Source organism: Pseudomonas sp. GL-B-26, assembly GCF_019947405.1.
Lineage (GTDB): Bacteria > Pseudomonadota > Gammaproteobacteria > Pseudomonadales > Pseudomonadaceae > Aquipseudomonas.
Genome location: NZ_JAGYGJ010000001.1, coordinates 1 through 55,982 on the forward strand (window position 1 = coordinate 1; position 55,982 = coordinate 55,982).

General features: G+C 59.9%; 53 protein-coding genes (1 of these 53 running past the window's edge). 21 read left to right on the forward strand and 32 right to left on the reverse strand.

All coding sequences use genetic code 11. The features are described 5' to 3' along the window. Positions 1–85: 85 nt before the first annotated feature. Both KGB23_RS00005 and KGB23_RS00010 read right to left on the reverse strand, forming a co-directional pair. Positions 86–940, reverse strand: a complete 855-nt coding sequence (locus tag KGB23_RS00005) for a sulfurtransferase (RefSeq protein WP_223429446.1) — start codon at positions 938–940, stop codon at positions 86–88. A gap of 33 nt (positions 941–973) precedes the next feature. Further along, complete coding sequence (locus tag KGB23_RS00010) at positions 974–1,645, reverse strand: TetR/AcrR family transcriptional regulator (RefSeq protein ID WP_095127066.1); 672 nt, start codon at positions 1,643–1,645, stop codon at positions 974–976. Between the two features lie 146 nt (positions 1,646–1,791). On the opposite strand from KGB23_RS00010, the gene KGB23_RS00015 reads away from it, so the two are divergent. The 5 genes from KGB23_RS00015 (at position 1,792) to KGB23_RS00035 (ending at position 6,476) form a co-directional block, all read left to right on the forward strand. Then, positions 1,792–3,222 (forward strand): coniferyl aldehyde dehydrogenase, encoded by a 1,431-nt coding sequence (locus tag KGB23_RS00015; protein WP_223429447.1) that lies wholly within the window; start codon positions 1,792–1,794, stop codon positions 3,220–3,222. A gap of 28 nt (positions 3,223–3,250) precedes the next feature. Next, on the forward strand, positions 3,251–3,796 hold the full coding sequence (locus KGB23_RS00020; RefSeq protein WP_223429448.1) for a twin-arginine translocation pathway signal protein: 546 nt from the start codon (positions 3,251–3,253) through the stop codon (positions 3,794–3,796). A gap of 135 nt (positions 3,797–3,931) precedes the next feature. Continuing rightward, positions 3,932–5,527 carry a GMC family oxidoreductase gene (locus KGB23_RS00025; protein ID WP_223429449.1) on the forward strand — a complete coding sequence of 532 codons (1,596 nt, stop codon included), beginning with the start codon at positions 3,932–3,934 and terminating at the stop codon, positions 5,525–5,527. A gap of 115 nt (positions 5,528–5,642) precedes the next feature. Then, positions 5,643–6,122 (forward strand): pantetheine-phosphate adenylyltransferase, encoded by a 480-nt coding sequence (gene coaD, locus KGB23_RS00030; RefSeq protein ID WP_074871700.1) that lies wholly within the window; start codon positions 5,643–5,645, stop codon positions 6,120–6,122. 102 nt (positions 6,123–6,224) lie between these two features. Next, positions 6,225–6,476 carry a YfhL family 4Fe-4S dicluster ferredoxin gene (locus tag KGB23_RS00035; RefSeq protein WP_223429450.1) on the forward strand — a complete coding sequence of 84 codons (252 nt, stop codon included), beginning with the start codon at positions 6,225–6,227 and terminating at the stop codon, positions 6,474–6,476. Positions 6,477–6,606: 130 nt separating this feature from the next. On the opposite strand, the gene KGB23_RS00040 is transcribed toward KGB23_RS00035, so the two are convergent. The 3 genes from KGB23_RS00040 to KGB23_RS00050 are packed head-to-tail and all read right to left on the reverse strand — an operon-like array spanning position 6,607 to position 8,640. Beyond that, a complete protein-coding gene (locus tag KGB23_RS00040) occupies positions 6,607–6,930 on the reverse strand; it encodes a multidrug transporter (RefSeq protein WP_129440299.1) in 324 nt (107 codons plus the stop codon). 53 nt (positions 6,931–6,983) lie between these two features. Beyond that, a complete protein-coding gene (mutM, locus tag KGB23_RS00045; protein ID WP_008150567.1) occupies positions 6,984–7,796 on the reverse strand; it encodes a bifunctional DNA-formamidopyrimidine glycosylase/DNA-(apurinic or apyrimidinic site) lyase in 813 nt (270 codons plus the stop codon). A gap of 28 nt (positions 7,797–7,824) precedes the next feature. Next, entirely contained in the window at positions 7,825–8,640 is an 816-nt protein-coding gene (locus KGB23_RS00050) for an HDOD domain-containing protein (RefSeq protein WP_223429609.1), read from the reverse strand. 233 nt (positions 8,641–8,873) lie between these two features. Between KGB23_RS00050 and KGB23_RS00055 the strand changes: the two genes are divergently transcribed. The 4 genes from KGB23_RS00055 (at position 8,874) to KGB23_RS00070 (ending at position 13,746) form a co-directional block, all read left to right on the forward strand. Further along, the gene (locus tag KGB23_RS00055) at positions 8,874–10,070 is read left to right on the forward strand and encodes a class I SAM-dependent rRNA methyltransferase (RefSeq protein WP_033060516.1); all 1,197 of its coding nucleotides are present in this window, start codon (positions 8,874–8,876) and stop codon (positions 10,068–10,070) included. 424 nt (positions 10,071–10,494) lie between these two features. Continuing rightward, positions 10,495–11,574 carry a SagB family peptide dehydrogenase gene (locus tag KGB23_RS00060; protein WP_223429451.1) on the forward strand — a complete coding sequence of 360 codons (1,080 nt, stop codon included), beginning with the start codon at positions 10,495–10,497 and terminating at the stop codon, positions 11,572–11,574. Then, a complete protein-coding gene (locus KGB23_RS00065) occupies positions 11,571–12,548 on the forward strand; it encodes a diiron oxygenase (protein WP_223429452.1) in 978 nt (325 codons plus the stop codon). The genes KGB23_RS00060 and KGB23_RS00065 overlap by 4 nt, the downstream gene beginning before the upstream one ends. Then, positions 12,541–13,746 (forward strand): multidrug effflux MFS transporter, encoded by a 1,206-nt coding sequence (locus KGB23_RS00070; RefSeq protein ID WP_223429453.1) that lies wholly within the window; start codon positions 12,541–12,543, stop codon positions 13,744–13,746. The genes KGB23_RS00065 and KGB23_RS00070 overlap by 8 nt, the downstream gene beginning before the upstream one ends. A gap of 16 nt (positions 13,747–13,762) precedes the next feature. Here the strand turns inward: KGB23_RS00070 and KGB23_RS00075 are convergent, their stop codons facing one another. After that, entirely contained in the window at positions 13,763–15,460 is a 1,698-nt protein-coding gene (locus KGB23_RS00075; protein ID WP_223429454.1) for a DUF4153 domain-containing protein, read from the reverse strand. A 342-nt stretch (positions 15,461–15,802) separates the two neighbouring features. Between KGB23_RS00075 and ilvD the strand changes: the two genes are divergently transcribed. Continuing rightward, positions 15,803–17,644: a dihydroxy-acid dehydratase gene (ilvD, locus tag KGB23_RS00080; protein ID WP_150658348.1), complete on the forward strand. Its 1,842-nt coding sequence runs from the start codon at positions 15,803–15,805 to the stop codon at positions 17,642–17,644. A gap of 170 nt (positions 17,645–17,814) precedes the next feature. On the opposite strand, the gene KGB23_RS00085 is transcribed toward ilvD, so the two are convergent. Beyond that, positions 17,815–18,870 carry a haloacid dehalogenase-like hydrolase gene (locus KGB23_RS00085; RefSeq protein WP_223429455.1) on the reverse strand — a complete coding sequence of 352 codons (1,056 nt, stop codon included), beginning with the start codon at positions 18,868–18,870 and terminating at the stop codon, positions 17,815–17,817. Between the two features lie 255 nt (positions 18,871–19,125). On the opposite strand from KGB23_RS00085, the gene KGB23_RS00090 reads away from it, so the two are divergent. Then, positions 19,126–20,517, forward strand: coding sequence for an L-cystine transporter (locus KGB23_RS00090; protein WP_223429456.1), 1,392 nt, complete (start codon positions 19,126–19,128; stop codon positions 20,515–20,517). A 117-nt stretch (positions 20,518–20,634) separates the two neighbouring features. Here KGB23_RS00090 and KGB23_RS00095 read toward each other — a convergent pair whose 3' ends face one another. Then, positions 20,635–21,147, reverse strand: coding sequence for a dihydrofolate reductase (locus KGB23_RS00095; RefSeq protein ID WP_223429457.1), 513 nt, complete (start codon positions 21,145–21,147; stop codon positions 20,635–20,637). 85 nt (positions 21,148–21,232) lie between these two features. Between KGB23_RS00095 and KGB23_RS00100 the strand changes: the two genes are divergently transcribed. Then, positions 21,233–22,612, forward strand: a complete 1,380-nt coding sequence (locus KGB23_RS00100; protein WP_223429458.1) for a DUF2868 domain-containing protein — start codon at positions 21,233–21,235, stop codon at positions 22,610–22,612. Next, entirely contained in the window at positions 22,605–23,981 is a 1,377-nt protein-coding gene (locus KGB23_RS00105) for a GTPase/DUF3482 domain-containing protein (RefSeq protein ID WP_223429459.1), read from the forward strand. Before KGB23_RS00100 ends, KGB23_RS00105 begins: the two co-directional genes overlap by 8 nt. Before the next feature lie 123 nt (positions 23,982–24,104). Here KGB23_RS00105 and KGB23_RS00110 read toward each other — a convergent pair whose 3' ends face one another. The 9 genes from KGB23_RS00110 to KGB23_RS00150 all read right to left on the reverse strand — a co-directional run bounded on the left by KGB23_RS00110 (position 24,105) and on the right by KGB23_RS00150 (position 34,297). After that, complete coding sequence (locus tag KGB23_RS00110) at positions 24,105–24,512, reverse strand: hypothetical protein (RefSeq protein WP_223429610.1); 408 nt, start codon at positions 24,510–24,512, stop codon at positions 24,105–24,107. 23 nt (positions 24,513–24,535) lie between these two features. Further along, complete coding sequence (locus KGB23_RS00115; protein WP_223429460.1) at positions 24,536–25,069, reverse strand: hypothetical protein; 534 nt, start codon at positions 25,067–25,069, stop codon at positions 24,536–24,538. A gap of 95 nt (positions 25,070–25,164) precedes the next feature. Continuing rightward, positions 25,165–25,764, reverse strand: coding sequence for a phosphonate degradation HD-domain oxygenase (locus tag KGB23_RS00120; RefSeq protein WP_223429461.1), 600 nt, complete (start codon positions 25,762–25,764; stop codon positions 25,165–25,167). Beyond that, positions 25,764–26,897, reverse strand: a complete 1,134-nt coding sequence (locus KGB23_RS00125; protein WP_223429462.1) for a TIGR03364 family FAD-dependent oxidoreductase — start codon at positions 26,895–26,897, stop codon at positions 25,764–25,766. The genes KGB23_RS00120 and KGB23_RS00125 overlap by 1 nt, the downstream gene beginning before the upstream one ends. Before the next feature lie 137 nt (positions 26,898–27,034). Beyond that, a complete protein-coding gene (locus KGB23_RS00130) occupies positions 27,035–28,060 on the reverse strand; it encodes a putative 2-aminoethylphosphonate ABC transporter substrate-binding protein (protein WP_150659029.1) in 1,026 nt (341 codons plus the stop codon). A gap of 51 nt (positions 28,061–28,111) precedes the next feature. After that, a complete protein-coding gene (locus KGB23_RS00135; protein WP_223429463.1) occupies positions 28,112–29,836 on the reverse strand; it encodes a putative 2-aminoethylphosphonate ABC transporter permease subunit in 1,725 nt (574 codons plus the stop codon). Next, a complete protein-coding gene (locus KGB23_RS00140; protein ID WP_095127046.1) occupies positions 29,836–30,912 on the reverse strand; it encodes a putative 2-aminoethylphosphonate ABC transporter ATP-binding protein in 1,077 nt (358 codons plus the stop codon). Before KGB23_RS00140 ends, KGB23_RS00135 begins: the two co-directional genes overlap by 1 nt. 240 nt (positions 30,913–31,152) lie before the next feature. Continuing rightward, positions 31,153–32,016, reverse strand: coding sequence for a LysR family transcriptional regulator (locus KGB23_RS00145; protein ID WP_223429464.1), 864 nt, complete (start codon positions 32,014–32,016; stop codon positions 31,153–31,155). A 16-nt stretch (positions 32,017–32,032) separates the two neighbouring features. Beyond that, the gene (locus KGB23_RS00150) at positions 32,033–34,297 is read right to left on the reverse strand and encodes a heavy metal translocating P-type ATPase (RefSeq protein WP_223429465.1); all 2,265 of its coding nucleotides are present in this window, start codon (positions 34,295–34,297) and stop codon (positions 32,033–32,035) included. Positions 34,298–34,382: 85 nt separating this feature from the next. Here KGB23_RS00150 and cadR point away from each other — a divergent pair, with 85 nt between their 5' ends. Then, the gene (gene cadR / locus KGB23_RS00155) at positions 34,383–34,832 is read left to right on the forward strand and encodes a Cd(II)/Pb(II)-responsive transcriptional regulator (protein ID WP_056738877.1); all 450 of its coding nucleotides are present in this window, start codon (positions 34,383–34,385) and stop codon (positions 34,830–34,832) included. A gap of 124 nt (positions 34,833–34,956) precedes the next feature. Here the strand turns inward: cadR and KGB23_RS00160 are convergent, their stop codons facing one another. The 3 genes from KGB23_RS00160 to KGB23_RS00170 all read right to left on the reverse strand — a co-directional run bounded on the left by KGB23_RS00160 (position 34,957) and on the right by KGB23_RS00170 (position 37,649). Continuing rightward, on the reverse strand, positions 34,957–35,928 hold the full coding sequence (locus KGB23_RS00160; protein WP_223429466.1) for a thymidylate synthase: 972 nt from the start codon (positions 35,926–35,928) through the stop codon (positions 34,957–34,959). A gap of 48 nt (positions 35,929–35,976) precedes the next feature. After that, entirely contained in the window at positions 35,977–36,783 is an 807-nt protein-coding gene (gene lgt, locus KGB23_RS00165) for a prolipoprotein diacylglyceryl transferase (RefSeq protein WP_150659035.1), read from the reverse strand. An 83-nt stretch (positions 36,784–36,866) separates the two neighbouring features. After that, positions 36,867–37,649 (reverse strand): sulfite exporter TauE/SafE family protein, encoded by a 783-nt coding sequence (locus KGB23_RS00170; protein ID WP_033060544.1) that lies wholly within the window; start codon positions 37,647–37,649, stop codon positions 36,867–36,869. Between the two features lie 120 nt (positions 37,650–37,769). Between KGB23_RS00170 and KGB23_RS00175 the strand changes: the two genes are divergently transcribed. Further along, on the forward strand, positions 37,770–38,516 hold the full coding sequence (locus tag KGB23_RS00175; protein WP_223429467.1) for an NRDE family protein: 747 nt from the start codon (positions 37,770–37,772) through the stop codon (positions 38,514–38,516). Between the two features lie 210 nt (positions 38,517–38,726). Here KGB23_RS00175 and ptsP read toward each other — a convergent pair whose 3' ends face one another. Then, positions 38,727–41,006, reverse strand: coding sequence for a phosphoenolpyruvate--protein phosphotransferase (gene ptsP / locus KGB23_RS00180; RefSeq protein WP_150659037.1), 2,280 nt, complete (start codon positions 41,004–41,006; stop codon positions 38,727–38,729). A gap of 22 nt (positions 41,007–41,028) precedes the next feature. Further along, a complete protein-coding gene (locus KGB23_RS00185) occupies positions 41,029–41,508 on the reverse strand; it encodes an RNA pyrophosphohydrolase (RefSeq protein ID WP_008150514.1) in 480 nt (159 codons plus the stop codon). 143 nt (positions 41,509–41,651) lie between these two features. Between KGB23_RS00185 and KGB23_RS00190 the strand changes: the two genes are divergently transcribed. Then, positions 41,652–42,308: an HAD family hydrolase gene (locus tag KGB23_RS00190; RefSeq protein ID WP_223429468.1), complete on the forward strand. Its 657-nt coding sequence runs from the start codon at positions 41,652–41,654 to the stop codon at positions 42,306–42,308. A gap of 118 nt (positions 42,309–42,426) precedes the next feature. Here KGB23_RS00190 and KGB23_RS00195 read toward each other — a convergent pair whose 3' ends face one another. Further along, on the reverse strand, positions 42,427–42,852 hold the full coding sequence (locus KGB23_RS00195) for a DUF2269 domain-containing protein (protein WP_223429469.1): 426 nt from the start codon (positions 42,850–42,852) through the stop codon (positions 42,427–42,429). Between the two features lie 39 nt (positions 42,853–42,891). Then, positions 42,892–44,406 (reverse strand): threonine ammonia-lyase, biosynthetic, encoded by a 1,515-nt coding sequence (gene ilvA / locus KGB23_RS00200; RefSeq protein WP_150659040.1) that lies wholly within the window; start codon positions 44,404–44,406, stop codon positions 42,892–42,894. A gap of 147 nt (positions 44,407–44,553) precedes the next feature. Here ilvA and rpiA point away from each other — a divergent pair, with 147 nt between their 5' ends. Further along, positions 44,554–45,228, forward strand: coding sequence for a ribose-5-phosphate isomerase RpiA (gene rpiA, locus KGB23_RS00205; protein ID WP_111448403.1), 675 nt, complete (start codon positions 44,554–44,556; stop codon positions 45,226–45,228). A gap of 127 nt (positions 45,229–45,355) precedes the next feature. On the opposite strand, the gene KGB23_RS00210 is transcribed toward rpiA, so the two are convergent. From KGB23_RS00210 to KGB23_RS00225, 4 genes are all read right to left on the reverse strand, one after another. After that, positions 45,356–46,273: an SdiA-regulated domain-containing protein gene (locus tag KGB23_RS00210; RefSeq protein ID WP_223429470.1), complete on the reverse strand. Its 918-nt coding sequence runs from the start codon at positions 46,271–46,273 to the stop codon at positions 45,356–45,358. A 7-nt stretch (positions 46,274–46,280) separates the two neighbouring features. Further along, on the reverse strand, positions 46,281–47,210 hold the full coding sequence (locus KGB23_RS00215) for an SdiA-regulated domain-containing protein (protein WP_223429471.1): 930 nt from the start codon (positions 47,208–47,210) through the stop codon (positions 46,281–46,283). A gap of 230 nt (positions 47,211–47,440) precedes the next feature. Beyond that, positions 47,441–48,106, reverse strand: a complete 666-nt coding sequence (locus KGB23_RS00220) for a fumarylacetoacetate hydrolase family protein (RefSeq protein ID WP_046053735.1) — start codon at positions 48,104–48,106, stop codon at positions 47,441–47,443. A 36-nt stretch (positions 48,107–48,142) separates the two neighbouring features. Continuing rightward, entirely contained in the window at positions 48,143–49,537 is a 1,395-nt protein-coding gene (locus tag KGB23_RS00225) for an FAD-binding oxidoreductase (protein ID WP_223429472.1), read from the reverse strand. Between the two features lie 204 nt (positions 49,538–49,741). Between KGB23_RS00225 and serA the strand changes: the two genes are divergently transcribed. Further along, the gene (serA, locus tag KGB23_RS00230; RefSeq protein ID WP_223429473.1) at positions 49,742–50,971 is read left to right on the forward strand and encodes a phosphoglycerate dehydrogenase; all 1,230 of its coding nucleotides are present in this window, start codon (positions 49,742–49,744) and stop codon (positions 50,969–50,971) included. 64 nt (positions 50,972–51,035) lie between these two features. Here the strand turns inward: serA and KGB23_RS00235 are convergent, their stop codons facing one another. Beyond that, entirely contained in the window at positions 51,036–51,461 is a 426-nt protein-coding gene (locus tag KGB23_RS00235) for a DUF4399 domain-containing protein (RefSeq protein ID WP_223429474.1), read from the reverse strand. Positions 51,462–51,596: 135 nt separating this feature from the next. Here KGB23_RS00235 and KGB23_RS00240 point away from each other — a divergent pair, with 135 nt between their 5' ends. Beyond that, on the forward strand, positions 51,597–52,181 hold the full coding sequence (locus KGB23_RS00240) for a transporter substrate-binding domain-containing protein (RefSeq protein ID WP_223429475.1): 585 nt from the start codon (positions 51,597–51,599) through the stop codon (positions 52,179–52,181). 218 nt (positions 52,182–52,399) lie between these two features. Here the strand turns inward: KGB23_RS00240 and KGB23_RS00245 are convergent, their stop codons facing one another. Next, positions 52,400–52,885: a DUF523 domain-containing protein gene (locus KGB23_RS00245; RefSeq protein ID WP_223429476.1), complete on the reverse strand. Its 486-nt coding sequence runs from the start codon at positions 52,883–52,885 to the stop codon at positions 52,400–52,402. A 2-nt stretch (positions 52,886–52,887) separates the two neighbouring features. Then, positions 52,888–53,520, reverse strand: a complete 633-nt coding sequence (locus tag KGB23_RS00250; protein ID WP_223429477.1) for a 2OG-Fe(II) oxygenase — start codon at positions 53,518–53,520, stop codon at positions 52,888–52,890. Positions 53,521–53,628: 108 nt separating this feature from the next. Here KGB23_RS00250 and KGB23_RS00255 point away from each other — a divergent pair, with 108 nt between their 5' ends. Continuing rightward, the gene (locus KGB23_RS00255; protein WP_223429478.1) at positions 53,629–54,381 is read left to right on the forward strand and encodes a DUF2059 domain-containing protein; all 753 of its coding nucleotides are present in this window, start codon (positions 53,629–53,631) and stop codon (positions 54,379–54,381) included. 119 nt (positions 54,382–54,500) lie between these two features. Here KGB23_RS00255 and KGB23_RS00260 read toward each other — a convergent pair whose 3' ends face one another. Further along, positions 54,501–55,448, reverse strand: coding sequence for an alpha/beta hydrolase (locus KGB23_RS00260; protein ID WP_223429479.1), 948 nt, complete (start codon positions 55,446–55,448; stop codon positions 54,501–54,503). Between the two features lie 97 nt (positions 55,449–55,545). Here KGB23_RS00260 and KGB23_RS00265 point away from each other — a divergent pair, with 97 nt between their 5' ends. Continuing rightward, on the forward strand, positions 55,546–55,982 hold the 5' portion of the coding sequence (locus tag KGB23_RS00265) for a DUF6436 domain-containing protein (protein ID WP_223429480.1). 145 nt of this gene lie beyond the right edge of the window; only the first 437 of its 582 coding nucleotides appear in the window; it begins with the start codon at positions 55,546–55,548; its stop codon lies beyond the right edge, outside the window.

Consider the following 55,982-nt stretch of genomic DNA (forward strand, 5'->3'; position numbering starts at 1 on the left):
CGCGAAAGCGGTGTTTCAGTCGAAACTTAATGTTGGCTGACCCACCGCTTTCGCGAGCAAGCCCGCTCCCACATTGGGTTTGTGTTTATTCGCCGATGGCGATGCCGTGCGCAGGATCGTTGATCCACTCGCTCCATGAACCGGCATACAACGCGCCCAACGGATAACCCGCCAGGCACAGCGCGAACAGGTTGTGACAGGCCGTCACGCCAGAACCGCAGTACGCCACCAGATCGGTCGGCGAACGATCACCGAGCTTCTCGGCAAAACGCTGTTTGAGTTGATCTGCCGGCAGAAAACGCCCGTCGCTGCCCAGGTTGTCGGTGAACGCCGCACATTGCGCGCCAGGGATGTGCCCGGCAATCGGGTCGATCGGTTCTACTTCGCCCTTGAAACGCGGCAAGCCGCGGGCATCGAGCAGGGTCAGCGCAGGCTGGCCGAGACGTTTCTGGAGCTGTTCGGCGCTCAAGACCAGCGCGTTGTCCGGCGTCCCCGTGACGGTGCCACGCTCAATCTGCGGCGCATCAAGACTCAGAGGCAAACCGGCCGCGTGCCAGGCCTTGAGCCCGCCATCCAGAATGAACACGCCGTCACGTTTGCCCAGCCAGGCCAGCAACCACCAGGCCCGCGCCGCGTACGCACCCGGACCGTCGTCGTACAAAATCACGTCGCTGTCGGCGTTGACGCCCCAGGCTTGCAGACGTTCGATCAGTTTTTCAGGTTCAGGCAGCGGATGACGCCCGGTCACACCCTTGACCACTGTCCCGCTCAAATCACGCTCAAGATCGGCAAAGCTCGACCCTGCGATATGCCCTTCGGCATAACTGCGTTGACCGTAATCCGGGTCTTCGAGGGCAAAACGACAATCCAGAATCACCAGCCCCGGCTGCTCCTTTTTCAGGTCCAACGCTTGCGGGCTGATCAGTTGCGCAATGGGCATAACGGGCTCCTGTGATTAAGTCTGTTTTGAATCCTACTGCACTTCTTCCAGCGCTTGGGCCAGCGGCACGTAAAACTCCTCGAACAACGCGTTTACCGCGGCGCGAGATTGATCCGTGACGAAACCGGCCTCAAGCACCAGCACTTGATACACGCCTCGCTTGATGGCTTGCTCGCTCAGGTGATTGGAGTTTTCACGTGTGGTGCACAGAAAACGCACCCAGGATGTCAGGATGATCCAGGCATTGAGCGTCAGGGATTCGATCTGAACCTTGTCCATTTGCAGGATGCCGGCCTCGACGAAGCCCGCGTAAATGTGCGTGCCATGGATCAGGCAGCGTTGGGAAAAGCGCCGATAACGGGCGGCCAGCTCCGGATCACTGTCGAGTAAATGCTCCAGATCGCGGTGCAAAAACCGGTAGCGCCACATGGCGGCCAGCAATTCCTGGAGGTAGAAGCGCTTGTCTTCGACCGTGGCGGCACGCCCCTGGGGCGGGCGCAGGAAGCTGTCCACCAGGCTTTCGTACTCACTGAACAGCACGGCGATGATCGCCTGCTTATTGGGGAAGTGGTAGTACAGGTTGCCCGGGGAAATTTCCATATGGGCAGCAATGTGGTTGGTGCTGATGCTGCGCTCACCCTGCTGATTGAACAGCTCCAGGCTGTTCTGCACGATGCGCTCGCTGGTTTTGATCCGAGGGGCCATGGCTTGGGCTTTAATTCAAAGTGCGTTGACCGGCATCTTACGACCTATCTGCGAGTGGATAAAACAAAGCTGCACCAGGATGTCATTTGACTTTCTAGAGCATAGACTCTAAAAAGTCCCTCATTACAATAAATCCGGAGCCGACCATGACTGCTGACATCGCCTACCTGCAGAACCTTCAGCAGCCATTGGAAGAGCTCCAGACCCTGTTCGACGCCCAACGCGCGGCGTATGCCGCCAACCCGATGCCGCCCGCCGCCCAGCGCCAGCAATGGCTGAAAGCCCTGCGCGATCTGTTGAGCAATGAGCGTCAGGCATTGATCGATGCCATCAGCCAGGATTTCAGCCATCGCAGCGCCGATGAAACCCTGCTCGCCGAACTGATGCCCAGCCTGCACGGTATTCACTACGCCAGTCAGCACCTCAGAGGCTGGATGAAAGCGTCGAAGCGCAAGGTCGGGATTGCCTTTCAACCCGCGGCAGCCAAAGTCGTTTATCAACCTTTGGGTGTGGTCGGGGTGATCGTACCGTGGAACTACCCGCTGTATCTGGCCATCGGGCCATTGGTCGGCGCGTTGTCGGCAGGCAATCGGGTGATGCTCAAGCTCAGCGAATCGACCCCCGCCACCGGTTTGTTGCTCAAGGAACTGCTGGGCCGAATCTTCCCGCAAGACCTGGTCTGCGTGGTACTGGGCGAAGCCGATATCGGTGTGGCGTTCTCCAGATTGCGTTTCGATCACCTGCTGTTCACTGGCGCCACCAGCATCGGCAAACATGTGATGCGTGCGGCGGCCGAAAACCTGACCCCGGTGACCCTCGAACTTGGCGGCAAATCCCCGGCCATCGTGTCCCGCGACGTGCCGCTCAAGGACGCTGCCGAACGCATCGCCTTCGGCAAGACGCTCAACGCCGGGCAGACCTGCGTGGCCCCGGACTATGTGCTGGTGCCGGAAGATCGCGTAGGCGCTTTCGTCGAAGCCTATCGTCAGGCGGTTCGCGGGTTTTATCCGACCTTGACCGACAACCCGGACTACACAGCGATCATCAATGACCGGCAACTCGCGCGCCTCAACGGCTACATCAGCGACGCCACCAGCAAGGGCGCGCTGCTGATTCCATTGTTCGACAAGGGCCAGGGGCGCCGCATGAGTCACAGCCTGCTGCTCAACGTCAGCAACGACATGATGGTGATGCAGGACGAAATCTTCGGTCCACTGTTGCCGATCGTTCCGTACAAGGATCTGGATCAGGCCTTTGCCTACATCAATCAACGACCTCGTCCGCTGGCCCTGTATTACTTCGGCTACGACAAGCGTGAGCAACACCGCGTACTTCACGAAACCCATTCCGGCGGCGTGTGCCTGAACGACACCCTGCTGCACGTCGCTCAGGACGATATGCCATTTGGCGGGATCGGCGCCTCGGGCATGGGCCATTACCACGGCCACGAAGGTTTCCTGACCTTCAGCAAAGCCAAAGGTGTGCTGATCAAACAGCGGTTCAATGCGGCGAAATTGATCTACCCGCCGTACGGAAAATCCATTCAGAAGCTGATTCAGAAGCTGTTTATCCGCTAACGATCGTCCCCTTCGGGTAATAACAATAATGAGCCCAAGTCTGTCCGATACACCCGCGCTGTCACGGCGCGGCTTGCTTAAGTTCAGCCTGGGTGCCAGCGCGTTTCTCGCCACCGCCGGTTTGGGCGCGAGCCTCAGCGGTTGCTCATCGAGCCTGCCGGCCAGCGGTTTCGCGATTCTGCGCAGCGGTGACTTGCTGTTTCTGCGGGCACTGATTCCAGTGATGCTCGATGGCGCTGTGGCCGTCGAAACAATGCCGACGGCCGTCGGTGAAACCCTGCACTGCCTGGATAACGGCCTGAATCATTTGTCACCGGAAATGCTCAAGTTGACCCGGCAGTTGTTCGATGTGCTGGGAATGATCATCACCCGCGGACCACTGACCGGGATCTGGGGCAGCTGGGAACACGCCAGTGCCGACGAGATCCGGCACTTTCTCGATCGCTGGGAAAACAGCTCGTTGAGCTTGCTGCGCATGGGCCACAGCTCGTTGCTGCAACTGGTGATGATGGCGTGGTATAGCCGGGCGGAATCGTGGGTGCATTGCGGGTATCCCGGACCGCCAACGGTCTGAAACCGCAGCGCGCCCTTCGCGAGCAAGCCCGCTCCCACAGGGGACTGCGTATACCCATGTGGGAGCGGGCTTGCTCGCGAAGGCGTCAGCCGCCTCACCACTGCATCCAAAACATAACAACAAGAGCCCCTGAAGATGCCCGTACCCGATCCGTTCCGCGAAGGCCTGGCCCGTGGCTGGAAAACCTATAACGGTTCACAACTGACCCAGGACCTGACCCTCGAAGCGGACGTGGCGATTATCGGCAGCGGTGCGGGCGGTGGCACCACCGCCGAAATACTCAGCGCCGCGGGCTACAAGGTATTGCTGATCGAGGAAGGCCCACTGAGGACCAGCAGCGACTTCAAGATGCTCGAAGACCAGGCCTATACCAGCCTCTATCAGGAAGGTATCGGCCGCATGAGCAAAGACGGCGCAATCACCATCCTTCAGGGCCGGGCGGTGGGCGGCACAACGCTGATCAACTGGACCTCAAGCTTTCGCACGCCGGATCCGACCCTCGACCACTGGGCCAAGGAACACGACGTCAAAGGCCATACTCCGGCCGAGATGGCGCCGTGGTTCGAGAAAATGGAGCAACGCCTGGGCGTCGCCCCGTGGATGATCCCGCCCAACGCCAACAACGACGTGATCCGCAAAGGCTGCGAAAAACTCGGCTACGCCTGGCATGTGATCCCGCGCAACGTGCGTGGCTGCTGGAACCTTGGCTACTGCGGCATGGGTTGCCCGACCAACGCCAAGCAATCGATGCTGGTCACGACCATTCCGGCGGCCCTGGAAAAGGGTGGCGAGTTGCTCTATCTGGCTCGTGCCGAAAAGCTCTTGATCAGCGGCGACAAGGTCACGGGCTTGCACTGCGTAGCGATGGACGACCGCTGCGTCGCGCCTACCGGACACACGATCACGGTCAAGGCGCGGCATTACGTGCTGGCCGGTGGCGGGATCAACAGCCCGGCGCTGCTGATGCGCTCCGAGGCACCGGATCCGCACAAACGGCTGGGCAAACGGACTTTTCTACACCTGGTGAACATGTCGGCCGGGCTGTTCGACGAGGTGATCAACCCGTTTTATGGCGCGCCACAGTCGATCTATTCCGACCATTTCCAATGGCAGAACGGCACCACCGGAAAAATGTCTTACAAACTCGAAGTGCCGCCGCTGCACCCGGCACTGGCCACGACCCTGCTCGGCGGTTTCGGCAAGGAAAACGCCCAGCACATGGAAAACCTGCCCCACACCCACGCCATGTTGGCGTTGCTGCGGGACGGCTTTCACCCGGACAGCCCCGGCGGCAGCGTCGAGTTGCGCGGTGACGGCACGCCGGTGCTCGACTATCAGGTTTCACCCTATGCCTGGGACGGATTGCGCCGGGCGTTCCACAGCATGGCCGAGATCCAGTTCGCGGGCGGTGCCCATGCGGTAATGCCGATGCACGCCGACGCTCGCTACGTAAAAACCCTGGCCGAAGCGCGCACGCTGATCGACGGCCTGAACCTTGAGCTGTATCGCACACGCCTGGGCAGCGCCCATGTGATGGGCGGTTGTGCCATGGGTGAGGACCCGAAAAACGCCGTGACCGACAGCCTCGGCCGGCACCATCAGCTAAGCAATCTGTCGATTCATGATGGCTCGCTGTTCCCCACCAGCATTGGCGCAAACCCGCAATTGTCGGTCTACGGGCTGACGGCGCAGCTGGCAACTTCTTTGGCCGAACGTTTGAAAAACCCATGAAAATGGAGAATATTCCAATCGGCTGTAGTGCTTTCTTACCCAAAAGGCGACTTGGCCGACCGGGAAGGCTGCGATACCATCCGACTCCCCAACGGACTCCCGCCAGGACGACGCGATGAACCGAGTGTTGTACCCAGGTACCTTCGACCCTATTACCAAGGGCCATGGCGATCTGGTCGAACGCGCCGCGCGCCTGTTCGATCATGTGATCATCGCCGTCGCCGCCAGCCCGAAGAAAAACCCGTTGTTTCCCCTGGAACAGCGTGTGGCGCTGGCCCGCGAGGTCACTAAACATCTGCCCAACGTTGAAGTCGTCGGCTTCTCGACGTTGCTGGCGCATTTCGCCAAAGAGAAGAACGCCAACGTGTTCCTGCGTGGTTTGCGAGCGGTGTCGGACTTCGAATACGAATTCCAACTGGCCAACATGAACCGTCAGCTGGCGCCGGATGTGGAAAGTCTGTTTCTTACCCCGTCCGAACGTTATTCGTACATTTCTTCGACGCTGGTCCGTGAAATTGCAGCCCTGGGCGGCGATATCACCAAGTTCGTCCACCCTGCGGTGGCGGACGCCCTGACCGAACGCTTCAAGAAGTAACAACCGCTCAAGCGGCGCCCGCGTGCACTGTGGGCGCCAATGCGGCACAATTGTGCGCATTGGTTTATTGCGCCCGGGCCTTCCGCCCTGGCTGGAGTTAGCATGTCCCTGATCATCACCGACGATTGCATCAACTGCGACGTCTGCGAACCCGAGTGTCCGAACGCCGCCATCTCCCAGGGCGAAGAGATCTACGTGATCGACCCGAACCTGTGCACCCAGTGCGTCGGCCACTACGACGAACCTCAGTGCCAGCAAGTGTGCCCGGTGGATTGCATTCCGCTGGACGAAGCGCATCCGGAGACTGAAGAGCAGTTGATGGAGAAGTACAAGAAGATTACTGGCAAAGCTTGAATCTGAGGTTTTTGTAGCGCTTATTCGGGCCTCTTCGCGAGCAAGCCCGCTCCCACAGTTGATCGCGATCTAATGTGGGAGCGGGCTTGCTCGCGAAGACGTCATCAGCCACACCGAAGATCCAACTGAATCACTCCCGCTGCTCAAACCCTTCTCCGATACACCCCAGACACCGCACGAACGCCGCTTTCGCCGGGTCGACCACCAACGCCTGCCCCGCATCGCCGACACCGCCGCCCAACGCGGTAAATGGCAACGACACCACAAACGCCCCCGCACCGATCACTGTTGCCACGACCAACAAAGGTCGGGCAATCAGCAAATCGCCGAGCATGGCGTACGCCGGGGGATTCTGGATGGTGTAACGCGGGTCGCCGCTGCCCGTGTTTGCTGCCAGCGCTGGCGCACCGACGCTCAGCAGCAAAACGACGACAAGGGTTCGAAACAGGTTCATGGCACGGTCCTTGGGCTAGGCAGTCAGAACACTGACTATAGACCGTAGGCGTATCAGCTCTGGCAGCGCGGGCAAAAGACGCTGGCGCGCTGCCCCAGCTTCACTTCCCGCAACTCCGTGCCACAGACCTTGCAGGGCGCACCGCCACGGCCGTACACGAACAGTTCCTGCTGGAAATAACCCGGCTGACCGTCACCGCCGATAAAGTCGCGCAGCGTGGTGCCGCCGCGCTCGATAGCGGCCGCCAGGATGCGTTTGATCTCGATCGCCAGTTTCAGATAACGCCCCCGAGAGATGCTCTTGGCCTCACGACGCGGGTCGATACCTGCCGCGAACAACGCTTCGGTGGCGTAGATATTGCCCACGCCGACCACCACCGCGTTGTCCATGATGAACGGTTTGACCGCCATGGATCGCCCGCGGGACTGCTGGAACAAGCGTTCGCCGTCGAACAGGTCGGTCAACGGCTCCGGCCCCAGGCGAATCAACAATTCGTGGTTGAGCGGATCGAGGCTCCAGAGCATCGCGCCAAACCGGCGCGGGTCGGTGTAACGCAAGGCCAGACCGGATTCCAGTTCGATGTCCACATGCTCATGCTTGGCCACCGGTGTGCCGATTTCCACCAGACGCAGATTTCCCGACATCCCTAAATGGCTGATCAGCGTGCCGACTTCGGCATTAATCAGCAGGTACTTCGCGCGTCGCTCCACCAGCACGATGCGCTGGCCGGACAGCCGCACATCCAGGTCTTCGGGAATCGGCCAGCGCAAGCGCCGCTCACGCACGATCACCCGACTGACGCGCTGGCCTTCCAGGTGCGGCGCAATCCCGCGGCGGGTGGTTTCGACTTCAGGCAGTTCCGGCATGGTGCTCTCGAATCAGGCTGTGCAACGCTCAGCGGTGAGCGCCAAGGTCACGAATTGTTTGTTTGAGGGTCTCGAAGTCGTAGTCCGAGAGCCCGACATAATCGAGAACCAGTGGTGCGATGCTGTTCCATTCGTGGTCATCACGCTGGTTGCCCAGCACCCGGAAGGACGCACAAATGTGCTCGGCCATTTTCAGGATCGCCAGCAGGTTTTTCACCTGACTGTTGCGCGACGACTCATCGCTGAAGATCGCCAATGCATTGTGGTGATTGGCGATGGCGGCGGTCACATGCTCCGGCAGACGCCAGGATTTGGCGGTGTAATAACCCACCACTGCATGATTGGTATTGAACACCCGATTCTCGGTGTCCACCACCCGGCATTCGGCGCTGGCACTGGCATAGGCCTCTTCCAGAACGGTCATGTAGTTGGGGAAACGCTGGAGCATCAGCGGCACGCCGCAGTCATGGAACAGGCCCAACGCGTACGCTTCATCGCCGGCCTGGGTGCCAATGCGCTTGGCCAGGGTCAGGCAGGTCATCGCCACGTCCTGGGCGGTGTCCCAGAAACGATTCAAGGTAACGATGGTGTCGTCGTTCATCTCGCCCTTGATCGACTGCGCGTTGATCAGGTTGATGATCGAGCGGCTGCCCAGCAGATTCACCGCACGCTGAATCGAGGCAATCTTGTTGCTCAAGCCGTAATACGGCGAGTTGACGATTTTCAACAAGGCGCCAGAGAGGCCCGGGTCCTGGGAGATCAGCTTCGCGATCACTTCCAGATCCGGATCGGGCATGTACTGTTCCATCTGCAAATCCACCATGATTTGCGGCTGGGCCGGCACGCTGATGCCTTGCAGGGACTGTTGAATCTGTTCGGAAGTCAGCTCTGGGGACATAAGTACACACTCTGGGACAGGCGGCGATTCTAACCCTTATAAAGTTGGATCCGACACCCTGGCCGGGCCTTCGCCTGAAGTTTCATCAAATGCCTGACCTTCCTCACCGCATGTCCATCCGCCAAACCGTGGCCGTGCGCAACACGCTATACTCCCGCTCTTTTTTCCGGAGCGACGTCATGTCCCTGCCTAGCCTGCGCCTCAAAGCCAACGCCGACCGTCGCCTGCGAAACGGCCACTTGTGGGTCTACAGCAACGAAATCGATGTAGCCGCTACTCCTTTGCACGGCTTCAAGGCCGGCGACCAGGCGATCCTCGAAGCAGCCAGCGGCAAGCCGCTGGGCATCGTTGCCATGAGCCCGAACAACCTGATCTGCGCCCGCCTCTTGTCGCGCGACATCAAGTTGCCGCTGGACAAGTCGCTGCTGGTGCACCGCCTGAACGTTGCCCTGTCCCTGCGTGATCGCCTGTTCGACAAGCCGTTCTATCGCCTGGTCTACGGCGATTCCGACCTGCTGCCAGGTCTGGTGGTCGACCGTTTCGGCGACATCCTGGTGGTACAGATCGCTTCGGCAACCATGGAAGCCCATAAAGAAGACGTGATCGCAGCGCTGACCCAAGTGATCAAGCCTAGCGGCATTCTGTTCAAGAACGACTCCGCTGCCCGTGATGCCGAAGGCCTCAACCGCTACGTCGAAACCGTGTTCGGCCTGGTGCCGGAGTGGGTTGCCCTGGAAGAAAACGGCGTGAAATTCGAAGCACCCGTCATCCAGGGACAGAAAACCGGCTGGTTCTACGACCACCGCATGAACCGCGCACGCCTGGCACCTTATGCCAAAGGCAAGCGCGTGCTGGACCTGTACAGCTACATCGGCGGCTGGGGCGTGCAAGCGGCTGCGTTCGGCGCCAGTGAAGTGTTCTGCGTCGATGCGTCGGCCTTCGCCCTCGACGGCGTCGAGCGCAACGCCGCGCTGAACGGTTTCGCCGACAAGATGACCTGCATTGAAGGTGACGTGTTCGAAGCCCTGAAAGAGCTGAAAGCCAGCGAAGAGCGTTTCGACGTGATCGTTGCCGATCCTCCGGCGTTCATCAAACGCAAGAAAGACATGAAGAACGGTGAAGGCGCCTACCGTCGCCTGAACGAGCAAGCCATGCGCCTGCTCAGCAAGGACGGCATCCTGGTCAGCGCTTCGTGCTCGATGCACCTGCCGGAAGACGATCTGCAGAACATTCTGCTGACCAGCGCCCGTCACTTGGACCGCAACATCCAGATGCTGGAGCGCGGCGGTCAGGGCCCGGATCACCCGGTTCACCCGGCCATTGCCGAAACCCGCTACATCAAGAGCATCACCTGCCGTCTGCTGCCAAACAGCTGATTACGCTGGTTTGACGGGGAGCCAGCCGGCTCCCCGTTCTGTTTTCTGTTATTGAATTCTCCAACTTCCTACTCCAGCAGTCTTAATGACTTGCAGGACGTTTCGCTGTGTCTTTTATTTTAGCGGACAGAACTTACAAGATTCATCCAACCCTCAGATCGATCCGACAAAATTACTGGAACATTCCCACCTGATTCCCCCTTGATAAGAACTCATTACAAACTATGATTAAGTCGTCACAACGGAGTGACACTCACTATCAATTACAAGGAGTTAAAAACATGAAAGCAATTACTCTGGAAGCTAACAAAATCGCTAACCTGGCTTTTCTGGTTGCGCCAAAAGCCCGCTAAGTAAATGAAGCGCTGGGGAGTGCCGGCTACCCAGCGCCTTCTATGGCAAAGACCAGAGTGAATCGCCAATCATGCAGATAAACCCTTATATATTCATACTTCCTCGCACGCCCGACCAAATAGTCTGGGATTACAAGAACCACAAACAGTTCGAATTGAACCTTGAATATTCAACCCGCCTTGCACACCTTATCGACAACCCTGAAAAGTTTGATGACAACAACATAATAGACACGCAACTCCTGAGCGCGGGAATACTCACAACTTCAATACAAGCCCCCCTTGAATGGGGCTGGGATGAACTGTCGAAGATATTTCATATCGGCACCAAGAACATTCCTTGTGATTATGTCCCCCAAGATATTAATGAATGGTCGAGACACTATCTGGACCATTGCGCCGAAGTACTGGCCACTCCTGCCCCGGAGGTCAGACTCACAGAACGCCCGACAAGCGAGCGGATCGCCCTGCCCCAACCTTCATGTCTGCCGCAAAGCGCACTTGCAAAGACCTTGATCGACCGAAAGACCTGTCGCTCCTTCACGGGTGAAGGGGTTTCTCTCGACGATGTGGGCACTCTTTTGTATTTGTCCCTTGGCTATCTACGTGAGCGCGACAACGACATCGACGAAACCATCGCGGAAGGTCTTGGCGCGCGGCGCAGCAGTCCATCCGGTGGCGGGCTGAATGCCTGCGAAGGTTTTCTGCATGTTCAGAACGTCAGCGGCCTGAATCCCGGGCTCTACGCCTATCACCCCGACGAACATGCGTTGAGCTTCGTCAATCCGGTGCCTGACTCGCCCTTGGGCCAGTTGTTGTGTGGGCAGCATTTCATCAACAACCTGCCAGTCGGCCTGTTCATCACCGCTCGCTTCGACAAACTGTGGTGGAAATATGAACACTCGCGGGCCTACCGAATGGCTTACGTCGAGGCAGGTCATATTTCCCAGACCTTTCAACTGGTGGCCACCGCACTCGGGTTCAGCACCTGGCTGACCGGTGCGTTGGCGGACGATCAGGTCGAAACGTTGCTGGGGATCGAGGACAGCGCCGAACAACCGTTGTTTTTTGTGGGTTGCGGCCAGAGTGACGGGCAAGTGATGTGCAAGGAATTAAAAGCACTGCTAAGCAGTCGAGGCTCACAACAATGACCGGGCCCCGCACAGACGACCTGTCACTGCCCGACGCCTGGGCACAGCGCTTCACCCTCGGCGACTGGAACACCCGAGCCTCGGTACGCACCAGCGAGCACACCTATCAATTGCCATCAGATCTGGAACGGCAACTGGAAACACGACACTGGTTCCCACCCGCCTTTCTGTCCTACCTGAATCACCCGGCCATCGAAGCAGCCGGTAGCGCGATCACTCATCGACTATCGGCAAACCATCTGGTGTATTTCCTCGACTACACCACCCGGCTCGAACATCGAATCGTCAACCGCTCCGTGGAAACCATCGTCCACGATGAGCTCGGTGCGTCCATCCCCCGACGGATGAAAACGGCCGCCCTCCAGCTGTACACCGATGAGGGTTATCACGCCCTGTTCTCCAATAGTCTCGCCGAGCAGATAGCCGACCTTTACGGCATGACCCAACGCCCGGTGATGCCACACCGCATTACCCGACTGAACACCCTGATTGACCACACCCCAGACAGGCATAAGGCGCTAGCCTGGTTTCTCGTCGGCTTTGTGTCCGAGACCATCATCGCCAGGGAGCTGCTCGAGGTTTGTCGCAACGAGCTGGTGTCCAGCGTCCAGGAAATGCTCAGGGACCACCTCACCGACGAGGCCCGACACAGTCGTTTTTTTTGCGAAGTGTTCCATTATCTGTGGCTGACCCTGAACAGCAGCCAACGCACGTTCGCCGCGAAGTTGCTGGTGGACATCATCCTGATGTTCTTTGAGGTCGATGAGCGATGGCTGAAGGAAAGCCTGAACAGCGTGGGCCTCGGGGAGAATTGCGTCGCACAAATCCTCAGTGCCCTGACCGGCCCGCAAGCCTGCCTTCAGCGCGCCCGATCAGGTGCAGGCGCGACGCTACAGGCAATGGAAAAGGCTGGTTTTTTCGACCTGCCTTTTAACCAGCAGCTCTTCGCACAGGCAGGACTTGTCGATGGATGAAGGAAAATCTGCGGTCAGTGTCAAACACCGCCGCTCTGCGATCACCCTATTAATGACCATGGTGATGCTCGGGGTCTTCCCTCTGGATGTTCTGCTGCCATCGTTCCCGGCGCTGGCCGAACACTTCCGGACCACGCCAAGCGACATCGCGTTTTCCATCAGCCTGTTTGCCATCGGGATCGCACTTTCCCAACTACTGGTCGGGCCGCTCTCGGATGTCATCGGGCGCAAAAGTCTGCTGTTGGCGGGAATGGCGGTCTCGATTGTCGGTGCGACGGGTTGCGTGCTGTCCACCGACTATGCCTGGTTCCTGATGTTCCGGGTGGTGCAGGCCATCGGCTGCGGTTGCTTCGTACTCTCGCAGGCGCTGGTCCAGGACCTGTTCGACGGCAAGGAGCGGGATCAACTGCGGATTATGATGGTCACCGCCAGCGGAATCTTCATTTCCGTCTCGCCACTGGCTGGCACCCTGTTGCAACAGGCACTGGACTGGCCCGCAAGCTTCATTGTCTTTATTGCCCTCGCCGCCGCCGTGTTCCTTAAGGCCTGCTTCTTTCTTGAAAACCGGCACACCGCCACAACCCCGCGCCGAAGCATTCTTCAGTCCTACCGGCGCGTCTGTCGCAATGCGGGCTTCCTCGGCTATTGGTTGATCGCCGCGATCGCCTTCACCTGCCACTTTTCCTTCATTGTCATCTCGCCCCTGATCTTCATGGAGCAGTTGCAGCTTTCGGCCTACGAGTTTTCCCTGACACTGCTGCTGTATGGCGTGGCCTACATCATCGGCGGCATTGTCGCTCGAGTCCTGGCTGGGCGGATCTCACCCAATACACAGATCATTGTTGGTTTGAGCCTGATCTTCTTTTCGGGGCTGGTAATGCTCATGCTCTCAAGCGCGATGGGGCTGTCGCCCCTGACGGTGCTGATCCCGATGATTGTCTGCACCGCCGGCACCACCATCGCTCGCCCTATCGCCACCTCGAAGGCGATGGAGGTTTTTCCGGACATGGCCGGTACCTCGGCGTCGGCCGGGAACACACTGATATTCATCTCCGGTGGCCTGATCAGCGCCCTGATCAACCTGAGTCCCTTCGAACTGCAACTGACGCTGGCCCTCAGCTTCATCGCCTTGAGCTGCGTCGGACTGGTCATGATCTGCCGCATCCGACTGCGCAATCTGGCCTTGCGCGAAGCCTGAGGCAGTGGGTGCAGTGTTATTGGTCCTCAGGTTCGGGAACCAGCGAAAGCGTACCTATTTGAACGTTCTTGAAGCGCGGCTCGATGAGTTTCACTTCGCCCGCACGTAGATGGTCAAGGTGCTGCGGCGTGACATTCGCGCCCTGGAGCACGGTGACATATTGCCACTCACCGTCGTCGGCGCGTTTATAGAGGAACGTCCTGTGGTCCCACGGCTGTTGATTGAATTGCAGCACTTCGGCCTGGCCATCGCCGTCCAGGTCGGCCGCCCACATCACGCACCCGTCATCCTGGCACTGACGCTTTTTGCTGTTGAGGCTGACAAATTGCTCGCTGCCGTCCACTTTCGGCCCGACCCATTCAATGTTCACGGGTGTCGGCTCCACTGGCGGGTACGTAAAGGTGGTTTCACCAGGCGTTTGTTTCATCTGGGCGCGCAGCACCTCTCGCGCGGGCGCATCGAGAATTTCATTGCGTTCAAGCCGCTCGGACAATGCCTCGAATTGCTGCCGTCCGGACACGCCGAGCCCGTTGCGCAAGTAGTTGGTATCGAACGTCAACACCGACGTGCGGCCATCGAGCAAGCGTTGCACCTGATCCCGTGCGCTGAACGATTGCGCATTGAGCCAAGGCGTATTGATCAGCACCAACACCACGCACACTGCCAGGGCAAGGGCCGGGTTACTGCGCCGCAGACCCTCCAGCCATGGGGTCTTGCGTTGCGCCACGGCCCACGTCGCAGCCAGGCTATACGCCGCGATGACCGCGACCAGCAACAGGCCGACAAACCGTCGGGGCGACAGGCCGTACTGTTCAACCCGCAGCCAGCTTGAGTACCCGGCCACCGCCACCAACGCCGGCCAGCAAAGCAAACCCGCCTCGACACAGCGCATCAGCCACGCCGGATAAGGCTGAGCCTGACGCCCGTCCTGAAACACCCCATTGAGCAAAAAAAGATAAGTCCCCACCAAACACAACAAAATCGGGGTCGAGTAGCCGGTGGCCCAGATCTGTTGCAAGCCGGTAAAGGGAAGCGTCACGGTAAACAAAACGGTAATGAGCGTGATCATCGGCAACAGAAAATGACACGCCGTGAGGAAGACACCCCGCAGCATGCCGATGACTTTTTCGTTGCGCAGCCCCAGGCGCATGGTAAGGGAAAACACCACCGACCCACTCAGGCAAAAAAACATCGGGGAACTGAACAGCTCGGCAAAGAACCCGATGCCCAGCATGAGAAACAGCTTGCTCCAGAGCAGAAGCAGCAAACCAAATACACTGGTTAGCGTCAGTGCAAAAAACACCACGAACACATGGCTCCAGGCGTACTGGAACAGATCGTCGTAGCGCCAGCTGCGGCCTTCACCGGAAGGCCAACTGGCCAGAAACGCACACACCACGTAACACAGCGGCACGCTGGTCAACAGCCAAGTGTTCGTCAGCCAGTGATTGCCATACTCCATCGCGGACACCAGGACCCAGCTGCTGATTGACATCGTCAACACGCAAAACACCAGCGTCAGCGCCAGAACCCTCGGGTTTCTGAGTTTAGGACCGAGCAATTGCAAAAACAGGCCACCCACCAACACCAGCGTCAGGCTTGCCGCCAGCACCCCCGCGCCCAAGGTCTTGAGTGATTCGAACTGCCAGAACACTAACCCTTGGCACAGGCCGGTCAGCAGGTAAAACCACAACGAACGATTCAACAGCGACATTCCAATTCCTTTTGGTGGGGTTGCGCGAGGCCGGGCAGTTTAGCCAAGCGTCCCGTGCGGTGATATCCCCACAAAGCGATTGCTCACCTACCGATGGTCATCCCACACGTTCCGTCAGCGCTGGATCACCCTTTTCCGGCATTCCCTCCTGACGCCAGCCGTGTAGAATCGCGACATTCATCGCCAGTCATCCCCCGGCGGGTTTATGAGCTCAAGCTGAAGCGCGCGGCGATCCCGCAAAGTTATCGGCAACTTCCGGACACACGGCCATTTCTGAGTGTTCCAGACGTCAATAGAAGCTCACTTCCCTTTTGATACCTGATTAGCCGCCCGGAGTGCTTCATGCCTGATTACCGCTCGAAAACATCCACCCATGGCCGCAACATGGCCGGCGCCCGCGCACTGTGGCGCGCAACGGGGATGAAAGATGACGACTTCAAAAAGCCGATCATCGCCATTGCCAACTCCTTCACCCAGTTCGTACCGGGCCACGTCCACCTCAAGGACCTGGGCCAACTGGTCGCCCGCGAAATCGAACGCGCCGGCGGTGTAGCCAAAGAATTCAACACCATCGCCGTGGATGACGGCATCGCCATGGGCCACGACGGCATGCTGTATTCGCTGCCGAGCCGCGAGATCATCGCCGACTCCGTCGAATACATGGTCAACGCTCACTGCGCCGATGCGATCGTCTGCATCTCCAACTGCGACAAGATCACCCCAGGCATGCTGATGGCTGCCCTGCGCCTGAACATCCCGGTGATCTTCGTTTCCGGCGGCCCGATGGAAGCCGGCAAGACCAAACTGGCCAGCCACGGTCTCGACCTCGTCGACGCCATGGTGATCGCCGCCGATTCCAGCGCTTCTGACGAGAAAGTCGCTGAGTACGAGCGCAGCGCCTGCCCGACCTGCGGTTCGTGCTCCGGCATGTTCACCGCCAACTCGATGAACTGCCTGGTTGAAGCCCTGGGCCTGGCATTACCGGGCAACGGTTCGACCCTCGCGACCCACAGCGACCGCGAACAGCTGTTCCTGCAGGCCGGCCGCACCATCGTCGAGCTGTGCAAGCGTTACTACGGCGACAACGATGAGTCGGTATTGCCGCGCAACATCGCTAACTTCAAGGCGTTCGAAAACGCCATGACCCTGGACATCGCCATGGGCGGTTCCACTAACACGATCCTGCACTTGCTGGCTGCGGCCCAGGAAGCCGAGATCGATTTCGACCTGCGCGACATCGACCGTCTCTCCCGTCACGTACCGCAACTGTGCAAAGTCGCGCCGAACATCCAGAAGTACCACATGGAAGACGTGCACCGCGCCGGCGGGATCTTCAGTATCCTCGGCTCGCTGGCCCGTGGCGGTCTGCTGCACACCGACCTGCCGACCGTGCACAGCAAGACCCTGGCCGAAGGCATCGCCAAGTGGGACATCACCCAGACCGACGACGAAGCGGTGCATCACTTCTTCAAGGCCGGTCCGGCGGGCATCCCGACGCAAACCGCGTTCAGCCAGTCGACCCGTTGGGAAACCCTGGACGACGATCGTGAAAACGGCTGCATCCGTAGCGTCGAACACGCTTACTCGAAAGAAGGCGGCCTGGCCGTTCTCTACGGCAACATCGCGCTGGACGGCTGCGTGGTGAAAACCGCCGGCGTCGACGAGTCGATCCACGTCTTCGAAGGTAACGCGAAGATCTTCGAAAGCCAGGACAGCGCCGTACGCGGCATCCTCGCTGACGAAGTGAAGGCCGGCGACATCGTGATCATTCGTTACGAAGGCCCTAAAGGCGGCCCGGGCATGCAGGAAATGCTGTACCCGACGTCGTACCTGAAATCCAAAGGCCTGGGCAAAGACTGTGCCCTGCTCACCGATGGCCGTTTCTCCGGCGGCACCTCGGGCCTGTCCATCGGTCACGCTTCGCCAGAAGCGGCGGCGGGTGGCGCGATTGGTCTGGTGCAGGATGGCGACAAAGTGCTGATCGACATTCCGAACCGCTCGATCAACCTGTTGATCAGCGACGAAGAAATGGCCGGCCGTCGTGCCGAGCAGGATCAGAAGGGCTGGAAGCCTGTGGAAAAACGTCCACGCAAGGTGACCACCGCACTAAAGGCCTACGCCCTGTTGGCGACCAGCGCCGACAAGGGTGCTGTGCGTAACAAGGCGATGCTCGACGGGCTCTAAGCGTCAGTCGCAGAAATAAAAATGCCCCGCCAAGTGCGGGGCATTTTTGTTGTACTCGGTTAAATGTGGGAGCGGGCTTGCTCGCGAAAGCGGTCTGACACTCAACATTGATGTTGAAAGTTCTGGCCCCTTCGCGAGCAAGCCCGCTCCCACATTTGGATCTTTGGTGCTTACTGGATTTCTTCTGGCTTCACGATCACCCAGTTCTTGTCCGCCGTGACCTGCAACCCTTCCTTGGCCTGAGCTGCGGCGTGCTTGGCCATCATGCCGTTAATCTGGGTCATGTATTTGTCTTTGCGGTTGACCCACAAGTGGATGCCGCCCTTGGCCACATCGACGCTGTGGAACAGCATGAAGCCATCGCTGGTTGGCGTATCACCGCCGACCAGCACCGGTTTTTTCCACTCATCGATGTAAGTCAGGATCGCCGCCTGCTTGCCCGCCATCCAGGTTGCCGGGGTCCACAGGTATGGAGTCAGTTCAAGGCCGAGGTTAGCCTTCTCGTCATACTTGCCCGCGGTGATCTGCTTGCGCGCCGTGGTCAGCTCGCCGGTCTTCGGGTCCTTGAGCAACAAGCTCACGCCGATCACGTTCTGCGGTTTCACGTTGTAGCCGTACTTCGGATCGGCAGCGACCATCCGCACCAGTTCTTCGGAGGCGGCGGTCATCACGTAGACCTCGATGCCGTTCTCCATCAGCTTGTTGTAGAGCTCTTTCTGGCCGGTGAAGATTTTCGGCGGGTTGACGTCGAGTTTCTTGACCACGTCGCCTTCGTAATACGTCGCCGGCACCGGTTTACCGGACGCCATCAGCTCATCGACGTAGCCTTTGAGTTCCTGGAGGGTGAAGCCGGAGAACACTTGAGCAACCCATGGATAGCAGACCATGTCGTCGACTTCGCAGAGGCGATAGTAGTAACTGAACAGGCTTTCCTTGTGGTCGGCAGTGTCTTTGAACGGCATCAGTTTCAGAGAGGGATCGAGTTTCTCGCGGGTGATCAGGCCCTTGTTTTCCATGAACGGCAGCAACGACTCTTCGAGGTCGTAGCGGTAACTGGTGTTGTCCATGTCGAACACCGCGTAGTTACCTTTGTTGGCGTTGGCGGCAATCATTGCGTCCAGCGCCTTGGCCTGATCGGCTGGCCAATGCTTCAAATCCGTGGCGAATACCTGGCCGGCAAGGCCTAGGCAGAGTGCAGCGACCAGAAATTTCGGTGCGAGCTTCATCGGCATACTTCCCTTATTAAAAGACCCTGAATCAAAGAGATCGACGCTATCAAATTAATATGACACCTCTCGTCTACCTGCGACCGCTAACGTGCCTATTGCGCCAGCTGCATCTCTGTCAGCGACACTCGCTTATTCCAAAAACGACAGTATTCAGATGTTTTTGATATTAATTCATTAGATATCAAGCTGTTAGGCTTGCCGGTTCGCGGCTGCCCCGGAAGGTAGCTGGCACAAGTCTTTATCGGAGTTCCAATGAATCTGCCGCTGATCCTCAATCTGCTGGTGTTCCTCGCCCTGCTCTTTGGCCTGGCGCAAACCCGTCACACCACCTGGAGCCTGGCGAAAAAAGTCCTGCTCGCGTTGGTGCTGGGCGTGGTGTTCGGTGTGGCTCTGCACACCGTTTACGGTGCCGGCAACCCGGTACTAAAAGCCTCGATCGGCTGGTTCGATCTGGTGGGCAACGGTTACGTGCAGTTGCTGCAAATGATCGTGATCCCGCTGGTGTTTGCCTCGATCCTCAGCGCCGTGGCCCGTCTGCACAACGCCTCGTCGCTGGGCAAGATCAGCTTCCTGACCATCAGCACGCTGTTGTTCACCACCGCCATCGCGGCGCTGATCGGTATCGGTTTGACCAACCTGTTTGGTCTGACCGCCGAAGGCCTGGTGGCCGGCACTCAGGAAATGGCGCGTCTGCAAACCATCCAGACCGACTACGCGGGCAAGGTTGCCGACCTGAATGTGCCGCAGCTGTTGCTGTCGTTCATTCCACAGAACCCGTTCGCCGACCTCGCTCGCGCGAAGCCGACCTCGATCATCAGCGTGGTGATTTTTGCTGCATTCCTTGGCGTCGCAGCGCTGCAACTGCTGAAAGATGACGTCGAAAAAGGTCAGAAAGTGATCAACGCCATCGACACCCTGCAAGCCTGGGTGATGCGTCTGGTGCGCCTGGTGATGAAGCTGACTCCGTACGGCGTATTGGCGCTGATGACCAAAGTGGTCGCCGGCTCCAACCTGCAAGACATCATCAAACTCGGCAGTTTCGTGGTGGTTTCGTACATCGGGCTGGGCCTGATGTTTGTGGTCCATGGCCTGCTGGTGTCAGCCGCAGGGATCAACCCGCTGCGCTTCTACCGCAAGATCTGGCCGGTGCTGACGTTTGCTTTCACCAGCCGCTCCAGCGCCGCGACCATTCCGCTGAGCATCGAAGCCCAGACCAGCCGTTTGGGTATTCCACAGTCCATCGCCAGTTTCGCCGCGTCGTTTGGCGCGACCATTGGCCAGAACGGTTGTGCTGGTCTGTACCCGGCGATGTTGGCGGTGATGGTTGCGCCGACTGTGGGCATCAACCCGCTGGACCCGCTGTGGATCGCGACGTTGGTGGCGATTGTGACGCTGAGTTCGGCCGGTGTGGCCGGCGTGGGCGGTGGCGCGACGTTTGCCGCGTTGATCGTGTTGCCGGCGATGGGTTTGCCGGTGTCACTGGTGGCGTTGCTGATTTCGGTTGAGCCGCTGATTGATATGGGCCGTACGGCGTTGAACGTGAGTGGTTCGATGACGGCCGGTGCGATCACCAGCCAGATCATGCAGCAGACCGATAAAGAACTGCTGGATGCGGATGAGCATTCGGAGTTGGCTCAGGCTTAAGTAGCGCCTGATAGTCCGCCTTCGCGAGCAAGCCCGCTCCCACATTGGTCCTGCGGTGTACATAGAATTTATGAACACCCGAGATCAACTGTGGGAGCGGGCTTGCTCGCGAAGCTTTTAGGCCTTTTCCCACACTTCGAAGTTGTACGCAGGCTTGTCGCCTTCAGCAGGATTCGGGGTGTTGGACACCAGTTTCCACTGGCCCGGATCAAACTCCGGAAACCACGCATCCCCTTCCGGGCTCAGCGCCACGCGCGTCAAATACAGCCGATCAGCCTGCGCCAACCCTTGCGCATACAACTGCGCGCCGCCAATCAGCATCAGCTCATCGACGCCCTGTTCCCGCGCCCATTCTTCAGCGCGAACCACTGCAGCCTCCAGCGACGGATAAACCTCCGCACCTTCCAACAGCAGATCCACCTGACGGCTGACCACGATGTTCAACCGGCCCGGCAACGGGCGACCGAGGGAATCCCAGGTCTTGCGACCCATGATGATCGGCTTGCCCAGGGTGGTGGCCTTGAAGTATTTGAAGTCCCCCGGCAAGTGCCAAGGCATGCTGTTGTCGACGCCGATCACACGGTTTTCACCGAGGGCTGCAATCAGGCTGAGGGGGAGTGATTTAGTCATGCCGGCGAGGATACCAGAGCCTCCCGTACCCCGATAAGCGCCACAGCGGTTATGCTCACCGTTCAATTGAGCGACGGGATGCCGCGTGACTGAACTGACTCCACTGCAAAACCTCTGGCTGACCGAGACGGTGCGCCTGCGTGAAGAACACGCCGGCCCCCTGGATGATCTGGAAGCCAACCGACTGGCCCGCAGCGCGGGCGGCGATCTGCCGACACGCATTCAACGCCGCGCCCTGTGGCTGGCGGACCGCGATGGACTGACCAGCGCCCTCAAACATTGGCTGCAAGGTGCGCGGCTGGCACTGTTGGTGCTGGCTGTTCTCGCCGTCGCCAGCGGCGCCGGTCTGGCGTTTGCCGCGTTGGGCGACGGACAAACTCCGGTGAATGTGTTCTGGGCCTTGGGCAGCCTGCTCGGCCTCAACCTGATTCTGTTGCTGAGCTGGGCATTGGGCCTGGTCTTCGCTGGCGAACACGGCACCACCCTCGGCCGCTTATGGTTATGGCTCAGCGAAAAACTCGCTCGCGATGCCAAAGCCGCACAACTGGCGCCGGCCCTGCTGCTCTTGCTGCAACGACAGAAACTCAATCGCTGGGCGGTCGGTGTACTGGTCAACGGTTTGTGGTTGTTGGCGATGCTCAGTGCGCTGGTGATGCTGTTGATGCTGATGGCGACCCGGCGTTACGGCTTCGTCTGGGAAACCACGCTCCTGGGCGGCGACACCTTCGTCGCCATGACCCAGGCCCTCGGTGCCCTGCCGGCCATGCTTGGTTTCAACGTACCGACGGTGGAGATGATCCGCGCCAGCGGCGATGCCGCGCTGAACATCGAAAGCGCCCGTCAGGCCTGGGCAACATGGCTGGTCGGCGTGCTGGTGGCCTACGGCGTTTTGCCGCGACTGTCGCTGGCGCTGTTTTGCCTGTGGCGCTGGAAAATCGGGCAAGCGGCATTACGTCTGGATTTGAACCTGCCCGGTTATGCCCAACTGCGCGAACGGTTGATGCCGACCAGTGAACGCCTGGGCATCAGCGACGCTGCGCCAGAGCAATTGCATCGTATTGAAAGCGGAGTCAGCGACCTGCAAAGCGATGGCGCGTTGTTGGTCGCCATCGAGCTGGACGATCAACGCCCCTGGCCGCCGCAATTACCGAAAACCGTGGGCAACGCCGGGATTCTCGACAGTCGCGAATCGCGGCACAAACTCCTCGAACAGCTGAGCCGCTTCCCCCCGGCCCGTCTGGCCATCGCTTGCGATCCGCGACGTTCGCCGGACCGCGGCAGTCTGGCACTGATCGCCGAACTGGCTCGCAGCGCCAGCGCCACCCGCGTCTGGCTGCTGCAAGCACCGCCGGGCGAAGCGCTGGATGCCGAACGGCTGGGCGACTGGCACGTGGCGTTGCAGCAGCTGGACTTGCCGTTCGCCGATTGCGCGCCATTGAACTGGCTGGAGAGCGGTCATGACTAATCCATGGAAAGCGCCCTTGAAGCTCGCGGTAGTCGGCCACACCAACGTCGGTAAAACCTCATTACTGCGCACCCTGACCCGCGATGTCGGTTTCGGTGAGGTGTCTCATCGCCCGAGCACCACACGACACGTCGAAGGCGCGCGGTTGTCGGTAGATGGCGAGCCTTTGCTCGACCTCTACGACACCCCCGGCCTGGAAGACGCGATCGCCCTGCTCGACTACCTCGAACGTCTGGAACGACCGGGTGAACGCCTGGACGGTCCGGCGCGTCTGGCGCGCTTTCTTGAGGGCAGCGAAGCCCGGCAGCGTTTCGAACAGGAAGCCAAGGTGCTGCGGCAACTGCTGACCTGCGACGCCGGTCTCTACGTGATCGACGCCCGGGAACCGGTGCTGGCCAAGTACCACGACGAACTGGAAGTGTTGGCCAGCTGCGGCAAACCGCTGCTGCCAGTATTGAATTTTGTCAGCAGCGCCAACCACCGCGAGCCGGATTGGCGCGAAGCGTTGGCACGCCTCGGCTTGCATGCACTGGTGCGTTTCGACAGCGTTGCGCCGCCGGAAGATGGCGAACGGCGACTCTATGAGAGCCTCGCGCTGTTGCTGGAAAACGCCCGCCCGCAACTGGAACGCCTGATCGCCGATCAACAAGCCCAACGCCAGGCCCGGCAACAGAGTGCGGCGCGGCTGATTGCAGAATTACTGATCGACTGCGCCGCGTGCCGGCGCAGCGTGGTCAGCGAAGCCGAGCAAGAACAGCAGGCCATCAATGAACTGCGCAAAGCGGTTCGACAACGGGAACAACGCTGCGTCGAAGCGCTGCTCAAGCTCTACGCCTTCCGTCCACAGGACGCGGCGGCCAGTGATCTGCCACTGCTCGATGGCCGCTGGGGTGACGACCTGTTCAACCCGGAAACCCTGAAACAGCTCGGCGTGCGAGTCGGTGGCGGTATCGCGGCCGGCGCGGCAGCCGGGGCCGGGGTCGATTTGTTGGTGGGCGGGCTGACCCTTGGCGCAGCGGCACTCGCCGGCGCAATTGCCGGCGGCGCCCTGCAAACCGCGCGCAGTTATGGCAGCCGCTTGCTGGGCAAGATCAAAGGCCAGCGAGAGCTGACCGTCGATGACAGCGTGCTGCGGCTATTGGCATTGCGTCAGCGGCAACTGCTGCAAGCCCTGAACCAGCGCGGGCATGCGGCGATGGACAGCATTCAGGTGGCCAAGCCCCAGGACAAGACCTGGCGCGAAGGTAAACTGCCCGAACCGTTGAACAAGGCCCGAGCGCATCCACAGTGGTCGTCGCTCAATGCGCATCCGAAGTTGAATCAGGCGGAGCGACAGGAGCAGGTGGAGGTGCTGGCGCAGCAGCTGTAAACCTTGGTGACTGAGGTGTTTGGGCTGGCCCCATCGCGAGCAAGCTCGCTCCCACATTGAAATGCGTTCGTCTGTGGGAGCGAGCCTGCTCGCGAAGGCAGCGCCTCGGTCTCGCTGCGTCAGCTACCAGCCGAGCTTCAAAAATTCTCGCACCAGCGACGCGACTCGTCGCCGATCCGTGCGATCAGCACGCCCGTCGTTGTCCACATCCGAACTCAATATCAGCTCAAAATCCCCATCATTATCAAGATCACGGGCAGCTGCTTTATAGGCAATCGTCTGCCCTGCATGAAAATGCAGTCGCACTGTTTCCGGCGTGCCATCACCGCCTGGATTTTCCGAGAAGATCCGTAAGTGGCGCTCCTCGCCTTGCCCCTCGTTGTACCAGGCACACTTCAAATACGTCTTGCCGAAGGTCTTGAGCCACCGAAGTTCAGCGTCCGTTGCCTCACGCTGTAAATGATCACTTTCAGAAAACCGGTAACGCACGATTCCATCCTGCCCTTGACCGATCGGCGCTTGGGCGATCACTTTCAAGTAACGCGTCCTCGCGCTCACTTCCATTTGAACTTCAGGTAAGTGGCGCTCAGCAACGACACCAAACCACGGTCCAGTGCATCAATATCGCCATCGTTATCCACATCAAAGTGGATCGACCAGTCCAGTGTGCCGTTGTTATCCGTGTCGTAGGCAGCCGCAGTGCGGGTCAACGTCTTGTCGGTCGGTTTCCCGTTGCCTTCGTGAAAATGCAAACGCACGGTATCCGGGCTGCCATCTTCGGCAAAATCCTCGGCGAAGATCTTCAGATAGCGTTTTGTGGAAGCACCGGGATTGAACCAGTTGAGTTTGAGACAGGCATTGGCGAAGGTTTTCAGCAGACGCTGGTCCACACTGTTTTCCCTGCCGTCATTAGTGACATCGCCCATTTTGTAATCGACGTTGCCATCGGCGTCGAAATCCAGAGCAAAGGCTTTGTTGACCAGAACATCTTCGCCTGGCGTACAAGCAGATTCATAGAACTGCAGTAACACAGAGTCTGCCAGGCCGTTGCCGATTCGATCCTGAACGGTGACTTTCAAATAGCGCATGAGCATTCCTTGCCAATTAAAGAAGCTCAAACACTAACGACTCCACCGCGTTGCGCGCCATGGCGCCAATTCGCCGCGAGGGGTAGGGAATTTCGCTAAACATTGCCCGTAGAGTGATCAGTGAACGAAGGGCATTCCCCCTGGACCAGTAGCGCCGCTGCTTTCACCTTCAGCACTTCAAGATCAATCAGCGGCACATTCATCTCCTTGGCTTGTTCATCCCACTGACGCATGCGCAAACTGACCCCACATAACGGATCGCGCTCGAACGCCTCAGCCTCGCCAACCGTCATCACACCGCCCTGATACTCCAGCGTGCGGCGACTGGCTTCACTCAAGCGCTCGTAGTACCCAGGCTCTTTCAGCGTCAGGTAACGCTTGGCCTGAACGTGATGTTCCACCAGCCGCGCCATGCGTTCGCTGAAACCTGCGCGGCGCAAATAATCCGCGCCTAACCGCTCGTGACTGACCACGCCGAAGCCGCCCATGTTCTCGGCGCTCTCTGCGCAGATATGCCCGATGTCATGGAAGAACGCGGCCAGCACCACTTCATCATCGAAACCCTCGGCCATGGCCAGTTCGGCGGCCTGGGACATGTGCTCGATCTGCGACACCGGCTCGCCGATGTAATCGCTGTCGCCAAAGCGCTCGTACAGCGCGAATACCTCGGCGATCACTTGCTCATTGCGGTCCATCAACGCTCTCCCAACAACGCCGCTACATTACGTTCAGCCATCGCCGGCCCGACGCTCATGCCGACACCGGTATGCATCAGTGCCACGCTCACACCCGGCATCGGCCGAAGGAACGAGAACGGCCCCGGTCCACGAGAACCATAGACACCCTGCCAGCGTTCCACCACTTGCACCTTGCAGCCCAGGGTGTGTTCCGCGAGCTCAATCATCCAGTTGTCCACCTGCTCGGCGTTGAACGGCGACGGGTCGCTGCCGTAATGGTGTGAGTCGCCGATGATCAATTCGCCATAAGGTGTTGGGCTGATCAGCAGGTGAATGCCGTTTTCATGCAGGTGCGGTTCGTCTCGCAGAATCTGCGCCTGCACCGCCGCCGCTTCCGGCAGATCGGCGAAGGCGCCGTAGTGCACGCAGCTCAAACCGGTGAGCAACGCGTGTTGCAGGTTGAGGTTGATTTGCGGTCGAGCGCGGAGCATTTGCAGGCGGCAGATTTGCGGGTTGAGTTCGGCGATCGGCTCGGCCAGCAGCGTCTGATAATCGTGGCCGGAACAGACGATGATCTGTTCGGCGCTGAAGGATCCGGCGGTGCTGTGCAAGCGGCCGGGCTCGATGTCGCGCGCCAAGGTGGAGAAGTGAAACGCGACGCCGAGTTCGCGGCGCAGGTAGTCGATCAGCGCTGGAATCGCTTCGCGGGAATACAGTTGCTGATCGTCCATGCCGTGCAACGCGGCGCGGTGATGGCTGAATTGGCCGCGGTACAAATCGCGCAATGCAGCGCCGCGCAGCAGGTCGACGCGGTAACCGTGTTCCACGGCGCGACCGGCGCAGAAGGCTTCCAGCAGGTGTTCTTCGGCTTCGGTGCGGGCAAACAGGTACGAGCCGTTGCGCTTGAGCTGCAAGCCGGCGAGTTGCGCCCATTGGCCCCATATTTCGCGACTGGCTTTGGCCAGCTCCAGCATCGGGCCCGGTGGCTGGCCTGTTACCAGTGCCTGACCGAAGTTGCGTACCGATGCGCCTAAAGGCGTTTCGCTGCGTTCGAAAACGGTGACTTTCAGACCGCGCCTGGCAGCGGCGTAAGCGTGGGACAGGCCGAGAATGCCGGCGCCGACGATCAGCATGTCGTTGTTGTGTGTCATGAAGATAATCCCGCTTTTTGTGGCGAGGGAGCTTGCTCCCGCTGGGGCGCGTAGCGGCCCCCCTCTCTATCTGAAAAGAAGGGGCCTGCTGCGCAGTCCAGCGGGAGCAAGCTCCCTCGCCACAAGGTGTGAGTCAGTTACTTGGCAGCCACTTTCTCGGACTTGCCGTCATAGCGTTTGCGCCACTCGGTCAGGATTTCGTCGCGATTCTTCGACGCCCAGGCGAAGTCGTTCTTGATCAATCGCTGCTCATAATCCGCCGGCAATTCAGTCTGCGGCTTGGCAATACCCGGTTGCGCGAGCACGGCGAAGTTCTCTTTATAAAGCTCCATCGCCGCTGGACTGGCAGAGAAGTCAGCCAGTTTCTTCGCGGCCTCTTCGTGCGGCGTGCCCTTGATCACAGCAGTCGCTTCGATCTCCCAGCCCAGACCTTCTTTCGGCAGGATGATGTCCAGCGGCGCGCCTTGGCGTTTCAGCTGAACGGCCGGGTATTCAAAGGAAATGCCGATCGGGAATTCACCGGCCGCCGCTAATTTGCACGGCTTGGAACCGGAGTGAACGTACTGGCCGATGTTCTGGTGCAGGTCGTCCATGTACTGCCAGCCCTGCTTCTCGCCGAAGGTTTGCAGCCAGGCACTGACGTCAAGGAAACCGGTACCGGACGAGGCCGGGTTCGGCATCACGATCTTGCCTTTGTACTCAGGCTTGGTCAGGTCCTGCCAGCTAACGGGTTTGCTCAGGCCCTGCTTTTCGGCTTCGACGGTGTTGAAGCAAATGGTCGCGGCCCAGACGTCCATGCCGACCCAGGCTGGCGGGTTGGCGGCGTCGCGGTAGTTGCCGCCGATCTTGCCCAGGTCCTTCGGCGCGTAGCTTTGCAGCATGCCTTGCTGATCGAGGATCGCCAGGCTTGAAGCCGCCAGGCCCCAGACTGCGTCAGCCTGCGGACGGGCTTTTTCAGCCAGCAGTTTGGCGGTGATGATGCCGGTGGAATCGCGCACCCACTTGATCTCGACGTCCGGGTTGGCCTTTTCGAAAGCCTCTTTATAGGTCTTCAGTTGTTCGGCTTCGAGGGCGGTGTACACCGTCAACTCGGTTTTCGCCGCGAAGGCGTTCAGGCTGAAAGCGGTGAGGACAGCAGCGGCCAGGGCCAGGGGCTTGAACATGATCTTTTCCTGTTTTTGAGTTGAGGGGCTTTCTGTTTTAGGAGCAGCGAATCAATTGCCTGGCGCGGTCTGCCGCCAGGCCTGGGAGCGGCGCAACAAACCGCGCGACGCCCAGGCCAGCAGCAGGGACACGCCCGCCGAGGTGAACAGAATCAAAGTCGACATCGCCGCCGCGCCGCCGACGTTGCCGGCATCGTCCATGTTCAGCACCGCCACCGCCGCGAGGATGGTGTCGGGGCTGTAGAGGAAGATCGCCGCCGAAACGGTGGTCATGGCCGAGACGAACAGGTAGCGCACGATGTCCAGCAGCGCCGGCAGACAGATCGGCACGGTGACGCGCAGGTAATGCCGATACAGCGGCGCCTTGAGCGACAGCGCAGCGGCTTCGAATTCGGCATCGAGTTGGCGCAGCGCGGTGGTGGCGGTCATTTGCGCGGTGGTCAAATAGTGAGCAATGGTGCAGACCACCAGCAGGGTCATGGTCCCGTAGAGCACATGCAGCGGGTTGCCGGTGAGGTTGAAGAAGAAGACGTAACCCAGGCCCAGCACCAGACCCGGCACCGCCATCGGTACGAAACTGAGCATGCGCAGTGTCAGATTCAGCCCGCGCTGACCCTTGGTTTTTTCCATCAGGTACGCGCCGGTGAAGATCAGCACGCTGCCGATCAGCGCCGTGCACAACGCCATCTTCACGCTGTTGCCGTAGGCCAGCCAGCCACCGCCCGCCGTGTCGTTGAACTGGTAATGATTGAGCGACAGCGACAGGTTGTACGGCCAGAATTTCACCAGCGACGAATACACCGCCATGCCGAACACCAGCAGCAACACCGCGCAGATCAGCAGCACGATGGCCAGGTAGCAACCGTCCCGCAGTTTCGACGGCGCCGGTTGAAAGACCTGCGCCCGGCCGCTCATGGAGTCGCCGTGACGGCGACGCAACCAGGCGTCGACCCCGAAGCTGAACAGCGCTGGCAGCAGCAGGACCATGCCGATCAACGCGCCGCGACCGAACTGTTGCTGGCCAACCACGGCTTTGTAGGCTTCCAGCGCCAGCACCTGATAATCGCCACCGACCACCACGGGCACGCCGAAGTCGGTGATGGTCAAGGTGAACACCAGGCAGAACGCCGCGAACACAGCCTGACGCGTTGCCGGCCAAGTGATGCTGCGAAAGGCCTTCGCCGGACTCGCGCCCATGCTGGAGGCAGCATCGAAGAGTCGCGCATCCGCCAGGGACAGCGCCGACAGTAAAATCATCAACGCGTGTGGGAAGGTGTAGATGACCTCGCCCAGAACAATGCCCCAGAAGCCGTAGATATTGTCCGAGAGCAAACCGCGCAGCATGCCTTGGTTGCCGAACAGATAAACCAGCGCAATACCCGGCAACATCGACGGCGCCATCAGCGGCAACAGCGACATGCCGCGCCAAATGCCTTTGCCTGGAATCAATGTGCGTTGCAGCGCGTAGGCAAACAGGTAGGCCAGCGGTACGACAATCGCTGCGACGCTGAGGGAAACCTTCAGGCTGTTGCCCAGCAACCAATGGAAATTGGCACTGGTCACCAGTTCACGGGCGGCCACCAGACCGCCGCCCTGCCCGGCTTCCGAGCTGAAGCCGCGCCAGAAGATCGCCAGCAACGGCATCAGTACCGCAACGCCGAGCAACACCAGCAAAAGGACTTTGCCTCCGACCACGAACACCCGATCGCCGATTTCGGCACGGGAGGTCTGCCGAACCTGCTTGTGCGGTATCGGCAGCGCGAGGTTCGCGCTCATCAGGCAAACACCTGCAGGCTGCGTGGTGGCAAGGCGACCATGATCTGTTGCGCGCCGAGGCGTGGCATGGCTTCCGGCGCGAGCTCGGCCAGCAATGCGTGGCCTGGCAGTTGGTCGAGTTCAAAGCTCATACGGCAGCGGTTGCCGAGGAAGGTGATTTCGCGAACCTTGGCCGGGAACAGGTTTTCTTCGTGCACGGGCGGGTTGACGTTGATCGCTTCCGGGCGGCAGAACAAACGTCCGGACGCGGTTTTGGCGCTGCCGTCGGCCAGGCGCATGTTCATACCGCCGACCTGGGCATGGCTGTCGCTGCTGCGCTGGAATGGCAGCCAGTTGCCCTGACCGACGAATTCCGCCACAAACGGTGTGGCCGGGCGGTCGTAGATTTCCTGCGGCGTAGCGTATTGCTCGACCTTGCCGTTGTTCATCACGGCGATCCGGTCGGCCATCAGCATGGCTTCGTCCTGATTGTGCGTGACCATGAGGGTGGTGATGCCGAGGTTGCGCTGCAGTTGGCGCAATTCGGTGCACAGATGCTCGCGGACCCGGGCGTCGAGCGCCGACATCGGTTCGTCCAGCAGCAGCAACGAAGGCGCCGGCGCCAAGGCCCGAGCCAGTGCGACGCGCTGCTGTTGGCCGCCGGACAATTGGCCGGGGTACTTTTTCTCACTGCCGATCAGGCCGACCAGTTCCAGCATCTGACCGACACGCTTGCGCACTTCATCGCGACCACTGCCGGCGAGGCCGTAGGCGATGTTCGCTTCGACGGTGAGATTGGGAAACAGCGCGTAGGACTGAAACAGAATGCCATAGTCCCGAGCCTGAGGCGCCAGGTGGGAAACGTCGCGATCGCCGAGGTACAACTCGCCGCTGTCCTGCTTCTCAAGACCGGCGATGCAGCGCAGCAAGGTGGTTTTTCCGCAGCCCGACGGACCGAGCAAACACACCAGTTCGCCGGCCGCCACGTCGAGGGAAACGTTATCCAGCGCGGTGAAGGCGCCGAAGCGTTTCTGCACGCCACGCACTTTCATCGGGGCGCCGGGGTTGGTCAGGGCAGTTGCGATCGAGTGGTTCATGGACAGACCTCATCAAGCAGATGAAGGCCATCCTGGACTTGTAATGCGTCCGTCATGTGGCAGTGAGGCAAAAACGGCTGATAGTGGTATTCAGGGATTTTGGTTGGATGGAACGAACAATGAATAACCTGTGGCGAGGGAGCTTGCTCCCGTTGGGCTGCGAAGCGGCCCCTCTCTCTACCTGAAAAGAAGGGGCCTGCTGCGCAGTCCAGCGGGAGCAAGCTCCCTCGCCACAGGGATCTATGCGGGGGCCATTTCCTGCGCCAACCCCAGAAACGCCGCCGGCAGCCGCGCGCCTTTTCGCTCCTTGAGGCAGTACAAATACTCGGGAATCTGCGGCGCATTCTCGATGGTCAGCACGCGCAGTTGCGGATCATGCGGCACTTCCTGACGGGCAATGATGCTGATGCCGATGTTGCGCAGCACCGCCTCACGGATCGACTCACGGCTGCCAATCTCCAGTAGCGGCCCGAAACTCACCCCGGCGCTGGCCAGCAATTCCTCGGTCAGACGTCGAGTGGTCGAGCCCGACTCGCGCATCAATAGCGTATGCCCGGCCAATGCACTCAGAGGAACATGCTCGTGGACCGCCAGCGGATGATTGCGATGCACCGCCAGCACCAGCGGATCGCTGCCGAGCACCCGGCGAATCAGCCGCGCATCCTCCAGTAACTGCGAAGACGCAGCGATATCGACCCGGTAATCCTCCAGCGCTTCAAGCACCTGCTGGGAGTTGCCGATTTCCACCGACACTTCCACCTGCGGCAAGCGCTCGCGAAAGGTCTTCACCAGATCGAGGATGTAGTACGGAGCGGTAGCGGCGATGCGCAACGTGCCTTGGACCTGACCGCTGTTACGCAGGAAAAACTCAATGTCGGCTTCCTGCTGCAACAGCGCCTTGACCATCGGCAGCAACCGCGCGCCTTCATCGCTGACGCTGAGGCGGCGGCCGCCACGGTAGAACAATTCAACCGAGTACTGACTTTCCAGATTGCGAATCTGCGTGGTCACCGTGGGTTGGCTCAGACCGAGTTTTTTCGCCGCCAAAGTGATGCTGCCCAAGCGGGCCACCATGTAAAACGCCTTCAGCTCGGCACTCAGCACACCCTTTCCTCATCGCTTATTTGCGCAACAGGCGCAAACCGTTGAACACCACCAACAGGCTCACGCCCATGTCGGCGAACACCGCCATCCACATGGTGGCGATCCCGGCGAAGGTTACCCCAAGAAAGATCGCTTTGATGACCAATGCCAGGGCAATGTTCTGTTTGAGGATGCTCGAGGTTTGCCGGGACAGCCGGATGAAGGTCGGAATCTTGCGCAGATCATCGTCCATCAGGGCGACATCGGCGGTCTCAATGGCGGTATCGGTGCCCGCCGCCGCCATGGCAAAACCGATCTCGGCTCGCGCCAGCGCCGGAGCATCGTTGATGCCGTCGCCGACCATGCCGACGTTATGGCCCCGTGCATAAAGGGCGTCGATGGCTTGCAGTTTGTCGGTCGGCAGCAGATCGCCCTTTGCCTCGTCGATGCCGACTTGCGCGGCAATCGCCTGAGCGGTGTGGACGTTGTCACCGGTGAGCATCAGGGTTTTGATGCCCAGCTCGTGCAGTTGCTGGATCGCCTCGCGGCTGGACTCTTTCACGGTGTCGGCCACGGCGAACAGCGCCAGCGGGCCGGATTTGTCGAGCAGCAGCACCACGGACTTGCCCTGTTTCTCCAGCGCGAACAGCTTTTCCTCCAGTTCGGGTGAGCACAGGTTCAGTTCTTCCACTAAACGGTGATTACCCAAGTGGTAAACCTGACCGTTAATTTCGCCGCGCACACCGCGACCGGCCAGCGCCTCAAAGTTATCCACAGTCAGCGGTGCGAGTTGTTTATCCACAGCCGCGTTGGCGATGGCCAACGACACCGGGTGATCAGAGCGACCGGCCAGCGCTGCCGCAATCGCCGGAGCTGATGCGTCAGCGTTTGGATCAAGCGACAGGTAATCGGTCTGCACCGGTTTGCCGTGCGTGATCGTGCCGGTCTTGTCCAAGGCCAGGTAATCGAGCTTGTAACCGCCCTCCAGATAGACGCCGCCCTTCACCAGAATGCCTTTGCGCGCCGCCGCTGCGAGGCCGCTGACGATGGTCACTGGCGTAGAAATTACCAGCGCACATGGGCACGCAACTACCAACAACACCAGCGCCCGGTAGATCCAGTCGAACCACAACGCGCCCATAAACAGTGGCGGAATCACCGCCACTGCGAGCGCGAGGATAAACACTGCGGGCGTATAGATTTTCGAGAAACTGTCGACGAAACGCTGGGTCGGCGCCCGCGCGCCCTGGGCCTGTTCCACGGCGTGGATGATTCGCGCCAGGGTCGAGTTGTTGGCCTCTGCGGTTACCGAGTACTCCAGGGAACCGGCCTGGTTGATGGTGCCGGCGAAGACTTTGTCACCGACAGTCTTCTCAACCGGCAGGCTTTCACCGGTGATCGGCGCCTGATCGATGGTTGAACTGCCCGAAACCACTTCACCGTCCAGACCAATCCGCTCACCGGGACGCACTCGAACACGTGCGCCCAGCTCGATGGTTTTAACGTCCTGAGCGATCCAACGACCGTCGGCCTGCTGCACTGTGGCCTGTTCCGGGGTCATCTGCATCAGGCCGCCGATGGCGTTGCGCGCCCGGTCCAGAGACTTGGCCTCGATCAACTCGGCCACGGTGAACAGGAACATCACCATCGCCGCTTCCGGCCACTGGCCGATAAGGATCGCGCCGGTCACCGCGATGCTCATCAGCGCGTTGATGTTCAGGTTGAGGTTTTTAAGCGCGATCCAGCCCTTTTTATAGGTGCCGAGGCCGCCGCTGAGGATCGAGATCAACGCAATGACCGCCACAACCCAGTTCGGCGCGGCGCTGGTGAAGTGGATCACTTCGGCGGCGAGTGCGCCGATACCGGACAGAGCCAAGGGCCACCAGGGCTTTTTCTCGGGGACCGGTGCTGACGGTTCAGCGCCCTGCTCCAGCGGCTCGGCCTGCATGCCGAGGGACTTGATGGCGTCGATGATCGGCGCGGTGCTCGGCAAGTCATGGGTGACGCCCAACACGCGGTTGATGAGGTTGAATTCCAGTTGCTGCACGCCCACGAGTTTGCCGAGTTTGTTCTCGATCAGCGTCTGCTCGGTCGGGCAATCCATGGCGTCGATGCGGAAACTGCTCAGCCGCGCGCCAGCCGTTGGGGTTTCGCTGAGTCTGATCAGCGACGGCGCCGCCACTTTTGAGGAACAGCAGGAATCCCCATGGCCGCCGTGGTCATGCTTCTTCTGCACAGGCTGCAGCTTGTGATCGTGATCATGCCCGTCTTCGGGTTTGTGCGTGTGAAGGGAATCGCTCATTGGGTCGCGTCCGGAAAGGTGCCTGTTGCCAAGTAAAGACCCTGTAGCCACTATAGGGTCAAGCACCTATTTGGAGATTGCCGTCATGAAAATCGGAGAACTGGCCAAACTCACTGACTGCGCCGTGGAAACCATCCGCTACTACGAGCGCGAAAACCTGCTGCCGGAGCCGGCCCGCAGCGACGGCAACTACCGCGTCTACACCCAGGCTCATGCCGAGCGCCTGACTTTCATCCGCAACTGCCGCACCCTCGACATGACACTGGAAGAAATCCGCAGCCTGCTGGCCCTGCGCGACAGTCCGCAGGATCAGTGCGAAAGCGTGAATGCGCTAATCGACGAACACATTCATCACGTCAAGGCGCGGATCGATGGGTTGATGGCGTTGCAGACACAACTGCTCGACCTGCGCCAACGTTGCAGCGAAGGGCCGGATATTGATCAGTGCGGGATTTTGCAGCGGTTGGAGGTCAGCGGCGGGGTTGTGGCGACGGAGGTTGAGCATTCCCATGTTGGCCGCAGTCACGGGCATTAAGAACGCCACAAAACCCTGTGGGAGCGGGCTTGCTCGTGAATGCGGTGTGTCAGACAACATCTCTGTCGACTGACACTCCCTCTTCGCGAGCAAGCCCGCTCCCACATTTGGTCGGTGTTGAGGGCTAGACCGCCATCGGCGCGGTCATTGGGGCGTGGTGCTCGTAGCCTTCCAGCGAGAAATCGCTCGGCTCGATCAACTCCAGCCACTCCGGCTGATACACACCGGTCTTGGCAAACTCCGGCACACGATCACTAATCACCAGTTTCGGCATCGGGAACGGCTCGCGCTTGAGCTGTTCATTCAGCATGTCCAAATGGTTTTCATAGACGTGGGCATCACCGATGAAATAGGTGAACCAGCGCGGCGTGTAGCCGGTCAGGCGACCGATCAGGCTCAGCAGTGCGGCGCCTTCGGTGAGGTTGAACGGCGTGCCCAGGCCCAGGTCGTTGGAGCGGATGTAGAGGGTCAGGGAGATTTCCTTGGTCTCGACATTCGGGTGGAACTGGTACAGCAAGTGGCACGGCGGCAGGGCCATTTCGTCGAGCTGGGCGACGTTCCAGCCGTGGAACAGGATGCGGCGGCTGCCCGGGTCTTTGATGATGGTGTCGACGCACTGGCGGATCTGGTCGATCGCCTTGTACAGCACCACGTAGGCCTGACCGTTTTCTTCGCCTTCAGCAATCTGACGATAACCTTGGCTCAGGGTCTGCTCGATGGCGGCCTGGTTGCTGACCGGGATCTGCTTGTACGCCGGCCATTTGCGCCATTGCACGCCGTAGATCTCGCCGAGGTCGTCTTCGCCCTGACGGAACGGGTTGGCCAGCCACTGGGCGTTTTCGTTGGCGTTCTGATCCCAGACCTTGCAGCCCAGCGCACGGAATTCGGCGGCGTTGTTCACCCCGCGCAGAAAACCACACATCTCGCCGATGGCCGATTTGAAGGCCATCTTGCGCGTGGTGATCGCCGGGAAACCTTCCTTCAGGTCATACCGCAGCATCGCGCCAGGGAAGCTGATGGTGTTCACGCCGGTGCGGTTGGCCTGTTTGGTGCCGCTCTTGATGACGTGGGCGACCAGTTCGAGATATTGCTTCATGAGTTACCTGTGTCCTTGAACCCGGGACCGTCGCCCCGGGGTTCGAATTTATACGGCCGCCGCCGGAGCCGCCGGTGCACGGTGATACGCCAGCCAGATCAGGTACAGACCGCCGACGATCATCGGTACGCACAGTACCTGACCCATGGTCAGCCAGTTCCAGGCCAGATAGCCCAGTTGCGCGTCCGGCACGCGGACGAATTCGACGATGAAACGGAAGATGCCATAGAACAGCGCGAACATCCCGGACACCGCCATGGTCGGCCGTGGCTTGCGCGAGAACAACCAGAGAATGGCGAACAGCGCCACGCCTTCGAGGGCGAACTGGTACAGCTGCGACGGGTGACGCGCCAGTTGCGCCGGATCGGTCGGGAAGACCATCGCCCACGGCACATCGGTGGCCTTGCCCCACAACTCGGCGTTGATGAAGTTGCCGATACGTCCGGCGCCCAGACCGATCGGCACCATCGGTGCGACGAAGTCCATCAGCTGGAAGAACGACTTGCCGTTCTTTTTACCGAACCACAACGCGGCCAACATCACGCCGATGAACCCGCCGTGGAACGACATGCCGCCCTTCCACACTTCAAAGATCAACAGCGGGTTGGCGAGGTAAGCACTCAGATCATAGAACAGCACATAGCCCAAGCGGCCGCCGAGAATGACCCCCATCGACATCCAGAACACCATGTCGGAGAGTTTCTCTTTACTCCAGGTCGGGTCGAAGCGGTTCAACCGGCGCGATGCCAGCAGCCAGGCGCCGCCGATGCCGATCAGGTACATCAAGCCGTACCAGTGGATTTTCAGCGGACCGATGGCCAATGCCACCGGGTCGATCTGCGGGTAAGGCAGCATTGCGACTCCTTGTTAGAGTTGAAACTTTCAAAATTCCCGGGCGACGCTGTCACGTCAGGATTAAGTCAGGATTGCGGTACACGTCAGAGCAAGAAGTTCAGGCCCACGCAGAACAGCAAAGCGGCGAACAGTCTCTTCAGCAACTTCGGCGACAGGCTGTGGGCCAGTCGTGCACCGAGGCGGGCGAAGAACATGCTGGTCAGGGCGATCCCCAGCAACGCCGGCAAATAAACAAAACCGAGACTATGGGCCGGCAGCAATGGATCGTGCCAGCCCAGAATCATGAAAAATAATGCACTGGACAAGGCAATCGGCAGGCCGCAGGCGGATGAAGTCGCCACCGCTTGCTGCATCGGTACGCTGCGCCAGGTCAGGAACGGCACCGTCAGCGAGCCACCGCCAATCCCAAAAATCGCCGAGGCCCAGCCAATCACACTGCCGGCCACGGTCAGACCGACTTTACCCGGCACCGTTCGGCTGGCCTTGGGTTTGAAATCCAGCGCCAGTTGCGCGGCGATGACCAAGGCGAAGACACCAATGATTTTCTGCAGGTTGGGCCCGGAGATCGCTTCAGCCGTCAGCGCGCCGAAACCGGCACCAATGAGAATACCGAGGGTCATCCAGGCAAAAATCGGCCAACGCACAGCACCGCGACGGTGATGTTCGCGAATCGCATTGACCGAGGTAAATATGATTGTCGCCAGGGACGTGCCGACCGCCAGGTGCGTGAGGATCGACGGATCGAACCCTTGCAGCTTGAAACTGTAAACCAGCACCGGAACGATAATGATCCCGCCGCCGACCCCGAACAGCCCGGCCAGCACACCTGCACAGGCGCCGAGCGCCAGATAGAGCAGAAATTCCATGCGCATCCCCAAATGAGAGCGGCATGGTAACGGATGCATGGCCTCAAGCTCCACTGGATGGCGATGGATACCCACACGATGACTGAGTAGAGTGGGCAGAAAACACACAAGGACTACCTTATGTGCCTGATTGTTTTCGCCTGGCGACCGGGTCACGCCCAGCCGCTGATCGTGGCGGCCAACCGCGACGAATTCTATGCCCGGCCCAGCCTGCCTCTGGCGCAATGGCCCGAAGCACCGCACGTCCATGCCGGTCGCGATCTGGAGGCGGGAGGCACCTGGCTCGGTGTTGGCGCCAATGGGCGCTTCGCCGCGCTCACCAACATCCGCGATCCGCATCAGCCGCCCGCACGCAAGTCGCGAGGTGAACTGGTGGCGCGATTCCTGACCGGCGACATGTCGATAGATGACTACTTGGCGGACGTTGTCGGACGTTCGCTGGAATATGCCGGATTTAACCTGCTGGTCGGCAATGCCAACGAACTGTGGCACTTCAATGCCCGGGAGACTGAGCCGGTGATGCTGCCACCGGGAGTTTATGGTTTGTCGAATGCGGGGCTGGATACGCCGTGGCCGAAACTGCTCAAGGCACGGGCAGCGCTGGAGGAGGTGCTGGACGATCCGCAACCCCAGGCTTTATTAGCGTTGCTGAATGATCCGCAGACGGCGCCATTTGCCGAACTGCCGGATACCGGGGTCGGGTTGGCGACCGAGACGTTGCTGTCGAGTGTGTTTATTGCCAGTCCGACTTATGGGACGCGAGCGAGTACGGCGTTGATTGTTCAGGCGGATGGGACGCGGTGGATGGTTGAGCGGAGTTTTGGACCGTATGGCGGGCATTTGGGGGAGGTAGAGGTGCGGGTTTAGATTGTGAGGTGTCAGTTGGAACCACCCCTCACCCTAACCCTCTCCCCAGGGGGTAGAGGGGACTGACCGAGTTGTTTTTTTGATATTTTGCGACCGAGGAAATTGAGTCGAACTCAGGGTTTGAACAGCATGGAGATCGGCTCCCTTTCCCCCCTCTCCCCCCTGGGGAGAGGGCTGGGGTGAGGGGTGGCTTCTGAATCCACCGCAGGTTTAGAGGGTCTTCGCCGAAGCCGGATTAATCATCCGCGCCAACCCAAGGTTCTTCAGCGCCAGTTGCAGCGAGCTGTGGATAACTTGCGGGTTGTCGATGGTCATCAGCTCGGCGAGCAATTCCCTGGCCTTGCTCAGGTTGATCTGACGCAACATCCACTTCACTTTCGGCAAGTTGGTGGCGTTCATCGACAGGCTGTCGAAGCCCATCGCCATCAACAGCACCGCCGCCGCCGGGTCACCGGCCATCTCACCGCAGATACTCACTGGCTTGCCTTCGGCATGAGCATCACGCACCACGCTCTGAAGGGCTTGCAGCACCGCTGGGTGCAGGTAGTCGTAGAGGTCGGCTACCCGCGGGTTGTTTCGATCCACCGCCAACAGGTACTGGGTCAGGTCGTTGGAGCCAACCGACAGGAAGTCCACTTGCCGCGCCAGTTCCTTGGTTTGATAAACCGCCGCCGGAATTTCGATCATCACGCCGATCGGCGGCATAGGCACGTCGCAGCCTTCGTCGCGGACTTCGCCCCAGGCCCGGTGAATCAGGTGCAGGGCTTCTTCCAGCTCGTGGGTGCCGGAGATCATCGGCAGCAGGATCCGCAGATTGTTCAAGCCTTCGCTGGCCTTGAGCATGGCGCGGGTCTGGACCAGGAAGATTTCCGGGTGGTCGAGGGTGACGCGAATACCGCGCCAGCCGAGGAACGGGTTGTCTTCCTTGATCGGGAAGTACGACAGCGACTTGTCGCCGCCGATGTCCAGGCTGCGCATGGTCACCGGTTGCGGGTGGAACGCGGCGAGCTGCTCGCGATAGATCGCCAGTTGCTCTTTTTCACTCGGGAAACGCTGGTTGATCATGAACGGCACTTCGGTGCGGTACAGACCAACACCCTCAGCGCCACGCTTCTGCGCCCGCGCCACATCCGCCAGCAGGCCGGTGTTGACCCACAGCGGCATGCGGTGGCCATCGAGGGTCACGCACGGCAAGTCCCGCAGTGCATCCAGCCCGAGGGCCAGTTGCTTCTCTTCCTCGACCACTTCGGCGAACTGCTTGCGCAACACTTCGCTGGGGTTGGTGTAGACCTCGCCGTGGTAGCCATCGACGATCATCTGGATGCCGTCGACCTTGGAATACGGCAGGTCGACCAGGCCCATCACCGTCGGGATACCCATGGCTCGCGCCAGGATCGCCACGTGGGAGTTGCCGGAACCGAGTACCGACACCAGACCGACCAGCTTGCCTTCCGGCACCTCGCCGAGCATTGCCGGCGTCAGTTCTTCGCTGATCAGGATGGTGTTGTCGGGGTAAACCAGGGTCTGTTGACGCTCTTCCTGCAGATAAGCCAGCAAGCGCCGACCAAGGTCTTTGACGTCGGAGGCGCGCTCACGCAGGTAGGCGTCGTCCATCAATTCGAAACGGTTGACGTGTTCGGTAACCACCTGACGCAACGCGCCCTGGGCCCACTGACCGGTCTTGATCACGGTGGTGATTTCGCTGCCGAGCGAGGCATCGTCGAGCATCATCAAGTAGACATCGAACAGCGCGCGCTCTTCCGGGCGCAACTGGTTCGCCAGCTTGGCCGACAAGGCGCGCATGTCGGCGCGCACGCCTTCGATGGCGGTCTTGAACAACCCAAGTTCGGCGGTGATGTCGGTGATGGTCTTGTCGGGCACCACATCCAGATCGGCCGGCGGCAGCATGACCACCGCAGTACCGACCGCCGCACCCGGCGAACCCGGTACGCCGATGAACTTGGCTTCCTGAATGCCCTTGCCCTGACGCCCCAGGCCCCGGATCGAACCGGTGGCTTCGGCGTGGGCGATAACGCCGGCAAGCTGCGCGCTCATGGTCACGAGGAAGGCTTCTTCACCCTCATCGAACTGCCGACGTTCTTTTTGCTGAATGACCAACACGCCGACGACGCGGCGGTGGTGAATGATCGGCGCCCCGAGGAATGAGGCGTAGCGCTCTTCACCGGTCTCGGCGAAGTAGCGGTAGCGCGGGTGATCCGCGGCATTTTCGAGGTTCAGGGGTTCTTCACGCGTGCCGACCAGGCCAACCAGACCTTCGTTGGGTGCCATGCTGACTTTGCCGATCGAGCGCTTGTTCAAGCCCTCGGTGGCCATCAGCACGAAGCGGTTGGTCTCAGGGTCAAGCAGATAGACCGAGCAGACCTGGCTGCCCATGGCCTCTTTGACGCGCAACACAATAATCCCCAACGCCGCCTTGAGATCCTTGGCGGAGTTAACTTCCTGGACGATCTTGCGCAGCGTATTGAGCATGGCTCGGGGTCGAACTCCGTCGTCAGTCGCGCGATAAAAGGCGCGGGGCAAGCTCTTTGAGAGCGCGTCGATACACTTCGCGCTTGAATGTCACCACCTGGCCCAACGGATACCAATAACTGACCCAGCGCCAGCCATCGAATTCCGGTTTACCGGTCAAATCCATCCGCACCCGCTGCTCGTTGGAGACCAGGCGCAGGAGAAACCATTTCTGTTTCTGGCCGATGCACAGCGGTTGGCTGTGCGTGCGGACCAGACGTTGCGGCAAACGATAGCGCAACCAGCCCCGGGTGCAGGCGAGAATTTCAACATCTTCGCGCTCAAGACCCACTTCTTCGTTCAACTCGCGATACAAGGCGTCTTCCGGCGTCTCCTGGGGGTTGATCCCGCCCTGTGGAAACTGCCAGGCATCTTGATTGATACGGCGAGCCCATAGCACCTGTCCGGCATCATTCGTGAGAATGATCCCGACATTGGGGCGGAAACCATCGGGGTCGATCACGGCAACAACCTCGCAAACGCATGTCGCCGCATTGTTCCACAAAGGTTGTGATAGCAGCAACGAGCCGGTCTACCTTATGTGCACTCTTGTGAAAAGTCCGTATTCTGGACGCCTTTCTACAGACTTTTCAGCGAGTAACTGCAATGCGGCTGGCTTTATTCGACTTGGACAACACGCTCTTGGGCGGTGACAGTGACCACGCCTGGGGCGATTACCTGTGCGAACGCGGCTTCCTCGACGCCGTCGCCTACAAGGCGCGCAACGATGAGTTCTATCAGGATTACCTGGCCGGCAAGCTGGATAACGATGCCTACCTGAACTTTTGCCTGGAAGTCCTCGGCCGCACCGAGATGGCCACGCTGGATCAATGGCATCTGGATTACATGCGCGATTGCATTGAGCCGATCGTGTTGCCCAAGGGTCTCGAACTGCTGGCCAAGCACCGCGAGGCCGGAGACAAACTGGTGATCATCACCGCGACCAACCGTTTTGTTACCGGGCCGATTGCCCAGCGTCTGGGCGTCGAAACCCTGATCGCCACGGAATGTGAAATGGTTGATGGCCGCTACACCGGGCGCAGCACCGACGTCCCGTGCTTCCGTGAAGGCAAGGTGACGCGGTTGAATCGCTGGCTGGAAGAGACCGGGTATTCGTTGGAGGACAGCTATTTCTACAGCGACTCGATGAATGATTTTCCGCTGCTGGAGCGGGTGACGCATCCGGTTGCAGTCGATCCGGACCCGAATTTGCGCGCCGAAGCCGAGAAGCGTGGCTGGCCGGTGATGTCTCTGCGCGACTGATATCGCCTGTAGCAGCTGCCGAGGTACGAGGCTGCGTTGGGCTGCGCAGCGCCCCCGGGGGCGGTCCTGCGGACACGCAACGCAGCCTCGTACCTCGGCAGCTGCTAAAGATTCCGCGCTAAACCGGCTTGGCGCCCATCAACCCCGCAATGGCGATAAAACAAACGAAGCTGAACAGTGCGAGGGCGAAAGTGAACTTGCCGTTGCCACCCGGAACAGTGCGCAACTTGTTAAGCCGCACCAGCAACCAGAACCAGCCCAACGCCGCGACGGTGTAAAGCACGCTGGACGCCAGCAACCACGTCTGCCCCAGCGGCCAGCCCACCAGATGCACCATCCACCAGCCGGTAAACGGCATGCTCAGCAGCGCCAGCCCCATGACCAGCCAGATAAACACCCGCGACCGCTGCAACGTACGCGCGTGAGCCGTTGCGTCACCATTACGGCGCGTGCGCCAGACCCAGATCGCCAGACCCAGTGCGCTGACCAGCAGCAACACCGTCGCCACCATATGAGCGACTTTCAGGGCGGTTAACGTTTCCATTGTTCGATTTCCTTATGGTCTGGCCATCAGCGTAGCCGCTCAGCCGAGAAACAGCTGATAGGCCGGGTTGTCACTTTCGTCCCAATACGGGTAGCCGATTTCTTCCAGCGCTGCGGGCACCAGGTGGCGTTCATCGTGAGGCACTTGCAGGCCCGCGACCACACGACCATCCGCCGCGCCATGGTTGCGGTAGTGGAACATCGAGATGTTCCAGCGCCCGCCGAGCTTGTTGAGGAAGTTGAACAGCGCGCCCGGGCGCTCCGGGAATTCGAAGCGCAGAATCACTTCATCAACCACATGAGCCGCACGGCCGCCGACCATGTGGCGGATGTGCAACTTGGCCAATTCGTTGTCGGTCAGATCGAGCACCGGGAAACCCTGCTCGGTCAGGCTGGCCAGCAGCGCACTGCGCGGGTCGTTTTCCGGGTGCGTCTGCACGCCAACAAAGATGTGCGCCTCGCTACCGGTGTTGTAGCGGTAGTTGAATTCGGTGATCTGGCGCTTGCCGATGGCTTCACAGAACGCCTTGAAGCTGCCCGGCTTCTCGGGAATCGTCACGGCGATGATCGCTTCGCGGCCCTCGCCCAGTTCAGCGCGCTCGGCGACGTGGCGCAGGCGGTCGAAGTTGACGTTGGCGCCGGAGTCGATGGCTACAAAGGTGTGACCGGTGACGCCGCGTTGCTCGACGTATTTCTTGATCCCGGCCACGCCCAAGGCGCCAGCAGGTTCGGTGATCGAGCGGGTATCGTCGTAGATGTCCTTGATCGCCGCACAGATTTCATCGGTGCTGACGGTGATCACTTCATCGACATAGTCTTTGCAGATATCAAAAGTGTGCTGACCAATCTGCGCCACTGCGACGCCATCGGCGAAGAGGCCCACGGTCGGCAGGATCACGCGTTCGCCAGCGGCCATGGCGGCTTGCAGGCAGTTGGAATCGTCCGGCTCGACGCCGATGATTTTGATTTCAGGCCGCAAGTACTTCACGTACGCCGCGATCCCGGCGATCAATCCACCACCGCCCACCGGGACGAAGATCGCGTCCAGACGGCCAGGGTGCTGGCGCAGAATCTCCATTGCCACCGTGCCCTGCCCGGCAATGGTGTGGGGATCGTCGTAAGGGTGAATGTAGACGTAGCCTTTTTCGTCGACCAGTTTCAGCGAGTAGGCCAGGGCTTCCGGGAACGAATCCCCGTGCAGCACCACTTTGCCGCCACGAGAACGCACGCCTTCGACTTTGATTTCCGGGGTGGTCTTGGGCATCACGATGGTCGCTTTCACGCCCAACACTTTCGCCGCCAGGGCCAGGCCTTGCGCGTGGTTGCCCGCAGAAGCGGTAACGACACCGCGAGCACGCTCTTCATCGGAAAGCTGGGTGAGCTTGTTGTAGGCGCCACGAATCTTGAACGAGAACACCGGCTGCAAGTCTTCGCGCTTGAGCCAAATGTTGTTGCCCAGCCGCTCGGAGAGCTGGCGGGCAGTCTGCAATGGGGTTTCTACGGCAACGTCATAAACGCGCGAGGTGAGGATCTTTTTGACGTACTGTTCGAGCATCGGAAAGCATCACTGAGCGGGTTGGGCAGGGCCAAGGAGTCTAACCCGGCTTTCGGGCGGGCGACCACACGAATCAAGAGGTTTTAGCCCGGCATGGGGCTATAATGCCGGCCTTTCCGTTCTCCCCTTGCCCGCTTCGGAGCCCGCATGACCCAGGATCAACTCAAACAGGCAGTGGCTCAGGCCGCCGTCGACTTCATCCTTCCGAAACTCGACGACAAGAGCATCGTCGGGGTCGGCACCGGCTCCACCGCCAACTGCTTCATCGACGCACTGGCCAAGCACAAAGGCGCGTTCGACGGCGCGGTCGCCAGTTCCGAAGCCACCGCTGCCCGCCTCAAGGGCCACGGCATTCCGGTGTATGAGCTGAACACCGTCAGCGACCTGGAGTTCTACGTCGACGGCGCCGACGAAAGCGACGAGCACCTGAACCTGATCAAGGGCGGCGGCGCAGCCCTGACCCGCGAGAAGATTGTGGCGGCCGTGGCCAAGACCTTCATCTGCATCGCCGACGCCAGCAAACTGGTGCCGGTACTCGGCGCGTTCCCGCTGCCGGTGGAAGTGATCCCGATGGCCCGCAGCCACGTGGCCCGCGAACTGGTGAAGCTGGGCGGCGACCCGGTTTACCGTGAAGGCGTGCTGACCGACAACGGCAACATCATACTCGACGTGTTCAACATGCAGATCACCAACCCGGTGGAGCTGGAGACGCAGATCAACGCCATCGTCGGCGTGGTCACCAATGGGCTGTTCGCGGCACGTCCGGCGGATTTGCTGCTGCTGGGCACCAGCGAAGGCGTGAAAACCCTGCGCGCCCAATAATCAGACACGCAGATAAACCTGTGGGAGCGAGCCTGCTCGCGATAGCGGTCTTTCAGTCAACATCTCTATCGACTGACACGGCCTCATCGCGAGCAAGCCCGCTCCCACATTGGTTTTGGGGCGTTTGTCAGGGTTGTGCTGGTTTTTTGAAGATGTAGAACAGGTTCGGCTCGCTCACCAGGTACATCGTGCCGTCGTCATCCATGGCGATCCCTTCCGCTTGTGGCACTGTCTTCTGCAACCCCTGACGCCCCTTGCTCAGTGACAGGGTGCTCAGCGGTCGCCCGCCCACATCCAGTTCCAGAATCAGTCGGGATTCATCCGACAACGCCAGCAAATGGCCGCTGCGCTCGTCGTATTGCAGGCTCGACAGGTCCGTCACGAACATCCCGGCATCGCGCTTGGGGTTGTTCACTACGTGCACTGCGTAGGATTTTTCCGGGTTGTAATGCGGAAAGCCGTGCACTTCGTAGATCAGCATCGGGTCGCGTTCCTTGGCGACAAACAACCGCTTGCCCACCGAGTCGTAAGCGAGACCTTCGAAGCCCTTGTTGCCGCTCATGTGTACGCCAAGGGTCATCTGCTCGGCATCCGCTGCGTCGAGGAACGTTGTGTCGCTCTCCAGATGAATCTTGATCAGCCGCTGCTGACGCTCGTCAGTGATCACGTAAGTGTCGGCGCTGATGAATTCCACGGCTTCCGGATCGCCAAACCCGATCAGCGCAATGCGTCGAATAATCTGGCCGTCCAGCGACAGTTCGATCAGCTCTGAGTTTTTGTTGGTGACGGTGAACAGGCTTTTGCGCACCGGATCGAAGGTCAGCGCCGAAACATCGTCGGCCAGCCCGACAATGACTCGCGCCTCGACCGCTACCTGGTACTGATCCAGACCGATGGACTGACCGTTCATGGGCTGCCAAAGGGTGTGCAGGTTGAACCAGGCGCGCTCGAACAGGCGCAGGTACTGGCCGGCCGCAACCAGCGCGATCAACGCTATGACCGACAGGATCAAAAGCAGAGGCTTGGGGCGGGCAAGTCGACGCATTCAGGCCTTATTTCTGCTTTTCGAAGCGATAGAACAGGTTCGGCTCACTCACCATGTACAGCGTGCCCGCCTCGTCCATGGTCACGCCTTCGGCGCGAGGAATGGTCTTCTTCAAACCATTGAAGCCGCCCAGCAAGGTCATGAAACTGACCTGCTCGCCCTTCTCGTCCAGCTCCAGCAACAAGTGGGAGTCGGCAGACAGCACCAGGGTATGCCCGGTGCGCGGGTCGATGGCCAGCGCCGAGAGGTTGCGGATGTCCAGTTCATCACTGGTGAGTTTTTGCTTGTCGCCCTTCAGGCTCTGGCTGCCATCGCTTTTCCAGCTAAACAGTGCTGGCGGACGCTCTTCACCCAGCAGGATTTGCTGATTGCGCGAATCCCAGACGATGGCTTCGAAGGCCTTGTTCTGGTCTTTCGAAGGACCGAGGTCGTATTTCGGGAAGTCAGCGATGTTCAGCTCGCGGGTATCGGCATCGACCTTGACGATGGAGAGCATGTGTTCGCGCTCATCGACGATGGCCAGCAAACCGTTGCCCATCACAGTCACGCCTTCCGGGTTGCTCCAGCCCACCAGCGGCATCTTGCGCAGCACGTCGCCCTGCAATGTCAGCTCGACGAGGAACGGGTTCTTGCCCATGACCGAGAACAGGGTTTTGGTTTGAGGGTTGTAGGCCAGGTCCGACGCTTCGTCCTTTTCCATGCCCGGCAGCAGTTTGGCGTCGATCACTGCCCGGTAATCCGGTAGCCAGACACTGGCCTGACGCTCGGCGGGACTTTCGAAACGCTCGCGCAACCAGAGCACGCCACGGTCATCCCAATGCATGGCAAACGCAACGCCGTACGCGATGGCTGCCACCAGCAAAAGCCAGGAATACCAACGCAGGACAAAGCGCGAGCGGCGGGCAGTTTTAAGCTTGGGCAGTGGTTGGGTGACCATCGAGGGATGCGTTCCAGAAATTCAGGCTAAGGGTAATAGCACAATTGGGACCGGCTAAGACGCCGCAAGTCCCGGAATTATCCGGACGAGATGTGAAAAAAACGGGAAATGGCGGGAAAGCCCTGCGCGGGCAGCCAAGATCAAAAGATCGTCCGAACGCGGCCCGAACCTGCGGCAGCTCCTACAGAGATTGGTGTAGGAGCTGCCGCAGGCTGCGATCTTTTGCTTTTTTAGCGGACGCTGCTGGTGAAGCTGCTGGCGCCTGGCAATTCAATCACCAGTTCGTCACCGACATTCAGCGGACCGACGCCAACCGGCGTACCCGTCAGGATCACGTCACCGGCCTGCAGCGAGAAGCAGCCGGCCATGTGCTGGATCATCGGCACGATCGGGTTGAGCATCGCGCTGCTGTTGCCATCCTGGCGCACTTCGCCGTTGATGGTCAGGCGGATGCCAATGTCGGTCAGGTCAGCGAACGTGCTGCCGGACACGAACGGCGCAATCACCGCCGCACCGTCGAAGGACTTGGCGATTTCCCACGGCAGGCCCTTGGCTTTCAGCTCGGCCTGCTTGTCGCGCAGGGTCAGGTCCAGGGCCGGGGCGAAACCGGAGATGGCATCCAGCACTTCTTCACGGCTCGGTTTGGTCGACAACGGCTTGCCGATCAACACCGCGATTTCCGCTTCGTAATGAACCGAACCACGCTCGGTCGGAATGCTGAAACCACCTTCCAGCGGCACCACGCAACTGCCCGGCTTGATGAACAGCAGCGGCTCGGTAGGCACCGGATTGTCCAGTTCCTTGGCGTGTTCGGCGTAGTTACGGCCAATGCACACCACTTTCCCCAGCGGGAAGTGAATACGCGTACCGTCGACATACTGGTGCTGATAGCTCATTACCGACTCCTGTTTCGTAGCTCTTAAATTCAAAAGTCAAACAGCGAAAATTTTGCCCGGGTTCATGATGCCATTCGGATCGAACACCGCTTTGACGGCTTTCATGTACTCGATCTCGACCGGCGAGCGGCTGTAGGTCAAGTAGTCACGCTTGGTCATGCCCACGCCATGTTCGGCGGAAATCGAGCCGTTGTACTTCTCAACGGTTTCGAACACCCACTTGTTGACGGTCGCGCACTTGGCGAAGAACTCGTCCTTGCTCAGGTTTTCCGGCTTGAGAATGTTCAAGTGCAGGTTGCCGTCGCCGATGTGGCCGAACCAGACGATTTCGAAATCCGGGTAGTGTTCGCCGACGATCGCGTCGATTTCCTTCAGGAACGCCGGGACTTTCGACACAGTGACCGAAATGTCGTTCTTGTACGGCGTCCAGTGGGAAATGGTTTCGGAGATGTATTCGCGCAGCTTCCAAAGATTTTGCAGCTGGGTTTCGCTCTGGCTCATCACGCCGTCCAGCACCCAGCCCTGCTCGACGCAGTACTCGAAGGTTTCCAGGGCGTGGTTGGCCACTTCTTCGGTGGTCGCTTCGAATTCCAGCAATGCGTAGAACGGGCAATCGGTTTCGAATGGCGCGGGTACGTCGCCCCGGCCCATGACCTTGGCCAAGGCTTTGTCGGAGAAAAATTCGAAGGCGGTCAGGTCGAGCTTGCTCTGGAACGCGTGCAACACCGGCATGATCGAGTCGAAGTCAGTAGTACCGAGGACCATCGCGGTGAGGTTTTTCGGCGCACGGTCCAGGCGCATGGTCGCTTCGACCACGAAACCGAGGGTGCCTTCAGCACCAATGAACAGCTGACGCAGGTCGTAACCGGTGGCGTTCTTGATCAGGTCTTTGTTCAGTTCCAGCAAATCGCCTTTGCCGGTGACCACTTTCATGCCAGCGACCCAGTTACGGGTCATGCCGTAGCGAATCACCTTGATCCCGCCGGCATTGGTGCCGATATTGCCGCCAATCTGGCTCGAACCTGCCGAAGCGAAGTCCACCGGGTAATACAGGCCTTTTTCTTCGGCGACGTTCTGCAGGTGTTCGGTGACTACGCCCGGCTGGCAGACCGCGGTGCGGTCGGTCATGTTCACGTCAAGGATCTGGTTCATGTAGTCGAAGGACACAACGACTTCGCCATTGGCGGCCACGGCAGCGGCGGACAGCCCGGTGCGACCGCCGGACGGTACCAGCGCAATTTTGTGCTCATTGGCCCAACGGACAATGGCCTGGACTTGTTCGGTGGTCTTGGGGAACACGATGGCGGTCGGGGCCGGGGCGAAATGCTTGGTCCAATCCTTACCGTAAGCATTCAGGGAGTCGGCATCGGTCAGCACCTTGCCAGGCTCAACCAGGGTCTTCAGCTCTTCAATCAGGGCAGGATTGGTCATCGACAGAACTCTCGAACAATTCATGGTCATCCTGAGAACGCTTCACGTCGCAGGAATGAGTGTTTAGCGGGGTGCATATGCTAGCATACCGACCCCGCAGGATAGTGCCCAACGGCTATTCTGTGGCGACGGCTTTCCTGCCGTCCGGGTCAGCGTCTGCTGGCTATTTCCTGCCATTTTTCTCCGGGATACAGGTTTACGCAGATGAGCAAGACTTCTCTCGATAAGAGCAAGATCAAGTTCCTTCTTCTCGAAGGCGTCCACCAATCGGCTGTCGACGTCCTCAAGTCGGCGGGCTACACCAGCATCGAGTACCTCACAGGTTCTCTGCCGGAAGCCCAGCTGAAGGAAAAGATCGCTGATGCTCACTTCATCGGCATTCGCTCCCGCACTCAACTGACCGAAGAGATCTTCGATCACGCGAAGAAACTGGTCGCTGTCGGCTGTTTCTGCATCGGCACCAACCAGGTTGACCTTAATGCTGCCCGCGAACGCGGCATCGCAGTGTTCAACGCTCCGTACTCCAACACTCGCTCCGTTGCCGAGCTGGTGCTGGCCGAAGCGATCCTGTTGCTGCGCGGCATCCCTGAGAAGAACGCTTCCTGCCACCGTGGCGGCTGGATCAAGAGCGCAGCCAACTCCTTCGAAATCCGTGGCAAGAAGCTCGGCATCGTCGGTTACGGCTCGATCGGTACTCAACTGTCGGTCCTGGCTGAAGGCCTGGGCATGCAGGTGTACTTCTACGACACCGTGACCAAGCTGCCATTGGGCAACGCGACTCAGGTCGGTAACCTGACCGAGCTGCTGGGCATGTCCGACATCGTCACCCTGCACGTTCCGGAAACCGCAGCGACCCAGTGGATGATCGGCGAGAAAGAAATCCGTGCGATCAAGAAGGGCGGCATTCTGATCAACGCGGCTCGCGGCACTGTAGTTGAACTGCAAGCGCTGGCGGACGCGATCAAGGACAAGCACCTGATCGGCGCGGCCATCGACGTATTCCCGGTAGAGCCTCGCTCCAACGAAGAAGAGTTCGAAAGCCCGCTGCGTGGCCTGGACAATGTGATCCTGACCCCGCACATCGGCGGTTCCACCGCTGAAGCGCAAGCCAACATCGGTCTGGAAGTGGCTGAGAAACTGGTCAAGTACAGCGACAACGGTACCTCGGTGTCCTCGGTCAACTTCCCGGAAGTGGCCCTGCCGGCTCACCCTGGCAAGCACCGTCTGCTGCACATCCACGAGAACATTCCGGGTGTGATGAGCGAGATCAACAAGGTCTTCGCCGAAAACGGCATCAACATTTCCGGTCAGTTCCTGCAGACCAACGAGAAAGTCGGCTACGTCGTGATCGACGTCGACGCCGATTACTCGGAAATGGCCCAAGAGAAGCTGCAGCACATCAACGGCACCATTCGTTGCCGCGTGTTGTTCTGATAGTGACTTGAGCGACAAAAAAAAGGAGACCTTCGGGTCTCCTTTTTCATGGGCGCGACTGATGTTACTTAACGTTGACGGTGATTTTCTCCGACACGATCGGCGGATCGAACGGCATGTGGCCGCTATCGCCCAGTTCCAGCTGCAAGGTGTGTTTGCCCGGCGTCAACGTTACTTCAGCCTGGGTCTGCGCCTTGCCGAAATGCAGGTGGTTGGCATCGTTGGGGATCGGCGCACCGGCGGCTGGCAGTTCATCGACATCGATCAGCAAGTGGTGATGGCCGGTGTTCTTGGTGACATCGCCCGCTGGCGCCAGCGCAATGTTCTCGACAGCGAACTTGACGACGACGGTTTGCGGAACACTAGCTCCGTCCGCAGGAGAAACGATGGACACTTCTGCACCTTTGGGAGCCGGTGTAGCAGCCGTTGCCAGCATCGAAGCACCCATCAACAGGCCAGCCAATGCTGCTCGTGACATAAAGGTTTTCATTCTCTTCTCCAGTTTTTCCGTAAAATCCGCGTGGCCATGACAACTTCATGGCCATTCGTTGTCGAAGGCACTCGACAACCATAGCAAAGCGAGCCTGAATCAGAGCATCGCGATAAATGAATTCAAGGAGTGACCATGCGTTTTTTGCCTGGCCTGATCTGCCTGCTACCCCTTCTGAGCCCTTTGGCTCATGCCGAACTGATTGACGATGTAAACGACCGAGGCGAATTGCGTATTGCCCTTGAGGCTAATACACCGCCCTTCAATTTCAAGGAAGACGGCAAACTTACGGGTTTCGAAGTCGAATTGGGGCAACTGCTGGCTGACGAACTGGACGTACGGGCCGACTTCGTCGTTACCGATTCCAGCGATCTGTTGCAAGGTGTTGAATCCGGCAAGTACGACGTCGCCATCAACCACATAGCAATGACCCCGGACCTCGAGGATCGTTTCGACTTCAGCGAACCTTACATTCACACCAACGCGCAATTGATCGCGCAGAAGGAAGAGCCACGCTCAATCCTGCTGGTGCAATCGCTGACTGAAGAAAAGCCAAAAGACCGCTCGCCGGTTAGCCTGGCGATTCCGTTTCAGAAAGGTAACCCGGCGTTTCATGCCAGCCTGGAGAACGCGCTACAGCGGATCAAGGCGGATGGGCGATTGGAGGCACTGGAACAGAAGTGGTTGGGGGCGGATACGGGTGTGGCGCCCAAGCCTTAAGAATTTTGTCGCTCTTTAGATCCAGCCCCTCACCCTAACCCTCTCCCCAAGGGGTAGAGGGGACTGACCGAGGTGTCTGGAGCTATCCATCGACCTGAAAAATCGTGTCGATTATGGATTCAGTAAAAATCGTTCAAGTCGCAAAATTTCTACAGATCCCCACGACCAGTCCCCTCGCCCCCTGGGGAGAGGGTTAGGGAGAGGGGGTGGATTCTGGATCAGCCCAAAGCATCCAAAGCCACCGCTGCCTCAACCAACTCGAGCTCACTGAAGACCTGAACGCCATGGCGCCTGAGCAACGCCGCAGTCACGCCCTCGCCACTCACCTTCACACCACTGAACGTCCCGTCATACGTCAACAAATTCCCGCAAGACGGGCTGTTGGCCTTGAGCACGGCAATGCGGATGCCGTGCTTTTGCACCAGCTCCAACGCCTGATACGCCCCCGAGAGAAACTCGGCGCTGACGTCCTCGCCCTCGGTGGTGAACACTGAGGCGTGGCCATCAAGCACTTCACCACCCTGCCCGCCCGGAATCTCTGCCGCCGCCCTCGGCGTCGGCAACCCGCCAGCAACTTCCGGACACAACGGCACCACCCGACCTTCATCAAGCCACTGCTGAAGTTGATCGAACGGCCCACTGGCCCCTCCGTCGTAACGTACGCGGTGGCCCAGCAGACAGCGGCTTACCAGAATTTTTTGCATGATCAGAACGGCTCGTTGCCACGCCGCCGGAACCAGCCGGTCAACGACAGGCGATCCCGGGTCGCGGGCAGGACTTCGTGGGGCACTTCACCCGACAGAAACACCACCAGGCATCCGCCGGCGGGCACCACATCATGTTCGACGCCTTCACCCAGGTACATACGCAACTGGCCGCCGTGCTCGGGCAGCCAGGCGTCATTGAGATAGACCACCGCCGACACCGTGCGCCGGTCGTCGTCGCGGAAACGGTCGACATGCTTGAGGTAGAACGCGCCGGGCGGGTACAGCGCGAAATGGCTTTCGAAATCTTCCAGGCCCAGAAACAAACCGCGATTCATCGCCTCGCGCAAGCTGTCCATCAAATCCAGATAGCTGTCGCACGCCAACGCCTGGCCGGGCTCGATCCACTGGATATGGTCGCCGCGAATCCCCTCGCGAATCTCGGATGTTGCCCCTCGACCCACGGCGGCCGGGGCCAATTCGCCCTCGGCAGCACGTTTACGGCACTCAGCCGCCAGTTCCCGGGTCAGACCCAGAGGAAGGAAAATATTCTGCTGCGACCAGCCGTGCTCAGCCAGGTCGTCGACGATACGTAACAGCAGCGGGTGATCAGAGGGTATTCGCATGCCGCGCATAGTATTCCTGTGCCTGAAAATCCGACAGAGCCGCGCAGCGGGTTGATACGAATTCTCGACAAGGACGAATGCCACACGGAGAATAGTCGCCTGCTGACAGGAGTCCCTATGCGCCGTTTGCTTTTTTCACTGTTGATGTTCTGTGTATTGCCCGCTTGGGCAGACGGCCACGACCAGTTGTACAAGGTCGCCGGTTGGCCAGAACAACGCGCGCATTTCAATGACGCTCTTTCGGCCGCTCAGCAGCGGTACCAGAACAGCCTGCCGCCGGCAGTGTTCCAGGCGCTGGTGAGTAACAGCAATCAGCGCTTTGCCCCCCAGGCGGTGGACCAGCGCGCCGAAGCGCAATTGCGCAAGATCCTCGCCGATCCAAAACCTGCGCTGACGTTCTTTCAGTCACCCTTGGGCAAGAAAATCGTGGCCGCCGAATTGCTCGCGACCCGTCGCGATCAGTTGGCAAAAAACGCCAAGGGTTTACCCAGGGTCCAGGCCAGCGACAGCCGCATGCTGATCATCGGCCATCTGGCCCAGGCCTTGCCCGCTCGCGAGGCTGGCGCGGAAGTCAGCCTGGCGATTGCCGGCGTCGCGGCCGACAGCCTCAGTTCGATGATCCCCGGCCTGCTCGGCGGTGGTCAGGCTCAAGGCATGTTGAACGGTCAGCGTCAGCGCTTGATGGACCAGATCGGCAGCGACCTGAACAACACGCTGTTGTATGTCTATCGCGACCTGTCGGATGAAGAACTGGAAGAGTTCGCGACCTTCGCCGAGTCCACCGAGGGCAAGGCTTATTACCAGGCAGCATTGGCAGCGATTCGCGCAGGGCTGGCGGTGGGGCAGGATACTTCAAGTCTTCGCCAGTGATATTCGGCGCCTGAAAGGGCCCCTTCGCGAGCAAGCCCGCTCCCACATTTGACCGAGTACGTCTGAACAACTCGGTCACTGTGGGAGCGGGCTTGCTCGCGAAGGGGCCGCCACAGCCGCTAAAGATTCCGGCCTTTAATCCGCTTCGTCAAAAACCCGAAATACTCCCGCCGCAACGCCTGCGTCTCATTCGCCAGGTGATGCCGCGCCTCAGGCAACATCAACACCTGCGGCCGATCGAACTTGCTCCGCAATACTTCAAGGTTATGCTCCCAGTCCACGGTCATGTCCGCCTGCCCCTGCACAATCAGCGGTCGCCGCATGCTGTACGGTGCGGCTTCGATGCGTTTGATCCAGCGCGCCAACGCACCGACCCAGGCGGTCGGCAAACGGAGCGGCTGCAACGGATCGGCTTGCAGGAAGGGCAGAAAATCCGGGTCGTTGGAGTTCTCGCTGAAGCGCCGGGCGATGGCTTTGACGAAAGGCTTGAGCAGGTAATAGCTGAGTTGCGACCAGCCCCAGGCCCGCGGCCTTACCAACGGCGACAGCAGAATGACCTGACCTTGCGCCGGACTGCTGGCGCCCTGATTGAGCACATGATCGATCACGATCGCGCCGCCAGTGCTTTGCCCGCACAAGTGCCACGGCTGCGGCAGATCGAGGGATTGCGCTTCGGTGAACAACCCTTGCAGCGTGTCCTGATACTCGGTGAAATCCTTGATGCTGGCCCGTTCGCCACTGGACAGCCCGTGTCCCGGCAGGTCGCAGGCAATCACCGCGAAATTCTGATCCAGCGCCCATTCGATCACATGCCGGTAAAGCCCGGTGTGATCGTAAAAACCGTGGAACAAAAACAGCGTCGCCTTCGCCCGCTCGGGCCACCAGACCTGGCTGACCACTTCATAACCATCGACCGCGAAACGTCCAAGGCCACTGCGCACGTTGCGCCCCGCAAAATCCAGCCCGTAGAAACGCTGGTAAGCCAGCGCTTCCACCGACAGCGGCTGCCAGTCGGCCAGCGGCCGCAGGCTGGCACGCAGATGATCGGAGTCGAAAGTGGCAGACATGAGCAATTCCAGAACGCGAAACGGACTTTATGGGCCTGCGATATTCATCTGTTGGGGCAAGCATGGCAAGCTAGCGCACCTTCGAGGACTGAAATCCATGCGCTCGCCCTACCGCGCCACACTGCTTGCCAGCCTGCTCGCCCTCGTGTGTGCCGGCGTGCTGTGGGCTGCTTACGACTGGTTTCAGGGGCGCTACCTGCGGGCGTTCAGCGAGCACACCGCGGTGTTCTCCGGTGACCCGCTGCGCCTGCCCGACAACCTCGCCGGCCCCGGCGCCATCCGCCTCGTGCACTTCTGGGACCCGGCCTGCCCGTGCAACGTCGGTAACCAACAACACCTGAGCGAACTGGTTGAGCACTATGCAGCGCAAGGCGTGGAGTTTTATGCGGTACAAAAGCCTGGCAGCCACGGTCAGTTACCGAGCACCTTAAGCAGCCTGAAAAGCATCGCCGTCCTGCCAGGCTCCGAACAGATCCCCGCCAGCCCGGCCGTCGCGATCTGGGATCGCAGCGGCAAACTGGCGTATTTCGGCCC

What these genes read in the sequence shown, in the direction of transcription:
- KGB23_RS00005 (WP_223429446.1), bottom strand. Translation starts at nt 940, where the DNA reads ATGCCCATTGCGCAACTGATCAGCCCGCAAGCGTTGGACCTGAAAAAG.
- KGB23_RS00010 (WP_095127066.1), bottom strand. Translation starts at nt 1,645, where the DNA reads ATGGCCCCTCGGATCAAAACCAGCGAGCGCATCGTGCAGAACAGCCTG.
- KGB23_RS00015 (WP_223429447.1), top strand. Translation starts at nt 1,792, where the DNA reads ATGACTGCTGACATCGCCTACCTGCAGAACCTTCAGCAGCCATTGGAA.
- KGB23_RS00020 (WP_223429448.1), top strand. Translation starts at nt 3,251, where the DNA reads ATGAGCCCAAGTCTGTCCGATACACCCGCGCTGTCACGGCGCGGCTTG.
- KGB23_RS00025 (WP_223429449.1), top strand. Translation starts at nt 3,932, where the DNA reads ATGCCCGTACCCGATCCGTTCCGCGAAGGCCTGGCCCGTGGCTGGAAA.
- coaD (WP_074871700.1), top strand. Translation starts at nt 5,643, where the DNA reads ATGAACCGAGTGTTGTACCCAGGTACCTTCGACCCTATTACCAAGGGC.
- KGB23_RS00035 (WP_223429450.1), top strand. Translation starts at nt 6,225, where the DNA reads ATGTCCCTGATCATCACCGACGATTGCATCAACTGCGACGTCTGCGAA.
- KGB23_RS00040 (WP_129440299.1), bottom strand. Translation starts at nt 6,930, where the DNA reads ATGAACCTGTTTCGAACCCTTGTCGTCGTTTTGCTGCTGAGCGTCGGT.
- mutM (WP_008150567.1), bottom strand. Translation starts at nt 7,796, where the DNA reads ATGCCGGAACTGCCTGAAGTCGAAACCACCCGCCGCGGGATTGCGCCG.
- KGB23_RS00055 (WP_033060516.1), top strand. Translation starts at nt 8,874, where the DNA reads ATGTCCCTGCCTAGCCTGCGCCTCAAAGCCAACGCCGACCGTCGCCTG.
- KGB23_RS00060 (WP_223429451.1), top strand. Translation starts at nt 10,495, where the DNA reads ATGCAGATAAACCCTTATATATTCATACTTCCTCGCACGCCCGACCAA.
- KGB23_RS00065 (WP_223429452.1), top strand. Translation starts at nt 11,571, where the DNA reads ATGACCGGGCCCCGCACAGACGACCTGTCACTGCCCGACGCCTGGGCA.
- KGB23_RS00070 (WP_223429453.1), top strand. Translation starts at nt 12,541, where the DNA reads ATGGATGAAGGAAAATCTGCGGTCAGTGTCAAACACCGCCGCTCTGCG.
- KGB23_RS00075 (WP_223429454.1), bottom strand. Translation starts at nt 15,460, where the DNA reads ATGTCGCTGTTGAATCGTTCGTTGTGGTTTTACCTGCTGACCGGCCTG.
- ilvD (WP_150658348.1), top strand. Translation starts at nt 15,803, where the DNA reads ATGCCTGATTACCGCTCGAAAACATCCACCCATGGCCGCAACATGGCC.
- KGB23_RS00085 (WP_223429455.1), bottom strand. Translation starts at nt 18,870, where the DNA reads ATGAAGCTCGCACCGAAATTTCTGGTCGCTGCACTCTGCCTAGGCCTT.
- KGB23_RS00090 (WP_223429456.1), top strand. Translation starts at nt 19,126, where the DNA reads ATGAATCTGCCGCTGATCCTCAATCTGCTGGTGTTCCTCGCCCTGCTC.
- KGB23_RS00095 (WP_223429457.1), bottom strand. Translation starts at nt 21,147, where the DNA reads ATGACTAAATCACTCCCCCTCAGCCTGATTGCAGCCCTCGGTGAAAAC.
- KGB23_RS00105 (WP_223429459.1), top strand. Translation starts at nt 22,605, where the DNA reads ATGACTAATCCATGGAAAGCGCCCTTGAAGCTCGCGGTAGTCGGCCAC.
- KGB23_RS00115 (WP_223429460.1), bottom strand. Translation starts at nt 25,069, where the DNA reads ATGCGCTATTTGAAAGTCACCGTTCAGGATCGAATCGGCAACGGCCTG.
- KGB23_RS00120 (WP_223429461.1), bottom strand. Translation starts at nt 25,764, where the DNA reads ATGGACCGCAATGAGCAAGTGATCGCCGAGGTATTCGCGCTGTACGAG.
- KGB23_RS00125 (WP_223429462.1), bottom strand. Translation starts at nt 26,897, where the DNA reads ATGACACACAACAACGACATGCTGATCGTCGGCGCCGGCATTCTCGGC.
- KGB23_RS00130 (WP_150659029.1), bottom strand. Translation starts at nt 28,060, where the DNA reads ATGTTCAAGCCCCTGGCCCTGGCCGCTGCTGTCCTCACCGCTTTCAGC.
- KGB23_RS00135 (WP_223429463.1), bottom strand. Translation starts at nt 29,836, where the DNA reads ATGAGCGCGAACCTCGCGCTGCCGATACCGCACAAGCAGGTTCGGCAG.
- KGB23_RS00140 (WP_095127046.1), bottom strand. Translation starts at nt 30,912, where the DNA reads ATGAACCACTCGATCGCAACTGCCCTGACCAACCCCGGCGCCCCGATG.
- KGB23_RS00150 (WP_223429465.1), bottom strand. Translation starts at nt 34,297, where the DNA reads ATGAGCGATTCCCTTCACACGCACAAACCCGAAGACGGGCATGATCAC.
- cadR (WP_056738877.1), top strand. Translation starts at nt 34,383, where the DNA reads ATGAAAATCGGAGAACTGGCCAAACTCACTGACTGCGCCGTGGAAACC.
- KGB23_RS00160 (WP_223429466.1), bottom strand. Translation starts at nt 35,928, where the DNA reads ATGAAGCAATATCTCGAACTGGTCGCCCACGTCATCAAGAGCGGCACC.
- lgt (WP_150659035.1), bottom strand. Translation starts at nt 36,783, where the DNA reads ATGCTGCCTTACCCGCAGATCGACCCGGTGGCATTGGCCATCGGTCCG.
- KGB23_RS00170 (WP_033060544.1), bottom strand. Translation starts at nt 37,649, where the DNA reads ATGGAATTTCTGCTCTATCTGGCGCTCGGCGCCTGTGCAGGTGTGCTG.
- KGB23_RS00175 (WP_223429467.1), top strand. Translation starts at nt 37,770, where the DNA reads ATGTGCCTGATTGTTTTCGCCTGGCGACCGGGTCACGCCCAGCCGCTG.
- ptsP (WP_150659037.1), bottom strand. Translation starts at nt 41,006, where the DNA reads ATGCTCAATACGCTGCGCAAGATCGTCCAGGAAGTTAACTCCGCCAAG.
- KGB23_RS00190 (WP_223429468.1), top strand. Translation starts at nt 41,652, where the DNA reads ATGCGGCTGGCTTTATTCGACTTGGACAACACGCTCTTGGGCGGTGAC.
- KGB23_RS00195 (WP_223429469.1), bottom strand. Translation starts at nt 42,852, where the DNA reads ATGGAAACGTTAACCGCCCTGAAAGTCGCTCATATGGTGGCGACGGTG.
- ilvA (WP_150659040.1), bottom strand. Translation starts at nt 44,406, where the DNA reads ATGCTCGAACAGTACGTCAAAAAGATCCTCACCTCGCGCGTTTATGAC.
- rpiA (WP_111448403.1), top strand. Translation starts at nt 44,554, where the DNA reads ATGACCCAGGATCAACTCAAACAGGCAGTGGCTCAGGCCGCCGTCGAC.
- KGB23_RS00210 (WP_223429470.1), bottom strand. Translation starts at nt 46,273, where the DNA reads ATGCGTCGACTTGCCCGCCCCAAGCCTCTGCTTTTGATCCTGTCGGTC.
- KGB23_RS00215 (WP_223429471.1), bottom strand. Translation starts at nt 47,210, where the DNA reads ATGGTCACCCAACCACTGCCCAAGCTTAAAACTGCCCGCCGCTCGCGC.
- KGB23_RS00220 (WP_046053735.1), bottom strand. Translation starts at nt 48,106, where the DNA reads ATGAGCTATCAGCACCAGTATGTCGACGGTACGCGTATTCACTTCCCG.
- KGB23_RS00225 (WP_223429472.1), bottom strand. Translation starts at nt 49,537, where the DNA reads ATGACCAATCCTGCCCTGATTGAAGAGCTGAAGACCCTGGTTGAGCCT.
- serA (WP_223429473.1), top strand. Translation starts at nt 49,742, where the DNA reads ATGAGCAAGACTTCTCTCGATAAGAGCAAGATCAAGTTCCTTCTTCTC.
- KGB23_RS00235 (WP_223429474.1), bottom strand. Translation starts at nt 51,461, where the DNA reads ATGAAAACCTTTATGTCACGAGCAGCATTGGCTGGCCTGTTGATGGGT.
- KGB23_RS00240 (WP_223429475.1), top strand. Translation starts at nt 51,597, where the DNA reads ATGCGTTTTTTGCCTGGCCTGATCTGCCTGCTACCCCTTCTGAGCCCT.
- KGB23_RS00245 (WP_223429476.1), bottom strand. Translation starts at nt 52,885, where the DNA reads ATGCAAAAAATTCTGGTAAGCCGCTGTCTGCTGGGCCACCGCGTACGT.
- KGB23_RS00250 (WP_223429477.1), bottom strand. Translation starts at nt 53,520, where the DNA reads ATGCGCGGCATGCGAATACCCTCTGATCACCCGCTGCTGTTACGTATC.
- KGB23_RS00255 (WP_223429478.1), top strand. Translation starts at nt 53,629, where the DNA reads ATGCGCCGTTTGCTTTTTTCACTGTTGATGTTCTGTGTATTGCCCGCT.
- KGB23_RS00260 (WP_223429479.1), bottom strand. Translation starts at nt 55,448, where the DNA reads ATGTCTGCCACTTTCGACTCCGATCATCTGCGTGCCAGCCTGCGGCCG.